This window comes from Methylobacterium sp. P5_C11 (assembly GCF_054049775.1).
Map to the genome: position 1 here is coordinate 1 of NZ_JBFULS010000029.1, position 55764 is coordinate 55764.

General features: G+C 71.0%; 52 protein-coding genes and 2 pseudogenes (1 of these 54 only partly in view). 31 read left to right on the forward strand and 23 right to left on the reverse strand.

Features of this window, described 5'->3' with window-relative positions; translation table 11 throughout:
* Positions 1-1806, reverse strand: a pseudogene (locus ACXJKQ_RS16145) (hypothetical protein); the annotation flags it as partial.
* A gap of 1002 nt (positions 1807-2808) precedes the next feature.
* On the opposite strand from ACXJKQ_RS16145, the gene ACXJKQ_RS16150 reads away from it, so the two are divergent.
* Positions 2809-2952, forward strand: coding sequence for a hypothetical protein (locus ACXJKQ_RS16150; protein ID WP_457106748.1), 144 nt, complete (start codon positions 2809-2811; stop codon positions 2950-2952).
* 34 nt (positions 2953-2986) lie between these two features.
* Here ACXJKQ_RS16150 and ACXJKQ_RS16155 read toward each other — a convergent pair whose 3' ends face one another.
* From ACXJKQ_RS16155 to ACXJKQ_RS16180, 6 genes are all read right to left on the reverse strand, one after another.
* Positions 2987-4984: a HAMP domain-containing methyl-accepting chemotaxis protein gene (locus ACXJKQ_RS16155; protein WP_457106749.1), complete on the reverse strand. Its 1998-nt coding sequence runs from the start codon at positions 4982-4984 to the stop codon at positions 2987-2989.
* 216 nt (positions 4985-5200) lie between these two features.
* A complete protein-coding gene (locus tag ACXJKQ_RS16160; protein WP_457106750.1) occupies positions 5201-8446 on the reverse strand; it encodes an efflux RND transporter permease subunit in 3246 nt (1081 codons plus the stop codon).
* 10 nt (positions 8447-8456) lie between these two features.
* Positions 8457-9764 (reverse strand): efflux RND transporter periplasmic adaptor subunit, encoded by a 1308-nt coding sequence (locus tag ACXJKQ_RS16165; protein WP_457106751.1) that lies wholly within the window; start codon positions 9762-9764, stop codon positions 8457-8459.
* A 134-nt stretch (positions 9765-9898) separates the two neighbouring features.
* Entirely contained in the window at positions 9899-10270 is a 372-nt protein-coding gene (locus ACXJKQ_RS16170; protein WP_457106752.1) for a hypothetical protein, read from the reverse strand.
* Positions 10271-10327: 57 nt separating this feature from the next.
* Entirely contained in the window at positions 10328-11407 is a 1080-nt protein-coding gene (locus tag ACXJKQ_RS16175; protein WP_457106753.1) for an AraC-like ligand-binding domain-containing protein, read from the reverse strand.
* A gap of 250 nt (positions 11408-11657) precedes the next feature.
* On the reverse strand, positions 11658-11837 hold the full coding sequence (locus tag ACXJKQ_RS16180) for a hypothetical protein (protein ID WP_457106754.1): 180 nt from the start codon (positions 11835-11837) through the stop codon (positions 11658-11660).
* A gap of 384 nt (positions 11838-12221) precedes the next feature.
* Here ACXJKQ_RS16180 and ACXJKQ_RS16185 point away from each other — a divergent pair, with 384 nt between their 5' ends.
* From ACXJKQ_RS16185 to ACXJKQ_RS16200, 4 genes are all read left to right on the forward strand, one after another.
* The gene (locus tag ACXJKQ_RS16185; RefSeq protein WP_457106755.1) at positions 12222-12398 is read left to right on the forward strand and encodes a hypothetical protein; all 177 of its coding nucleotides are present in this window, start codon (positions 12222-12224) and stop codon (positions 12396-12398) included.
* Positions 12399-12434: 36 nt separating this feature from the next.
* Entirely contained in the window at positions 12435-12677 is a 243-nt protein-coding gene (locus ACXJKQ_RS16190; RefSeq protein ID WP_457106756.1) for a hypothetical protein, read from the forward strand.
* A 149-nt stretch (positions 12678-12826) separates the two neighbouring features.
* Positions 12827-13192: an energy transducer TonB gene (locus tag ACXJKQ_RS16195; RefSeq protein ID WP_457106757.1), complete on the forward strand. Its 366-nt coding sequence runs from the start codon at positions 12827-12829 to the stop codon at positions 13190-13192.
* Positions 13193-13583: 391 nt separating this feature from the next.
* Positions 13584-13841 (forward strand): hypothetical protein, encoded by a 258-nt coding sequence (locus tag ACXJKQ_RS16200; RefSeq protein WP_457106758.1) that lies wholly within the window; start codon positions 13584-13586, stop codon positions 13839-13841.
* Positions 13842-13861: 20 nt separating this feature from the next.
* Here the strand turns inward: ACXJKQ_RS16200 and ACXJKQ_RS16205 are convergent, their stop codons facing one another.
* Positions 13862-14041, reverse strand: a complete 180-nt coding sequence (locus ACXJKQ_RS16205; protein WP_457106759.1) for a hypothetical protein — start codon at positions 14039-14041, stop codon at positions 13862-13864.
* Between the two features lie 107 nt (positions 14042-14148).
* Positions 14149-14631 carry a DUF2721 domain-containing protein gene (locus ACXJKQ_RS16210; RefSeq protein ID WP_457106760.1) on the reverse strand — a complete coding sequence of 161 codons (483 nt, stop codon included), beginning with the start codon at positions 14629-14631 and terminating at the stop codon, positions 14149-14151.
* A gap of 987 nt (positions 14632-15618) precedes the next feature.
* Here ACXJKQ_RS16210 and ACXJKQ_RS16215 point away from each other — a divergent pair.
* Positions 15619-16449 (forward strand): outer membrane protein, encoded by an 831-nt coding sequence (locus tag ACXJKQ_RS16215; RefSeq protein WP_457106761.1) that lies wholly within the window; start codon positions 15619-15621, stop codon positions 16447-16449.
* A 205-nt stretch (positions 16450-16654) separates the two neighbouring features.
* Here ACXJKQ_RS16215 and ACXJKQ_RS16220 read toward each other — a convergent pair.
* Positions 16655-17188: pseudogene (locus ACXJKQ_RS16220) on the reverse strand (hypothetical protein).
* A 236-nt stretch (positions 17189-17424) separates the two neighbouring features.
* On the opposite strand from ACXJKQ_RS16220, the gene ACXJKQ_RS16225 reads away from it, so the two are divergent.
* The gene (locus tag ACXJKQ_RS16225; RefSeq protein WP_457106762.1) at positions 17425-17694 is read left to right on the forward strand and encodes a GCG_CRPN prefix-to-repeats domain-containing protein; all 270 of its coding nucleotides are present in this window, start codon (positions 17425-17427) and stop codon (positions 17692-17694) included.
* Between the two features lie 165 nt (positions 17695-17859).
* Positions 17860-18087 (forward strand): DUF1127 domain-containing protein, encoded by a 228-nt coding sequence (locus ACXJKQ_RS16230; protein ID WP_457106763.1) that lies wholly within the window; start codon positions 17860-17862, stop codon positions 18085-18087.
* A gap of 25 nt (positions 18088-18112) precedes the next feature.
* Here ACXJKQ_RS16230 and ACXJKQ_RS16235 read toward each other — a convergent pair whose 3' ends face one another.
* A complete protein-coding gene (locus ACXJKQ_RS16235) occupies positions 18113-19132 on the reverse strand; it encodes a zinc-dependent alcohol dehydrogenase family protein (protein ID WP_457106764.1) in 1020 nt (339 codons plus the stop codon).
* Between the two features lie 188 nt (positions 19133-19320).
* On the opposite strand from ACXJKQ_RS16235, the gene serA reads away from it, so the two are divergent.
* Positions 19321-20544, forward strand: coding sequence for a phosphoglycerate dehydrogenase (gene serA / locus ACXJKQ_RS16240; protein WP_457106765.1), 1224 nt, complete (start codon positions 19321-19323; stop codon positions 20542-20544).
* A 232-nt stretch (positions 20545-20776) separates the two neighbouring features.
* On the opposite strand, the gene ACXJKQ_RS16245 is transcribed toward serA, so the two are convergent.
* From ACXJKQ_RS16245 to ACXJKQ_RS16260, 4 genes are all read right to left on the reverse strand, one after another.
* Positions 20777-22786 (reverse strand): family 2A encapsulin nanocompartment cargo protein cysteine desulfurase, encoded by a 2010-nt coding sequence (locus ACXJKQ_RS16245; RefSeq protein WP_457106766.1) that lies wholly within the window; start codon positions 22784-22786, stop codon positions 20777-20779.
* Entirely contained in the window at positions 22773-24176 is a 1404-nt protein-coding gene (locus ACXJKQ_RS16250; protein WP_457106767.1) for a family 2B encapsulin nanocompartment shell protein, read from the reverse strand. The genes ACXJKQ_RS16245 and ACXJKQ_RS16250 overlap by 14 nt, the downstream gene beginning before the upstream one ends.
* Positions 24177-24607: 431 nt before the next feature.
* On the reverse strand, positions 24608-25480 hold the full coding sequence (gene cysE / locus ACXJKQ_RS16255) for a serine O-acetyltransferase (RefSeq protein ID WP_457106768.1): 873 nt from the start codon (positions 25478-25480) through the stop codon (positions 24608-24610).
* 13 nt (positions 25481-25493) lie between these two features.
* A complete protein-coding gene (locus ACXJKQ_RS16260) occupies positions 25494-25700 on the reverse strand; it encodes a hypothetical protein (protein WP_457106769.1) in 207 nt (68 codons plus the stop codon).
* A gap of 505 nt (positions 25701-26205) precedes the next feature.
* Here ACXJKQ_RS16260 and ACXJKQ_RS16265 point away from each other — a divergent pair.
* The 4 genes from ACXJKQ_RS16265 to ACXJKQ_RS16280 all read left to right on the forward strand — a co-directional run bounded on the left by ACXJKQ_RS16265 (position 26206) and on the right by ACXJKQ_RS16280 (position 29066).
* Complete coding sequence (locus tag ACXJKQ_RS16265; protein ID WP_457106770.1) at positions 26206-26484, forward strand: hypothetical protein; 279 nt, start codon at positions 26206-26208, stop codon at positions 26482-26484.
* Between the two features lie 55 nt (positions 26485-26539).
* A complete protein-coding gene (locus tag ACXJKQ_RS16270) occupies positions 26540-27757 on the forward strand; it encodes a hypothetical protein (RefSeq protein WP_457106771.1) in 1218 nt (405 codons plus the stop codon).
* Between the two features lie 100 nt (positions 27758-27857).
* Entirely contained in the window at positions 27858-28079 is a 222-nt protein-coding gene (locus ACXJKQ_RS16275) for a hypothetical protein (RefSeq protein WP_457106772.1), read from the forward strand.
* 246 nt (positions 28080-28325) lie between these two features.
* The gene (locus ACXJKQ_RS16280; protein WP_457106773.1) at positions 28326-29066 is read left to right on the forward strand and encodes a Crp/Fnr family transcriptional regulator; all 741 of its coding nucleotides are present in this window, start codon (positions 28326-28328) and stop codon (positions 29064-29066) included.
* Positions 29067-29688: 622 nt separating this feature from the next.
* On the opposite strand, the gene ACXJKQ_RS16285 is transcribed toward ACXJKQ_RS16280, so the two are convergent.
* Together ACXJKQ_RS16285 and ACXJKQ_RS16290 are read right to left on the reverse strand one after the other, a co-directional pair.
* Positions 29689-30468: a Crp/Fnr family transcriptional regulator gene (locus ACXJKQ_RS16285; protein ID WP_457106774.1), complete on the reverse strand. Its 780-nt coding sequence runs from the start codon at positions 30466-30468 to the stop codon at positions 29689-29691.
* 363 nt (positions 30469-30831) lie between these two features.
* The gene (locus tag ACXJKQ_RS16290; RefSeq protein ID WP_457106775.1) at positions 30832-31050 is read right to left on the reverse strand and encodes a DUF6894 family protein; all 219 of its coding nucleotides are present in this window, start codon (positions 31048-31050) and stop codon (positions 30832-30834) included.
* Positions 31051-31375: 325 nt separating this feature from the next.
* Between ACXJKQ_RS16290 and urtA the strand changes: the two genes are divergently transcribed.
* From urtA to ACXJKQ_RS16340, 10 genes are all read left to right on the forward strand, one after another.
* Positions 31376-32671, forward strand: coding sequence for an urea ABC transporter substrate-binding protein (urtA, locus tag ACXJKQ_RS16295; RefSeq protein ID WP_457106776.1), 1296 nt, complete (start codon positions 31376-31378; stop codon positions 32669-32671).
* Positions 32672-32954: 283 nt separating this feature from the next.
* Positions 32955-34529, forward strand: a complete 1575-nt coding sequence (urtB, locus tag ACXJKQ_RS16300) for an urea ABC transporter permease subunit UrtB (RefSeq protein ID WP_457106777.1) — start codon at positions 32955-32957, stop codon at positions 34527-34529.
* 271 nt (positions 34530-34800) lie between these two features.
* On the forward strand, positions 34801-35955 hold the full coding sequence (urtC, locus tag ACXJKQ_RS16305) for an urea ABC transporter permease subunit UrtC (RefSeq protein ID WP_457106778.1): 1155 nt from the start codon (positions 34801-34803) through the stop codon (positions 35953-35955).
* A complete protein-coding gene (urtD, locus tag ACXJKQ_RS16310; RefSeq protein WP_457106779.1) occupies positions 35952-36752 on the forward strand; it encodes an urea ABC transporter ATP-binding protein UrtD in 801 nt (266 codons plus the stop codon). Before urtC ends, urtD begins: the two co-directional genes overlap by 4 nt.
* Positions 36753-36771: 19 nt before the next feature.
* Positions 36772-37467 carry an urea ABC transporter ATP-binding subunit UrtE gene (gene urtE / locus ACXJKQ_RS16315; RefSeq protein ID WP_457106799.1) on the forward strand — a complete coding sequence of 232 codons (696 nt, stop codon included), beginning with the start codon at positions 36772-36774 and terminating at the stop codon, positions 37465-37467.
* Between the two features lie 301 nt (positions 37468-37768).
* Positions 37769-37972, forward strand: coding sequence for a hypothetical protein (locus ACXJKQ_RS16320; RefSeq protein WP_457106780.1), 204 nt, complete (start codon positions 37769-37771; stop codon positions 37970-37972).
* 462 nt (positions 37973-38434) lie between these two features.
* Positions 38435-38764 (forward strand): hypothetical protein, encoded by a 330-nt coding sequence (locus ACXJKQ_RS16325; RefSeq protein ID WP_457106781.1) that lies wholly within the window; start codon positions 38435-38437, stop codon positions 38762-38764.
* Positions 38765-38788: 24 nt separating this feature from the next.
* Entirely contained in the window at positions 38789-39613 is an 825-nt protein-coding gene (locus tag ACXJKQ_RS16330; protein WP_457106782.1) for a DUF4344 domain-containing metallopeptidase, read from the forward strand.
* A 290-nt stretch (positions 39614-39903) separates the two neighbouring features.
* The gene (locus tag ACXJKQ_RS16335; protein ID WP_457106783.1) at positions 39904-41124 is read left to right on the forward strand and encodes an AraC family transcriptional regulator ligand-binding domain-containing protein; all 1221 of its coding nucleotides are present in this window, start codon (positions 39904-39906) and stop codon (positions 41122-41124) included.
* A 70-nt stretch (positions 41125-41194) separates the two neighbouring features.
* Positions 41195-41554 (forward strand): GCG_CRPN prefix-to-repeats domain-containing protein, encoded by a 360-nt coding sequence (locus ACXJKQ_RS16340; protein ID WP_457106784.1) that lies wholly within the window; start codon positions 41195-41197, stop codon positions 41552-41554.
* 94 nt (positions 41555-41648) lie between these two features.
* Here ACXJKQ_RS16340 and ACXJKQ_RS16345 read toward each other — a convergent pair whose 3' ends face one another.
* Together ACXJKQ_RS16345 and ACXJKQ_RS16350 are read right to left on the reverse strand one after the other, a co-directional pair.
* Positions 41649-42074 carry a hypothetical protein gene (locus ACXJKQ_RS16345; protein ID WP_457106785.1) on the reverse strand — a complete coding sequence of 142 codons (426 nt, stop codon included), beginning with the start codon at positions 42072-42074 and terminating at the stop codon, positions 41649-41651.
* A gap of 108 nt (positions 42075-42182) precedes the next feature.
* Positions 42183-42596, reverse strand: a complete 414-nt coding sequence (locus ACXJKQ_RS16350; RefSeq protein ID WP_457106786.1) for a hypothetical protein — start codon at positions 42594-42596, stop codon at positions 42183-42185.
* Between the two features lie 572 nt (positions 42597-43168).
* Between ACXJKQ_RS16350 and ACXJKQ_RS16355 the strand changes: the two genes are divergently transcribed.
* Both ACXJKQ_RS16355 and ACXJKQ_RS16360 read left to right on the forward strand, forming a co-directional pair.
* Positions 43169-43672 (forward strand): DUF892 family protein, encoded by a 504-nt coding sequence (locus tag ACXJKQ_RS16355; RefSeq protein ID WP_457106787.1) that lies wholly within the window; start codon positions 43169-43171, stop codon positions 43670-43672.
* Positions 43673-43857: 185 nt separating this feature from the next.
* Positions 43858-44472: a hypothetical protein gene (locus tag ACXJKQ_RS16360; RefSeq protein ID WP_457106788.1), complete on the forward strand. Its 615-nt coding sequence runs from the start codon at positions 43858-43860 to the stop codon at positions 44470-44472.
* Between the two features lie 98 nt (positions 44473-44570).
* On the opposite strand, the gene ACXJKQ_RS16365 is transcribed toward ACXJKQ_RS16360, so the two are convergent.
* Complete coding sequence (locus tag ACXJKQ_RS16365) at positions 44571-45878, reverse strand: TAXI family TRAP transporter solute-binding subunit (RefSeq protein WP_457106789.1); 1308 nt, start codon at positions 45876-45878, stop codon at positions 44571-44573.
* 179 nt (positions 45879-46057) lie between these two features.
* Positions 46058-46351: a hypothetical protein gene (locus tag ACXJKQ_RS16370; protein ID WP_457106790.1), complete on the reverse strand. Its 294-nt coding sequence runs from the start codon at positions 46349-46351 to the stop codon at positions 46058-46060.
* A 273-nt stretch (positions 46352-46624) separates the two neighbouring features.
* Here ACXJKQ_RS16370 and ACXJKQ_RS16375 point away from each other — a divergent pair, with 273 nt between their 5' ends.
* Positions 46625-46834: a hypothetical protein gene (locus ACXJKQ_RS16375; RefSeq protein WP_457106802.1), complete on the forward strand. Its 210-nt coding sequence runs from the start codon at positions 46625-46627 to the stop codon at positions 46832-46834.
* 1000 nt (positions 46835-47834) lie between these two features.
* Here ACXJKQ_RS16375 and ACXJKQ_RS16380 read toward each other — a convergent pair.
* The gene (locus tag ACXJKQ_RS16380) at positions 47835-49505 is read right to left on the reverse strand and encodes a SulP family inorganic anion transporter (protein ID WP_457106791.1); all 1671 of its coding nucleotides are present in this window, start codon (positions 49503-49505) and stop codon (positions 47835-47837) included.
* 158 nt (positions 49506-49663) lie between these two features.
* Positions 49664-50080 carry a potassium channel family protein gene (locus tag ACXJKQ_RS16385; protein ID WP_457106792.1) on the reverse strand — a complete coding sequence of 139 codons (417 nt, stop codon included), beginning with the start codon at positions 50078-50080 and terminating at the stop codon, positions 49664-49666.
* Positions 50081-50543: 463 nt separating this feature from the next.
* Between ACXJKQ_RS16385 and ACXJKQ_RS16390 the strand changes: the two genes are divergently transcribed.
* The 5 genes in view from ACXJKQ_RS16390 to fabI are tightly spaced (at most 27 nt apart) and all read left to right on the forward strand, a layout consistent with a single transcriptional unit that may run on beyond the window.
* Positions 50544-51524: a phosphate acetyltransferase gene (locus ACXJKQ_RS16390; RefSeq protein ID WP_457106800.1), complete on the forward strand. Its 981-nt coding sequence runs from the start codon at positions 50544-50546 to the stop codon at positions 51522-51524.
* 3 nt (positions 51525-51527) lie between these two features.
* Positions 51528-52745: an acetate/propionate family kinase gene (locus tag ACXJKQ_RS16395; RefSeq protein ID WP_457106793.1), complete on the forward strand. Its 1218-nt coding sequence runs from the start codon at positions 51528-51530 to the stop codon at positions 52743-52745.
* Positions 52746-52761: 16 nt separating this feature from the next.
* Positions 52762-53265, forward strand: a complete 504-nt coding sequence (locus ACXJKQ_RS16400) for a hypothetical protein (RefSeq protein ID WP_457106794.1) — start codon at positions 52762-52764, stop codon at positions 53263-53265.
* Positions 53266-53292: 27 nt separating this feature from the next.
* Positions 53293-55650: a DUF3141 domain-containing protein gene (locus ACXJKQ_RS16405; RefSeq protein WP_457106795.1), complete on the forward strand. Its 2358-nt coding sequence runs from the start codon at positions 53293-53295 to the stop codon at positions 55648-55650.
* Positions 55647-55764, forward strand: partial view of an enoyl-ACP reductase FabI gene (gene fabI, locus ACXJKQ_RS16410; protein WP_457106796.1) — the 5' portion only. 665 nt of this gene lie beyond the right edge of the window; the window shows 118 of its 783 coding nt (coding positions 1-118); the start codon lies at positions 55647-55649; its stop codon lies off the right edge, out of view. The genes ACXJKQ_RS16405 and fabI overlap by 4 nt, the downstream gene beginning before the upstream one ends.

Genomic DNA, 55764 nt, shown 5'->3' on the forward strand with positions numbered 1-55764 from the left:
CAGCCACGCCACCAGCCGCGCGACCAGGGGCGCCGCGAGCCCGGGGGGCAGCGCCCGGGCGAGGCCGGGGAGGGCCGCCTGCACGTCCGGCTCCGGACTCGTGAGCAGCGCGGCGGCGAGGTCGGGGTCGGACCAGGCGACCGGCGCCCCGGCCTCGAGGCGCCGCAGGGCCAGCGCCCGCGCCTCCGGCAGGGCCGCGGCCAGCAGCGCCGCCACCAGGCCCGCGAGGTCGGCGGGGTCGGCGATCCCGGCGGCGAGGCGCGCCTGGGCGGTCTGGAAGGCGAAGGTCCGCACGGCGTCGTGCGCCGCCGCCAGGAGGCGCCCGATCGCGGCGGCGTCCAGGGCCGCGCAGGCCCGCGGATCCGCGCGCAGCACCCGCAGGCCCAGCCGCGCCACCGGCTCGACCCTCCCCTCCGCGGCGAGGCGGAGCGCCAGGTCCGGGCGGGCGCTCCAGAGGTCGGGGAAGGCCTCGTCGCGCCGGTCGGGACCGATGGCGCCGGTCTCCAGGAAAGTCAGCGAGCCCGTCCGCGGCCGGGCCTCCGGGGCGTGGCGGTACAGGAGCTGGCTCGCCGTCCAGTTGCGGCCGAGCGGTCCCCGTGCCCGCGCCTGCCGGCCCCAGGTCCCGTCCGGCTTCCGCCCCCAGGCGGTCCAGCGGGTCGGGGGATCGAGATCCTCCGGCCCGAGGGCCAGCAGGAAGCCCGCCGCCAGCGCGGCGAAGGCCGGATCCCCGACGGCGCCGCGCTTGCGCAGGGCGCGCCAGATCCGCCGCTTCATGTAGGCGCGGGTGGCCGTGGACAGGCCGACTCGCGCCTCCGGGCCGTGGCGCGCCGCGTCCACCGCGACGTAGCGCCGGAGGTCGGGGACGTAGGCGTGGCTCCGGCCGGCCCGGTACATCGCCTGCGCGGTCTCGAAGCGCTGGGCGGCGGCGCCGAACAGGGCGGCATCGTCGGCCATCTCGGCGTGCTTGAACAGGCGCCGCAGGCCGATCAGGTAGGGCGGCCGCACCGGCAGACGGGGGAGGGCGGCGCAGAGCGTCGCGTGCAGGCCGGGCGAGGCCTGCGCGAGCCGGCCGAGCGCCACCAGGGCAGGGCCGACCCGGCCCGGATCGTGCCGGGCGAGGCCGTCCAGCGCCCCGCACAGCCCGTCGACGTCGCCGGCCTCGGCCGGCCGGGCGACCATGCCGGGCAGGTCCGGCTCGGCCTCCGGCGGGCTGTAGGCCCCGGTCAGCGGGGCGGCCAGGGCGAAGCGGGCGAGGTCGCGGACCACGCTGCCCGATGCGTCGGCGGCGATCGCCGCCAGGACAGGACCGGCCTCCGCGCCCGCCGCCCGGGCGAGCACCCAGACCAGGGCATAGCTCGCCCGCGCGGGACCGAGAGCCCGCGCCAGGGCGATCAGGTCCGGGGTGGCCGCGGCCAGCCGCAGCTCGCCGATGCGCCAGAGCAGGCGGTCGCGGTCGCGCTCGGGCCAGTTCTGGTGCAGGCAGGCGGAGAGCCGCGCCCGCAGCACCGCCGCGCGTCCGTCGGCCGTCGCCTCGGCGGCGGCCGGCTCCGGGCCGTCGACCCGCCAGTAGCCGCCGTTGATCTTCGACACGACCACGCTGTCGAACACCCGGGCGGCCGCCTCGGCGGTCACGGGCTGGGGCGTCTTGGCGCCCTCGCGCAGGGTCGCGCCGCGCCGGCCGTAGCGCGTGTTCACGAAGTAGCGCTCGGGCGTCCCGAGGGCCTCGTTCTCGATCAGATCGACGTCGTAGACCTTGTCGGAGGTGGCGTCCCGCAGGTGAAGGCGCGCGGAGCGGACGACCCTCATGCCACCCCGTCGGCCTGCGGGCCGCGCACCGTCGGACCGGCCTGCGCGGCCGGGACGGGTCGGACCGGGCAAGCCGGGGGGGCGGGTTGGGGTACGCCTGTGCGGCGATCGACGGATCCGCGCATCCGGGCTCCTCGCGAAACGACCGGGACGGGACGGCCCGCGAATCGCGGCGCCCGATGCCGGGGCAGCCTGCCCCAGGGCGCCGGACAGGGCAACCGCTTCACGGCAGCCGGGATCCGATCGCAGGGCGGCGCCAGAGAGGCCAGCCCCGGGGAAGGGAGCGCCATCGCGGCCGCCGAGCCGGCTCCGTCCGTGTCACCTGCGGCCAGCGGAGCATGCCCTCGCTCGCGCGTCGCCCTCAGCGTCACCAAGAATCGGCGGCCCGGCGCAATCGTCGGACCCGGCCGCGCAGCGGCGAACAGTCCAGATCAGGTGGATCGCCCGGGATATCCTACATCGAGACCAAGCACAGCATCAGGATCGCCATCTCGAAGACGATCCATCCACCGAAAACGATGATTAGCTCCCAGTCCCGTCTCTCGTTGTTCTTCGTCGAAGCGTACATGCTCGACCTCCCCGCGGAGCCCGACGGTCCGCAAGCGACTTCACTCGGCAGAATGGAATGCAACGCTGATCAATATTCAACCAGAACCGGCGACGGATTGCAATTCCTCACATCGCCGTAGGAGCACGGATAAATCAATACATCGCCGGGGTGATCGCGCGATCGCGCCATCTTCAAGATGGGAATATCGCATCGCAGCAAGTCTTGTCGGACGGCTCCACCCGCCGGCCCCGATCGGGCTCCATCCGTCCGCGTCGTCCCCGGAATGCCCGGCGCGGCGTGCTCCGTGCCGGCTCGCCGTGGGGTCGAACGGGGCTCGGGGGAGCGGTGCAGGGACCGGGGCGGCACGCCGCTCGGGCGCACCCGTCATCCCGCCGTCATCGGGCTGGCCTAGGGCCACCCCTCCCAACCCTGCGACCGGTTGCGTTCACCCGATGGACTGGCTTGACCTGCCCGACGACCTCTACCCCTCGGCGGATTCCGACGCGAGCCGGATGCGGCTGTACATCGCCGCCGGACTGATCGCGATCGGCGCCGTCGGCCTGCTCGGCGGGATGCTGCACATCCTGCCGGCCTGACGGGCCGCGGGATCGTCGCCGACGGCACCCGCCGTCAGGCGACCTGGATGTCGTGCAGGAAGCCGTCCACCTCCCGCTTCACGTTCAGCGACTGGGTCGCCAGGGCAGCCGCCGCGTTCAGCACCTGCGCGGCGGCCGTGCCGGTCTCGCCCGAGGCGGCCAGCACCCACGCCACGTTGGTCGACACCTCCTGCGTGCCCCGCGCCGCCTCGCCGGCATTGCGCGAGATCTCACCCGTGGCCGCCGTCTGCTCGACCACCGTCGCGGCGATCGCGCCGCTGATCTCGTTGATGCCCACGATCGTGCGCGCGATCTGCTGCGTCGCCTCCGCGGCCTGGCCCGTGGCCGCCTGGATCGCGGCGATCTGGCCGCCGATCTCGTCGGTCGCCCGGGCGGTCTGGCTCGCGAGTTCCTTCACCTCGATCGCCACCACGGCGAAGCCCCGGCCCGCCTCCCCGGCGCGGGCCGCCTCGATCGTGGCGTTGAGGGCCAGGAGATTGGTCTGCGCGGCGATCCCCGAGATCGTCGTCACCGCCGCCCCGATCTGATCGGCGGCGGCCCGTAGGCTGGCCATGACGGCATTGGTCGCCTCGGCCTCACGAGCTGCGTGACCGGAGATCTCGGTGGAGCGGACCACTTGCCGTTCGATCTCCTTCAGCGACGCGACCATCTCCTCGGCGGCGGCCGCCACCGTCTGGACATTGGCCGAGGTCTGCTCGGCGGCCGAACTGGAGGCGGCGGCCTGCCCGTTGGTCTTGTCGGCCACATCGGTCATGGCGCGGGCCGTGGCATCGAGTTCGGTGGCCGCCGCGGTGACAACCTCCAGGGACTGGCCGATGCTCCTCTGGAAGGCCTGAACGAGTTGGTCGACCCGGTCGGCTCTGCGCTGGCGGGCCTCCTGCTCGGCGGCCTGGGCCGCCTCCAGCTCGGTGCGGGCGAGGGCGTTCTGACGGAAGACCTCCACCGCCTTGGCCATGGCGCCGATCTCGTCCGCGGCCGCCTGCGCGGGCACGACGACGGCGGTGTCGCCCGCGGCCAGGCACCGCATCACCTCGGTCATGCGGGCGATCGGTCCGATGATGCTGCGGGCGATCGGGAAGGCCAGCCCCCCGCCCAGCACCAGCGCCAGCGCCAGGAGGACGATCTGAACGGTGCGGGCGCTCGCCACGGCGGCCTCCATGGCCCGGGCATTGTCCTGGACCGCGCGGTTGATCAGGTCGCGCGCGGCGTCGCTGCGCCCATCGATCGCGGTCGCATGGCGCTTGATGCCGGTCTCGAACGCCGTCTTCAGACCGTCCAGGGCATTCACGGTCCCCCGGAAGTCATTGCCATAGGCGACCAGACTCTCCGTGACGGCACGGGCCCGGGAGGCGAACGTGGCGCTGCCATCGGCATCCGCGAAAGCCTTCAGGGCGGCTTCGGCCCTCTCCACGTTCTTGGCGAAGGTGGCCGGCCCGTCCGGGTCGAACGTCGCCAGGAACCGCCAGTTGGCGACGCGGACCAGCAATACGGCGCTCTCGACGGTCTGCGCACGGCCGAGCATCGCCTCGTTGGCGCGGGCGCGCACCTCGGCCACCAGGGTGTTGGTTGCGCCGGTGAGGGCGTCTCCCCCGGTGAACAGGCGCTCCCGGGCTCGGGTGAGGGTGGCGCCCGCCGCTTTGAGGCGGTCCAGTTCCGGTTTCAAGGCCTGCGCCGCGTCGCGGATCTCGGCGTACAGCGTGCGGCGCGACTCCGCGGATGCCAATCCGATCAGCGTCTCACCCGTCTCCTCGATTCTGCGGCGCGTCTCCTCAAGGGCGGCGATCCGCTCGGGCGTCGGAGCGAGGCGGTACTGCTCGGCTTGTCCGGCGAGGCGCGGGGCGAGGCTGTTCGCCGTGAAGATCGTCCGCGCGATCAGCTCCAGGCGGCCGCGCTGCGCGTATTGCTCATTGATGATTTTTTGCTGGTAGAGCGAGTACCCGCCAATACAGCCAGAAATCAGAACAAGAAGACCAAACCCCGCGTAGAGTCGCAATCGAATACCTACGCCCATGACCTCACATTCCAATGCCTGCAAATCATTCGATATCGGATATCGTTTCAATCCGAAGAAATGCATGCGATGTCAAGCTTGCGGTCACCTCTTCGGTAGAAAAATGATTCAAATATATTTGCTATATTTAGACCGATCTTGCATTCGACCGGGTCCGGCTCATCCTTGATGCAGGAATTCGATCCGTATCCGCCGTCGATCGATACTTGATGTGAATCAGCACCGCGGCGCCTCCCGGTGCGCCCCGGATCCGGCCCGGGTCGGGGAACCGGAGCCGCCGGCCCGCCCGAACCGCGCGTAGAGCGCCGGCAGCACCACCAGGGTCAGCAGGGTCGCGCTGATCAGGCCGCCGATCACCACGGTGGCCAGCGGCCGCTGCACCTCCGCGCCCGTGCCGGTGGCGAGCGCCATCGGCACGAAGCCCAGGGACGCGACCAGAGCGGTCATCGCCACGGGCCGCAGCCGGGTGAGGGCGCCCGCGCGGATCGCCGCCCGCAGCGGCTGGCCCTCGGCGACGAGCTGCTTGATGAAGGTCAGCATCACGAGGCCGTTCAGGACCGCCACCCCCGAGAGGGCGATGAACCCGACCGCCGCCGGCACCGACAGCGGCATCTCCCGCAGCCACAGGGCGGCGATGCCGCCGGTGAGCGCCAGCGGCACGGCGGAAAACACCAGGAGCGCGTCCCGCGCGCCGCCCAGCGCCGAGGTCAGCAGCAGGAAGATCAGGAAGAAGCAGACCGGCACCACCACGGCGAGGCGCGCCTGAGCCGAGGCGAGGTTCTCGAACTGCCCGCCCCAGGTCAGGAAGGAGCCGGCCGGCAGCGTCACCTGCGCGGCGACCTTGGCCTGCGCCTCCGCCACCAGAGAGCCGATGTCGCGCCCGCGGACATTGGCGGTGACCACCACCCGCCGCCGGCCGTTCTCGCGGCTGATCTGGTTCGGCCCCTCGCTGACCGAGAACTGCGCCACCTGCCGCAGGAGCACGGAGGCGGCCCGGCCGTTCGCCCCCAGGGGGAGCGGGACGGGCAGGTTCTCCAGGGCCTCCCGGTCCTCGCGGACCTGATCGGTCAGGCGCACGACGATCGGCACGCGCCGGTCGCCCTCGAACACGGTCCCGGCGTCCCGGCCGCCCATGGCGGCGCCGATCACGTCCTGGATCGCCCCGGTGCTGAGGCCGAGCCTCGCCGCCTCGGTCCGGTCGATCTTGATTTCGAAGACCGGCAGGCCGGCGATCTGCTCGACCTTCACGTCGTCGGCGCCCTCGATGCCCCGCAGGATCGCGGCGATCCTGTTGGCGGTCTCCAGCATCGGCTCGAAGGCGTCGCCGAACACCTTGACGGCGAGGTCGCCCCGGGTCCCTGCGAGCAGCTCGTTGAAGCGCAGCTGGATCGGCTGGGAGAACTCGTAGACGTTGCCGGCGAGCTCGCTCAAGGACGCCTCGATCCGCTCCTGCAGCGCGGCCTTCGACAGGCCCGGGTCGGGCCAGTCCGCCTGCGGCTTGAGCATCACGAACGTGTCGGAGGAGTTCGGCGGCATCGGGTCGGTGGCGACCTCGGCGGTGCCGGTCTTCGAGAACACGTAGGCGACCTGCGGGAACTCGGCGATCGCCCGCTCCACCTTGAGCTGCATCGCCTGCGACTGCGTCAGGGAGGTGGACGGGATCCGGGTGGCGTTCAGGGCGATGCTCTTCTCGTCGAGCTGCGGGATGAACTCGGTCCCGAGCCGGGCGGCGAGCAGGCCGGCCCCCGCGACGAGGAGGAGCGCCGCCCCGACGAACGGGGTGGGCGCCCGGATCGCCGCGGCGAGGACCGGCCGGTAGAGCGCCTTCAGGCCGCGCATCAGCGGGTTGTCGGCCTCGGTGACGCGGCCGGTGAGGGCGATGGCGATCAGGGCCGGGACGAAGGTCAGCGACAGCACGAAGGCCGCGGCGAGAGCCAGGATGACGGTCAGCGCCATCGGCTGGAACATCTTGCCCTCGACTCCCGTGAAGGTCAGGAGCGGCACGTAGACCAGGATGATGATCGTCTGCCCGTAGAGGGACGGCTTGATCATCTCCTCGGCCGAGGCCCGCACCGTCTCCAGGCGCTCCTCCAGGTCGAGGGCGCGCCCGAGGGCGTGCTGGCGCTCGGCGAGGTGGCGGAGCGCGTTCTCGGTGATGATCACCGCCCCGTCGACGATGAGCCCGAAATCGAGCGCCCCGAGGCTCATGAGGTTGGCCGAGATCCTGCCCTCGACCATCCCGGTCACGGTCATCAGCATGGCGATCGGGATGACCAGCGCGGCGATGAGGGCCGCCCGGATGTTGCCGAGCAGCAGGACCAGGACGACGATCACGAGGGCCGCGCCCTCGGCGAGGTTCCTGGCCACCGTCCGGATCGTGGCGTCGACCAGCTGCGTCCGGTCGAGGACCGTCTGGACCACGATGCCGGGGGGCAGGGCGCGCCGGATCTGGTCCAGGCGCGCGCCGACGGCCGTCGCCACCGTGCGGCTGTTCTCGCCGATCCGCATCAGGGCGGTGCCGATGACGGTCTCCCGCCCGTCCTCGCTGGCCGAGCCGGTGCGCAGGTCGCGCCCGATCCGCACCGCCGCGACGTCGCGGATCCGCACCGGCACGCCGCCGCGGCTGGCCACCACCACGTCGGCGATCGCCTCGGGGCTCTCGAGGCGGCCGGCCGCGCGCACCACGTAGCTCTCGCCGTTATCCTCCAAGTAGCGGGCGCCCTGGTTGGCGTTGTTGGCCTGGAGCGCCCGGGCGACGTCCGCGAAGGACAGGTCGAGGGCGGTGAGCTTCGTCGGGTCGGGCTGGACGTGGTACTGCTTCTCGAAGCCGCCGATCCCGTCGACGCCGGCGACGCCGGGAACGGACTTGATCTGCGGCCGGATGATCCAGTCCTGGACCGTGCGCAGGTAGGCGACCTGCTCCAGCTCCGATCCGAGGGTCTGGCCCTCCGGGGTGCGGTAGCTGCCGTCCGGCTGCCAGCCCGGCTGTCCCGCCGGCACGACCGTGCGCTCCGCCGGCGGCGCGTACCGGACCGACCACATGGTGATCTCGCCGAGGCCCGTGGAGATCGGACCCATCCGCGGCTCGACCCCGGAGGGCAGGTCCTCCCGCGCCTGGGCGAGGCGCTCGGCGACCTGCTGGCGGGCGAAGTAGATGTCGAGGGTCTCGGCGAAGACCGCGGTGACCTGCGAGAAGCCGTTGCGCGACAGCGAGCGGGTGTACTCGAGGCCCTTGATGCCGGCGAGGGCCGTCTCCACCGGGTAGGTGACCTGGCGCTCGACGTCGGCCGGCGACAGGGACGGCGCCAAGGTGTTGATCTGCACTTGGTTGTTGGTGATGTCGGGCACCGCGTCGATGGGGAGCCGCGTGAGCGCGGCGGCGCCGAAGCCCGACGCCAGCAGCACGAGGAGCAGCACCAGCCAGCGCTGGCGGACCGAGACGGCGAGGATGCGGCTGATCATGGCGCGATCCTCAGTGGTCGTGGTCGGCGTCGGCCTTGCCGAGCTCGGCCTTCAGCAGGAAGGTGTTGCCGACCGCGATCTCGGCGCCGGCCTCGAGCCCGGCGGTGACCTCGTGGGATTCGTCGTCGGACCGGCCGAGGGTGACCGGCCGCGTCTCGAACCCGTCCGGATTGCGCACGAAGACGACGCTCCGGCCCTCGATCGTCTGGACGGCCGCCTTGGGGATCCGGACCGGGACCACGTCCTGCGCGATCTCGACTTCGGCGGTGACGAAGGTGCCGGGCCGCCACGCGAGGTCGGGGTTCGGCAGGGCGACGATCACCCGGGCCGAGCGCGTGTCGGCGTTGAGGAAGGGGCTCACGAAGATCACCCGCCCCTCCGCGCGGTTCTCGGCATCGCCCGACCGGGCGGGCGTGACCGTCACGCGGGCGCCCTCCCGCACCTGGGCGAGGTCGAGGGTCGGCACCGACAGCTCGATCCAGACCGTCGAGAGGTCCGCCACCGTGTAGAGGTCCGCCGGATCGCCCTCCTTGCCGACCGCCGTGCCGACATCGACCTTGCGCTCGACGATCCGGCCGGCGAGGGGCGTGCGCAGGGGGTAGCGGCGCAGGGTCGACTGGTTGGGGGTCGCCTCGTCGCGCTTCTGGGCGGCGGCCACCTCGGCGGCGTCGAGACCGAGCGCCGAGAGCTTCTGGCGGGCGAGGTCGACACGGAGCCGGTTTTCCAGGTAGGCGGCGCGCGCGGTCTCGAAGGCGGCCTCCGAGGCGCTGCGCGAGGCGAGCAGCTTCTGCTGGCGCTCGAAGTTGATCGTCTGCAGCTCGGCCTGGACCTGGGCGGTGAGGTACTCGCTCTTGGCGTCGGCGACCTCGCGGCTGTCGAGGATGGCGACGACTTCGTCCTTCTGCACGGTGTCGCCCAGGCGCTTGCGCATCTCCGCCACGGTCCCGACCACCCGGGCCGGGACGCGGGCGATCCGGTCGGTGTCGGGGGTGATGGTGCCGGGCACGAGGAGGTGGCGCGCCAGCGTGCCGCCTGCGACGCGCCGGGTGGTGATGTCCTGGCCCGTCACTCGGTCGGGCCGCATCCGGATCGTCGGCTCCGCGTGGGCCTCGCCGTCACCGGGGGCGTGTTCGCCGTGCGCGTGATCGTCCGACGCCGTAGGCCGGGTCCGAACCCGATCCCGGCCTTCCCCGGCCGCGGGAGGTCGGGTGAGGCCGACGCTGGCGAGGGTCTGCCGGAGGAGATCGGGCAGGGCGGGAACGGCGGCGCCGAGGGCGATGCCGGCGGCCAGAAGGGCCGCGGACAGGAGGATGCGCATGGGAAAGCTGCTCGGCCGGGACGGCGGGCGGCCGCGCGCGGCGGTCCCGGAGGGTCCCGTTCAGGTGTCGCGTGAGGGCGAACCCGGAGCCGGTCCGGCATCCGGGCGGGACGCCGCCCGCGGGCAGCGTCGGCTCACGCGCGGGGAGGCCGCGGCAGCCGGTCGGGACTGACGGAGGGGCGGCCCTGGGCGAGGGCGCCTGGCAGGGGCCGGCCCGGGACGGCCGGGGGCGCGACATCGGTCGCCTCCAGCCGGGCGGCCTGATGGCAGCCGCAATGGCGGTGCTCGCCGAGGCCGGGATCGGCATCCGTGGACGCAGCCGCCGCGTCGAGGACCGGTCCCTCGCTGCGGCTGTGATGCCCGCCCCCATGGAAGGCGAGGTCCGCCGCGAGGCCGACGCCGGGCGCGGCGACGGTCAGCGTTAGGACGAGCGCCAGCAGGGCCGCCACGAACGCCCGCCAGCCGCGCACCCCGGCCGGGCGCCTATGCCGAACCCCGAAGGTCATCGCGGCCCTTATGGGCCATCCGGGGCCGAGGGCACAAGCTCCGCAGGCCGAGCCCGCTCAGGCCGCCAGCTTCAGAACCCAGTCGTAGAAGTCCGCCCAGGTCTCGGTCCGCGCCGGCGGCACCGCCGCAGACCCGGCCTCGGCGGACCCGACCTCGGCAGACCCAACCTCGGCAGACTTGGCCGCCTCGGCCTGGGCGCGGACGTCCCGGGGGGCACAGCCGAACTCGGCGCGGAAGGCCTGGGTGAAATGCGCGGGACTTTCGAACCGCCAGCGATACGCCACGTCCGCGATGCGGGCGAAGCGCCCGTCCCCCGTGGCGAGGTCGCGGTAGGCGCGCGCGAGCCGGCGTTGGCGGATGTAGCCGGATACGCCGCCGAGGGGGACGAACAGCCGGTACAGGGCACTGCGCGAGACGCCGAAACGGCGCCCGATCGTCTCGGCACTCAGGTCCGAGGCGGACAGCTCGGCCTCGATGAACCGCCGGATGGCGAGGAGGAGGGGTGCCCGCTCGGGCAACTGGCCGCCGCGCTCCTCGTCCCGCGGCAGGCCCAGGGCCGCGGCGCCGAGCAGCGCCGCCGTGGCCTCGGCCGCCGCAGCGGCCTCCGGATCCGAGAACCCGGTCGCGTGCGCGCTGAGGGAGCGCAGATGGTCGCTGAGCATCCGGCCGAACGGGGTCGCCCCCCGGATCACCGCCCCGTGCAGCGCGTCGAGCGCGCTCTCCCGGCCGCCGAACAGCGGGCGCGGTAGTACCACCGTGACGGCCTCGTAATCCGTCGAGGCCGCGGAGAGCGGGCGCGAGAGGTCGAGGATGCAGATGTCGCCCGGCGCGCAGTCCTGCTCCCAACCGCCGATCGCGATCCTGGATTGCCCGGACACACGCATGTGGGCGACGATGTGGTCCACGCCCATCCGGGCCACCAGGGCGGGCTCGCGCACGAACCGGAGCCCCGAGGCGCGGGCTCTGCAGACGATCGCGGTACCGAGGTGCCGGACCCGGGACTGTCCGCGGAAGTCGGACAGATCCTCTTTGCGGATCGTGAAGTCCCAGAACGGCGCGACCGCATCCCGCCAGTCGTCGGCCTGACGCGGGCCCGGACTCTCACCCGTGAGCTGCAGGATCGGTTTCGGTTGCATCGCCCGTGAACAGTCTCGGGCCGCGCGCAGCGCCGGCCCTGCGCCAGTATGGCGATTCTAGCTGCTTAGAACAGAGGCACGCCGTTCCAATCAGCGGACTCTGGGGCTCACGGCGGACTCGCGCCTCGGATCGTCGCCCTGGGTCGGACGGAGTCCCCATACAGAAAGTCCCGCGGACCGAAGGGCCGCGGGACGGGAAGTAGCACGGTTGTGAGGATCCGGATCTGCGGCCGTTATGGTTAACCGTCGGTTACCGCCCGCTCGGCGCCGCACCGCTGCCGGTGGCGCCGTTGCCGGTGCTGCTGTCGCCGGCCGGGGCACCGGGCGACGAGGTGTTACCGTTGGGCGTGCTCTGCGCGGCGGCCAGCCCGGCGCTGCCGGCGACGAGGGCGAGGGCGAGCAGGGCGGATTGAACGGTTCGGCTGGTCATGGCTCTCCTGAATCCCGATCGGGTTCTCGATGTGCCGGCCCATACCGGCGTTCCTCTGAGAACCGTCGCGGCCCCGGCCTGTTCCCGGCCGGCCAATCCACCGCGGGCTTGGCCGGTCTACGGCAGGACTTAGCCGGCCGGCGGCGAGACTCGGCCGGCCGGCGGCGAGACTCGGCCGGCCGGCGGCAGGACTCGGCCGGCCGGCGGCAAGACTCGGCCGGCCGGCGGCAAGACTCGGCCGGCGGCGAGACTCGGCCGGCGGCGAGACTCGGCCGGCGGCGAGACTCGGCCGGCCGGCGTAAGGGAGGTGAGCCGGCTCCCGTTCTGCGGGGAACTCCCGGACGGCCCCTCAGCTTGTCCGGACATCGAGCCCGGGAGCGTGGCGTGAAGGTGTTCCGGATCACGCAGGTCGCGACGGGGACGATCCTCTGGATCGGTTCGGCGCGGGATTCCCACGCGGCCCTGGACGCGATGGCGCGCGCAGCCGGTTTCCGCGATCGGAGCCGGATCCCGCCCCACCTGCGGGCCGGCGGCCTCCACATCGAGGGCGTGGAGGCCTGAGTCCCGCCGCGCCCGCCGACGCCTCGGAGGAGGACCATGACCAAGCTGTTCATCGCGCAGGTGCGGGACGCCGCAGGCGAGCGTCCCCTCGTGACGGTTCGGGCCGAAGCCGAAGGCGAGGCGCGCCTGTTCCTGACGGCGGCCTATCCAGAGGCCGAGATCGCCCACGTCGCCGAACCCGGCGAGTGGACGAGCAGCGCCGATACCGGATCCCGGGCCGGCGACATCCGCGAGCATCCCGGCGTCACGTGGCAGCCTCCCTCGCGCCTTGGGGGTTGAGCCTTGGGGGCTGAGCCCCTTTCGCCCGGACCGGCCGCCGCGGTCCGGCACGCACCGGGTGGAACCGGGCGTTTGCCGACACGGGCGATTGCCGACAATTGGAGTGATGCCCTTCACGCGCCCTCAGGGCCGCGCACCGAGAGTGCGGCATGAGTTCCGGCGATCCGACACCCCGCCTGTTCGCGGCCGCAGCCTCCCTCACCGGCACCGGGATCCTGATGTGCCGGACCGAACCGTCCTGGGACGGGATCCTGATCGGCCTGCTCTGCCTCGGCCTCTGGGCGCTCGGCACCTTCGCGGCGCGGCCGATGCGCCCCACCGTGCCCGCTCCGCCCCGTCGTCGGCCGATCGTGCTGGAGGCGGTGGTGGTCGAGACACCCCGGTACCCGCTGGAATTGCTGCCCGCGCCCCGGCCGGCGGCCGGGAGAAGCGGCGGGGCACCCCCCTCCCGCCTGCCGGACGTGCCGACGCATCGGCAGCGCGTAATCGAGCGCTACACGCGCCAGCGCCGCTAGGGCATCGATCCGAACGCAACCGTCCGCGCTGTCTGGAGAAGTGAGGCCTCCACAAAGGCCTCGGGCTCAGGCGCAGGGACGACGTGGCCGCCTCTGAGCCCGAGGGCGCGACAGCTCCCGCACCGCCTGGCCCCTCCGCGCGGCCTGCCGCCGATCCGGGGCTCGGCGTGGCCGTCCCGGGCGCGGGCTCCGGCCGCCGCGATCGCCGACCCGCACCGAGACCGTCCGCGGACCCGATGAATCTGGTATGGAGCACGGTCGAAGCGTCGAACCGAGGAGGGGTGAATGGACCGCGGCATCCCCGCCATCCGGATCGGCACACAGCCAGCGCCCAGGGTTCCGCTCCGAGGCCCCGGCGCCGCGCCGAACCCCGACAGGCCGGGAGATCAGCATGGCCCCGCCTGAGACCCCGGTGTGCTACCGGCTGCAATGCATCGTCCACCGGGAAAGCGCCGGCGGCATCATCATCCACGACGAGACGCTTCCCGGCCTCACCGAGGCGGCGGCGGTCGCCGCCGCGAAGGCGCGATTCGCCCAGCTGCGCGCCAACCGGTCGGGCTCGGCGGCCCTGCGGGATCCGGCCGGCCGGGTCGTCTGGTCCGCGCGGCAGAACACACCGCCCCCCAGCGCGCCGGCCGATCCGCCTTAGAGCCCCCCGAACGGGAGCGGTCATGTAAGGTGCTGCGGCTCCAGATCGATCACCGGTCCGCCCACGTCGAAGAAGTCATCCTCGAACGGGAGCGCCGAATCCGGCTCGTCGGCGTCCCGCCGGCCGAGCGGCAGGAGCGCGGACAGGATTCCGAGGCAGAGCGCGCCGGCAACGCAGGCAACCAGGATCGCGATGCTCATGACGGGACCCTTGGGCGCGGCGTGCGGCGGCCGCATCAGGCACCGACAAGGTTAAGGCCCGGTTCCCGCCCACCGCACTCGGAATCGCCCCCGCCGGCGGCGTGCCCTCACCGCCGCGCGGGCTCCTTGTCCTGCTGCCGGTCGACCTCGTCGCGCAGGCCGTGGCCGGCCATGAGGATCTCGGCCATGAAGGCCCCGATGGCCGCCACGGTGCAGACCAGCGCCGCCCCGAAGCAGGCGAACAGGATCGAGGCGGTCGCCGCGTCGCGCAGTGCCCCGACGAACAGGGTCAGCACCGCCAGGCCGATCAGGCCGCCGCCCAGCGAGGCCAGGACCACGGCCACGTCCAGCACGAAAGAGCGGCGCCGCAGGAAGGTCAGGCGGCGGGCGAAGCGGGCCGCCTCGCCCGCCGTCCCCCTGGCGGACTCCGCCGTGAGGCTGTCGACCTTGTCGGAGATCCGGCCGAGGCGGGTGGAGAACACGTTCAGCAGCGTTGCCAGTGCCGAGAGCAGGAACGCCGGCGCGAGCGCCACCTGAATGATGTGCGCGATGCTGTCGGGCTCGGTCGAGCTGATGGAGAATCCGAACATCGGCACCTACGCCCGGGGCCCCGTCGCGTCCGGACGGCGGCCGACCCCGTCCCGGACGGAGGCGGGGGCGCGCGAAGGCCTCGAGCCCGGTCCGGTCAGCACGGGAGATCCCCGGCCCGCCGGTACGGGCGCGCCGCGGGGCGCGGGACCGCACGGTCGGGGGCGGACGCGTCGGCCCCGTGCGCCTGCGTCCCGGGGGCCGGCCTCTCCGGCAGGGCAACGGGGTCCATGTGCGTCTCCTGAAATCCCCACGATGACGTGGCCGGCACATAGGGCCGGAGGCGGGCCGGGACAGGCGCGGTCGCCATGCCGGCGCGGACGCAGGGCGGCATCTTCTCCACAGGCCTGAGGAATCAGGTCGCCCCGGCTCGCCCGCGACGGGGACGGAGACGGGTGCGAGATCTGCCCTTTCCCCGCGATCGATCCCGCCGCGAGACCACGGCAAGAGTCACGGTCGCGAGTTTAAGACGAGGATCGGATCGGACACTGGTCCGACCGTCCAGACCTGCCGCCGGCAGTCACCAGGTCTGGGCGGCGACTGCGGTCGCCCCGCGGACGACTGGTCCGCTGCCGTCCCGAAGCACCGGAAACCCTGCATGCGGCAGAAAACAGCCGAAGCGACCCACCCCCGGGGGGCGGCCGTAAATTAATGTTAACCGCTTTCAGGGCCGCCGGCGGGCTTGCGGGCCGGCCGCCGGTAGGATCTAGTGACAATCGAAGCTTCCTGGTTGGTCCTGGGAACGTTCACGAACGAACTGACGCCCCGTCCGCACTCGCGCGACGGGGCATTTTGTTTCCGGAAACACTCGGATAGAAATTTTCGTCTGCGCATCGACCGATCAATGCCGTGATGTGCTCCAACGCACCCGACCGTTCCGGCCCGAAAGCCCGATTCCGGGCTGTTGCAGCGCTGCACTATCGCGGGACCGCATCCTGCCGTTCTGTCCGCCTCGCATACATCCCGCACAACGGGAGACAGAGGACCAGATGATCAAGAAGCTTCTTCTCGCGAGCACCGCCACGGCCCTCCTCACCGGCGCCGCTTCGGCCGCCGACCTTCCGCGCCGGGCCGCTCCGCCGCCGGTGTTCACCCCGGTCCCGGTGTTCACCTGGACGGGCGCCTACTTCGGTATCAACGCCGGCTACGCCTTCGACGCCAGCAGCAACAACACCAACAGCTTCGCCGTGCCCGCCCCGTACGGCAACGGCACCACCGCGTTCTTCAACCAGCGCAACCAGGAAGGCTTCTCCGGCGGTGGCCAGATCGGCTACAACTGGCAGCTGACGCCCGGCTCCGGCGTCGTGTTCGGCATCGAGGCCGATGCCCAGTACCTCGACTTCGGCCGCAGCCGGAACAACGCCCTGCTCGTCGGGCCGCTCGCCCCCGGCTACTACGTCACCGACCCGCGCGGCCTCTCCAGCCTCGACTTCTTCGGCACCGTGCGCGGCCGCCTCGGCTACGCCTTCGACCGCGTGCTGTTCTACGGCACCGGCGGCTTCGCCTACGGCTCGGGCAGCGCCGACCGCTCGTTCGGCGGCTATGCCGGCAACGACAGCTTCCGCACCGGCTACGCCGTCGGCGGCGGCATCGAGTACGCCCTGCCCACCGAGTCGTTCCTGAACTTCTTCCGCTCCTCGGCGGTGACGCTCAAGGTCGAAGGCCTGTACGTCAACCTCGACCGCAACACCCGCAACCAGGGTGCGTTCGTCATCAACGCCGCCAACAACTTCCCGGTGGCGTACAACAACATCGGCCGCCGCTCCGACGAGTTCGCCGTCATCCGCGCCGGCCTGAACTACAAGTTCGGCTCGTACTAAGAACCCCGCGCGGTGGCGCCCCCCAGCACCGCGGGGGGCGCCGTCCCGGTAACCGGGACAGGGCGAGGTCCTCTGGACAGACCGCATCCCCTCTCGACCTTGAGCATCCCCAGCCCGATCAAACTGGCCGCTTGAGCCGAGGAGCGTCCCGGGAGTCTCTCCCGGGACGTCTTGCGTCATGGCCGACGCCGGCCCGCGTCACACCTCAGGCGTGGACGGCCTGCGCCAGCTGCGCCTTCGACATCCGCGACCGACCGGGCACGTTCTGCGCGCGGGCCTCGCGCATGAGGGCGGCCTTCGTCGTCCCGGTTTTGCCGCCCGATCTGCCCCTTGTCCGGCCGTCGCCGACGCGCGCCGCGGCGGCCTTCTCGGCGGCGGGCATCGGCTGCTTCGAGAACTGCTTGCCCTTGCGGGTATCGGCCCGCTTCTTGGCCGTGCTGGCGGCGTATTCCGCGTCGGTCAGAGTCTCACGGGCCTTCTTGGGCAGGTAGCGCTCGCCGGTCTTGCCGCTCGCCTGACCCGACTTCGTGCCCCAATCCTCGTCGGTCCATTACCGGAGATGGTTGTCGGGCGTCGTCTTGCCGGCGTAGCCGCCGCCTTCCTTCTTGTACGCGGCGGTCGCCATCTGCGCCTTGCGCGCCGACCACTGGCCCGGCTTGCCGCCCGCGTCGGAATTCGTGACCCGGGTCTTGACCTTGTCCCACAGCGCGGGGTCGGTCTTCTTGGCGGTTCCGGCCATCGTCGCGCCTCACGAAAACGATCTGGCGGACAACACGAGCCCTGCCGCTCCGTTCCTGCGGCGCGTTTCCCTCCGCGCGCCGCAACGGCGACCGCCTCGGCGCCCCGCGGGGAAGCCGGATTGTTTGTTTCTGGACCATAATGGCTGAGGTCAGCCCGCATTCAGGCCCGATGACCATTCTTCCCCCGGTCGCGCCCCCGGGCTGCCCGGCGCGCGACCGAACAGAAGGTCTGAAGATGATGCACGTGAAGATGTACGCGGCCGCCGCGGCCGTCGTCGGCGGCCTCGGCTTGGCCTCCGCCAGCGCGGCGCCCCTGGCGCCCGCCGGAGCCGACACGATCACTGGCCCCTCGGCAGTCAGCACCGTCGCCTTCGGCTGCGGTCCCGGATGGGCGCCCGGCCCGTACGGACGCTGCCGGCCGATCTACCGCCGTCCGCGCTTCTACGGCCCGCGCTGCTTCTTCCGCCCGACCCCCTTCGGTCCGCGGCGGGTCTGCCGCTACTGACGCGTCGGGCCGGCGCCGATCCCGGCGCCGGCCCGTCCGCGCGAGCCAGGACCGATCCCCGGACGACCGATCGTCCGAACAGAGGATGCGGGCACGGGACGAGACAGCGACGTTGAGCCGGTCGTGGAGCAACCACGGCGTCTTCGGCACGACGGAGGTTGAACCGTGATCCTCGCGTTCCTGAAATCCATCCGGAAGAGCCGCGTCGCGGCGCGGAATTTTCGTCTCCTGTCCGCCCTCGACGAGGAGATGCTGAGCGATATCGGGCTCGACCGGCGCACGCTCCGCGCCTTCTGCGAGAATGGCTGCGCGCACCGGCCGGGGCCGCCGCATGAGGCGGAGGCCTACGGGAGGGCCGGGATGCCCGGCGCCCTCCGGATCGCCTTCCGTTGAGCCGCCCCGAGCCCGGCCTGACCGATCAGAGCTCGATGCAGATCTTGCCGAAGTGGCGGTTGCTCTCCTGGTGGCGGAACGCCGCGACGAGGTCGTCGAGGGGGTAGCGGCTGTCGACCACCGGCCGCAGCCCGCAGGCCTCGATCCCGCGGATCATCTCGATCTGGTGGCGCCGGCTGCCGACTAGGACGCCCTGCAGGCGGATCTGGCGCAGCAGCGCCGGCACCAGCGGCAGCTCGCCTGCCAGCCCCGACAGGATGCCGATCACCGAGATGTGGCCGGCGACGCGCACGGCCGCCATGGACTGCGCCAGCGTCGCCGGCCCGCCGACGTCGAGGACGTGATCGACGCCGCGCCCGTCCGTCAGGCGCCGGGCGGTCTCGCCCCAGGCCGGATCGGCGCGGTAGTTGATCAGGTGATCGGCGCCCAGCCCGCGCAGGCGCTCCAGCTTGGCGTCGCTGGAGGAGGTTGCGATCACCATGGCGCCCGCTGCCTTGGCGAATTGCAGGCCGAACAGTGACACGCCGCCCGTGCCCTGCACCAGCACGACGTCGCCGCTCTTCAGGCCGGCATCGGCGTGCAGCGCCCGCCACGCGGTGAGCGCTGCGGTGGTGAGCGTCGCCGCCTCGGCGTGGTCCCAGCCCTTCGGGGCGCGGGTGAAGGCGGTGGCCGGCGCGGTGACCCGCCCGCGCGCATAGCCGTCGACGCCGTCGCCCGGCACGGTGGCGAAACCCTCGACCAGGGGCGTCCCCTCGGTCCAGGTCGGGAAGAACGTGCTGACCACCCGGTCGCCCACGGCGAACTCCGCCGCGCCGGATCCCACGGCCTCGACCTCGCCGGCACCGTCGGACAACGGGACGCGCGGCTCGCTCGGCCCCCAGAGGCCGCTGACAACGGCGTAGTCGTGATAGTTGAGGGAACTCGCCCGCAGGCGGACCGTGATCTCGCCGGGGCTAGGCTCCGGCACCGGCCGCTCGCCGAAGCCGACCTTGTCGAAACCGCCCCCCGGCTGGACGATCACGGCCCGGGCTGTCAATCCGCTCATGGCGCACCTGTCTGTCCGCGGTCATGGCCGCAGGGGCGGGAAACTGGCAGCCCGCGCGGCCGCCGTCGAGGGGTGGGCCGGTGCGCGCCGGCCCGCACAGGCGCACGACCTTGCCGCCGTCCCGCCCCGGCGGCAGGCTGAGGAATCGCAGGCTCGTTCCGAGCAGGACGTTCCGAGGAGGAGAGACCGTGTCGCCCGAGCGCATCGTTTTGGCTGAAAGCATCGCGCCGACAGCATCGAAGGTCTTCGCCCAAGCCGGACTGCGCGACATCCGGCCCGTTCCGCGTGCCATCGAAGCCGACGATGCGCACGACCTCGCCGGCGCCACCGTCCTGGGCATCCGCTCCCGTACGCAGGTCACCGCCGCGCTTCTCGACGCCCTGCCGGACCTGACCGCCATCGGCTGCTTCAGCGTCGGGACCAATCAGGTCGACCTCGAGACGGCGCGCACCCGGGGCCTGCCCGTCTTCAACGCGCCGTTCTCGAACACGCGCAGCGTCGCCGAACTCACGATCGGCGAGATCGTCATGCTGCTCCGGCGCATCGTGCCGCGCTCGGTCTCGGCGCATGCCGGCGGATGGGACAAGTCGGCCTCCGGCGCCTTCGAGGTGCGCGGCAAGACGCTGGGTATCGTCGGCTACGGGAATATCGGCGCGCAGCTCTCGAACCTCGCGGAGGCGATGGGCATGCGCGTGATCTTCTACGATCTCACCGACAAGCTGCGCCACGGCAACACCGAGCCGGCGGAGAGCTTCGAGGTGCTGCTCGCCGTCAGCGACGTGGTCAGCCTGCACGTCCCCGAGACGCCCCTGACACACGCGCTCATGGGTGCGGAGCGGATCCGCGCGATGAAGCCCGGCGCCTACCTGATCAACAACAGCCGCGGCACGGTAGTGGATCTGGACGCCTTGGCGGCGGCCCTGCGCGACGGGCATCTCGCCGGGGCGGCGATCGACGTCTTTCCCGTGGAACCGACGTCCAACGCGGAGCGCTTCGTGTCCCCCCTGCAGGGCCTGCCGAACGTCATCCTCACCCCCCATATCGGCGGCTCGACCGAGGAGGCGCAGGATCGCATCGGCGCGGAGGTGGCCCGCAAGCTGGTCGACTACATCCAGACCGGCTCGACGCTCGGCGCGGTGAACTTCCCGCAGGTGCAGCTGCCGCCGCGCCTGTCCGGCGCGCGCTTCCTCCATGTCCACCGGAACGTGCCCGGCGTGCTCGGCCAGATCAACGCGATCTTCTCGAGCCGGTCGCTCAACATCGACGCGCAGTACCTCCAGACGGACGGCGAGTTCGGCTACGTCGTGGTGGACGCGTCGGTGCCGTCGGGCGAGGCGGAGGGGGTGCTCCGCGCGCTGCGGGCCATCGACGGCACGGTGCGGACGCGCCACCTCCGGCCGGCAGCGGGGTGAGGGTCCCGCCGACCGCTGGCCGGTCGCAGTGCGCCGCTCACGCCCCCCGCAGCGGCTACGATGGTCACACGTCCCGGTTGGCCGCCGACACTGGCGGCGGGACGCACCTTGCCCCCTCTCCCGTGCGGGAGAGGGACCGTGCGCCCAACCTGCGGCCGTTCCGCCGAGCCTGTCGTGTGAACTGGGTTGCCCGGACGAGGGGCGAGCCGCGGATCCGGCCGCCCCCCGCAGCTCAAGGCCGCGGCAGGGTGTGCAGCGCCTTGAGGAAGACGTCGACCTCCGCGCGGGTGTTGTAGAAGGCCAGCGAGGCCCGCACCGACTGGTCGATCCCGAACCGGCGCAGGGCCGGCAGGGCGCAGTGATGGCCGGAACGCACCGCGATGCCGTGCGCATCGAGGTGGCGGGCCACCGCCGCGTTCTCCTGCCCGGCGATCACGAAGGACATCACGCTCGCCTTCTCCCGGGCCGTGCCGATCAGGCGCAGGCCCTTCACGTCGGCGAGACCGGCCTGCGCGTAGTCCAGGAGGTCGTGCTCGTAGGCGGCGATCGCCGGCAGGCCGAGGCCCGCGAGGTAGTCGAGCGCCGCACCGAGGCCGACCGCCCCGGCGATGTCGGGCGTGCCCGCCTCGAACTTTTCCGGCGCGCCCTTGTAGACCGTCCGCGCGAAGGTGACGTCCTCGATCATGTGGCCACCGCCCTGCCAGGGGGGCATCGCAGCCAGCAGGTGCGACTTGCCGTAGAGCGCGCCGATGCCCGTCGGCCCGAACACCTTGTGCCCGGAGAAGACCAGGAAGTCCGCGTCGAGGGCCTGCACGTCGAGCGGCATGTGCGGCGCGGATTGCGCCGCGTCGACCAGCACCGGCACCCCGTAGGCGTGGGCAAGCTGGATGATCTCCCGCACCGGGTTCACGGTGCCCAGCGCGTTGGCCACCTGCGTCACCGAGACGATCTTGGTGCGGCCCGACAGCAGCGCCGCGTACTGCTCGAAGATGATCTCGCCGCGGTCGTCGACCGGGATCACCCGGAGCGTCGCCCCCGCCTGCTGCGCCAGCATCTGCCAGGGCACGATGTTGGCGTGGTGCTCGAGGGTCGAGACGATGATCTCGTCGCCCGGGCCGATCTGCGCCCGGCCGTAGGACTGGGCGACGAGGTTGATCGCCTCCGTGGTCCCGCGCAGGAAGACGATGTCGTCCTTCGACGGGGCGTTGAGGAAGCGGCGCACCGCCTCGCGGCCGCCCTCGAACAGGTCGGTCGAGCGCGCCGCCAGGGTGTGGGCGGCCCGGTGAATGTTCGAGTTGTGCCGGGCGTAGAACTCCGCGGTCGCGTCGATCACCCCTTGCGGCTTGTGGGTGGTGGCGGCGTTGTCGAGCCAGACCAGCGGGTGGCCGTTGACGCTCTGGTGCAGGGCCGGGAAGTCCCGGCGGACGTGCTCCACGTCGAAGGGGGCCGCCACCGGGCTCGATCCCTGTGCGGCCAGGCGCGGCGCCGGACCCGTATGGCGCGCCGGCTCCACCCGGGGGCTCGCCGGCGCCCGGCGGGCCGGACCGGGGCCGAGGTTCAGGAAGTAGTAGTCGGAGGCCGGCGCCTCAGGTGCCCGGGAGAGCGTCCCGGTGCGCGCGAAGCGCTCCTGCGCCGCGTCGATTCCATCCCTCGACGGGTCACCCGGCACGCGCTGCGGGGCGCGCGCATGCGCGAAGGCGTTGGCGCGGGGGTGGTCGGCGGCGATCTGCCGGTGCGGCTCCGGACCGCCGGGAAGGGCGGCCGCCAGCGCCGGGGCGCCGGCGAAGGAGAAGTCCGGCAGGGCGGGGCGCGGGCTCGCCGGGCGGACCGGCGGGATCGCCGCCCCATCGGCGAAGGCCGGGCTCGCGGGTACGCGGTTCGGCGCGGTCGGGCCGGAGAGTCCCGGCAGGCCGACCGGGGGCGCTCCGAACGAGCGCGCCGCCAGCGCCGAGGCGTCGGGCTGCAGGCCGGCGGGCTGGCCGCTGGTCGGCGCCGAGGGGATGCCCGCCGGGACGCTGGGCAACGGGGCGCCGCCCGGACCCCGGGGCAGGCCCTCGAGGGCCTGCGGGACCTGGGGGCCTGCGGGGATGGCCGGGGCGAAAGGCTGGCTCGCGGCCTGCCCCTGGCCGTAGATCTCCCGGGCAAGGCGCCCGACGAGATCCGCGTGCGCCACATCGCCGTGAACCAAGTCGCCCGGGCTCGCCCCGGGCAGCCCGAGGGCGGGTGCCTCAGGCGTAGTCATGGTAGTTGCCCAGCAGCACGTTATCGAGGCGGGCGATCGCGTCCTCGACCAGCACGGCGGCCGAGAAGTAGCGGGTCACGAGGTGCGAGGCGATCGAGTGGTCGTTGGTGCTCATGTACCGCACCGACAGGCCGGGCTCGATCTCGCCGGTCACGCCGGACTTCTGCAGGCCGACCACGCCCTGCTCGCCCTCGCCGACCCGCAGCAGCAGGATCGAGGTGGTCTCTGCGCCGGTCACCGGGTCGATGTCGATCGGCAGCTTGTCGCTCGGCACCAGCGGCACGCCGCGCCACGTGATGAACGGCGCGCCGAACAGGTGGACGACGACCGGCGGCACGCCGCGCCGGGTCGCCTCCCGGCCGAAGGCCGCGATGGCGCGGGGATGGGCCACGAAGAAGGCCGGCTTCTTCCAGACCAGGGTCAGCAGCTCGTCGAGGTCGTCCGGGGTGGGCGGGCCGCCGCGGGTGGGGATGCGCTGGCGCGGGCCGACCTCGTGGAGCAGGCCGAACTGCGAATTGTTCAGCAACTCCCACTCCTCTCGCTCCTTCACGGCATCGACCGTGAGGCGGATCTGCTCGCGGAGCTGGTCGATCTCGTTGGAGTAGAGGTCGGTCACCCGGGTGTGGGTGTTGAGGATCGTCTGAATGGTCGAGAGGTGGTACTCGCGCGGATCGACCTCGTAATCCACGAAGGTCGTCGGCAGGCGCGGCTCGCCGGTATGGACCGCCAGCAGCTCGATGCCCTGCTCGCCGTACGAGTTGGTGTGGCCCTTGAGGCGGTCGCGCTCCTCGCGATGCTGGACGATCTTGGCGCGGATCTCCTCGCTCTCCACCGCGGCGGCGTCGAGGGTCAGGAGGGTCACCGCCGACAGGGCCTTCACGGCCGGGGCGGGGGCGCTCCCGCCGGCGAGACCGGCATCGCCGAAATAGTCGCCCTTCGTGGCCAGGCCCTGGCGCAGGCGGCCCTTGTAGGGACCCGACAGGGTCAGCTCGACGGTGCCGTCGGCCACCACCGTGAGGCTGCGGCCCGCGGAGCCCTCCTCGTGGATCACCGCGCCGGCCTTGTGCCGGCTCTCGGTGAACTTGGCCGCCAGCGCCGCGAGTTCGGCATCGCCGAGCCGGCTGAACAGCGGCACGGCGCGGAGGGAGGCGGGACGGATCACCCGGCCCTCGCCGTCCCCCTTGTCCTCGGCGGCGAGGTCGATCCGGCCGGGGCGTGCCAGCACGACGGCGCGGCGGTTGACCCGGTAGACCCCGCCCGCCACGTCGACGAAGGGCAGGAGCCGGAGCAGCCAGCGCGGCGTGTTGGCCGCGTTCTGGACCGAGGTGACGGTCGCCGTCGCAAGATTGCGTGCCGCCTTGGCGCTCACGCTCAGACCCGGTCCGCTCATCGTTCGTCCTCACTCCATCCAAGGTTGCAGGCGCGCCGCACCGATCCGCGCGGCGACGGTTCGCCCCGCCGCGCGCGGGACAAACGCAGGGTGGTCCGATCAAGACTTGACGACGACCACGGCCCGATATGCCGCGCCGATCCCAAGTCAAATTCTGTATTGTCTCGCGATCAGACGGAGATCGCACACAGGTCATCCGGACGGATCACATCCGCGCTCCGTCAGAGACTGGATAAAGTCTGATTCGGCCAAGGGTCAACGAAACAATCTACCCATTTCCGGCTCATTCTTGGAAACGAGTCCCGTGGCATGCACAACGCATGGGACATCGTCATTACCAGACCGGCAGATCAGAGAATTTTATTTTCCGCGATCGGCGGAAGCGGCGGCGTCCGGGCGACTTTGTTGCCAGGAATAATTTTCCGCGCGGCTCAGATCCCATCCCCGTAGCCGAAGGACTGGTCCATGCTGAGCGCCGGTTCCTCGTCCACGGGCAGGCGCGAGACGACCCGGGCGGGCACGCCCGCCACGGTGGTGTGCGGCGGCACGTCCTGCAGCACCACCGCGGCGGCCGCGACCTTGGCGCCGGCGCCGACCCGGATGTTGCCCAGAACCTTGGCACCGACGCTGAGCAGCACCCCGCGCTCAATCTTGGGATGCCGGTCGCCGCTCTCCTTACCGTTGCCGCCGAGCGTCACCGACTGGAGGATCGAGACGTCGTCGGCGATCACCGCGGTCTCGCCGATCACCACGCCGGTGGCGTGGTCGATGAACACCCCGGAGCCGATCCGGGCCGCCGGATGGATGTCGCAGCCGAACACCTCGGAGATCCGGCTCTGGACGTGCAGCGCCAGGGTCGCGCGGCCCTGGTGCCAGAGCCAGTGGCCGACCCGGTAGGCTTCGAGGGCCGCCAGCCCCTTGTAGAACAGGAAGGGGTCGAGGTAGCGGCGGCAGGTCGGGTCGCGCTCGCGGATGGCCACGAGGTCGCGCACCGCATGGACGCCGGCCTGCGGGTCCGCCTCGAAGGCCGAGAGGCACAGGTCCCGCATCGACAGCCGGGCGAGGTCTCCGTCCCCGAGCCGGTGGGCGAGGCGGTAGGCGAAGGCCTGCGCGAGGGAGCGCTGATCGAGGATCGTCGCCTGGATGATGCCCGCGTAGAGCGGCTCCTCGATCAGGGCCGCCGCCGCCTCGGCGCGCAGGGCCGCCCAGACCTCGGCCTCCGCCGTGCCGCGGCTCGTGATGCGCAGGGGCGGCTGGACCACGGCCATCGTGGCATCCGCGGCGGGGACGGCAGAGTGATGCATCGGTCGCCGCCGATCACGCGGCGGGGCGGAACAGGTCGGGCAGGTAGCGCTCCAGGGTGTCGTGCCCCTGGAACTTCACGTCGACGGTGGCCGGCGCATCGCCCGCGCGATGGATGCCCACCACCCGCCCACGGGCATGCCGCCAGATCCCCAGGATCTCGGCGAGGTCGAGCCGCGCGAACACGACCTCGTCACCCTGCATCATCGTCGCTGAGGCCATGGTGTCGGTCCCCCTTCGATCGGCCGGTCGCGGCGGCCCGATCCGGAGCCGGCGCCGCTGGCGAGAAATCTTTTCCGGATGCCCCGGCCCGGCGGAGAAGGTTTCGACCGCGCCCGGTCGAAAGCGGAGCATCATTTTCGCTAAGTATTTGTTACAAAACGATATTTACGCATCGTTCCGCGTTTGGCAAGCCCTGCACCCGGTCGACGGGCGCGCGGCCAGACGCGGCCGCGACGCCGAATCCTTCCCCCGGAGCCGTGCTTCTGCTCCGGGACGCGCAGTCGGCGAACGACCTGCGCTGCAAGTCCTCGTCAATTTGGCAGCACATTCTCAGGCTCGGCCCCTAGATTGAAGGGGTCGACGCGCAGTCGATGCAGGGCCGGATGGAGATTTGCCGTGACCGCCGACACCCGATTGACCGCCCGGATGACTGCGCCGTGTCTGCCGTGTTGCCGCATCCGACAGAAGGAGAGCGTACGACATCAGACACGAAAGGCGACGACCGATGCTGACCTATGACACGACCCCGAACACCCGTCCTGACCTGAGTACCGAGCCGGCCCTGGCCCTCGGCCGGACCCTGTCCGGGAGCGTCCGCTCCCATCCCACGCACGAACGCGCCGCCCTCGCGAGCGCCCTCGACGACGGCCTGATGCCCGACGAGGTGGCCCGAATCCTCGGCGGCCGGCGGGTGACCGAGGCCTTCCCGATCCGATGGGGCGAGAGCCCTGAGGCCTACGCGTCGCGGACCGTGTCCGAGATGTTCGTCGCCTACCTCCAGTAGGCGCGCCGCGGCCGGCCGCGCCGCCCTCTCCGATCATCGACGACGGAAACCTGCCATGCCGATCTTTCCCCGCGGGTGGAGGCGCCGGACGGGGACGGCTGCCTGCGCCCTCGCCCTGGCGCTCGGGGCCGCCGGCCCGTCCGCCGCCGCACGGCTGCCGAAGGGCCATGGCCGGATCCCGGCGGCGGACGGCCCGGACGTCCCGGCCCGGCTCACGGTCGGGCCTGGCGGCGGGGACCTGCGCCTCGCGGGGGACCTCACCGAGGGCGTGGCCGCGCGGGTCGCCGACCTCCTCGCCGCGCATCCGCAGATCACGCGCATCCACCTCACCAGCGACGGCGGGCTGGTGGAGGAGGGCGCGGCGATCGGGGCGCTCGTGGTGGCGCGGGGACTGGCCACCTACGTCCCCGATGCCTGCGCGTCGGCCTGCACGCTGATCTTCGTCCACGGCCGGACGCGCTATCTCGCGACCGGCGGCCGGCTCGGCTTCCACGCCCCCTACGAGATCGGCGCCCACGGCCGGATGCGCCCGGTTGATTCCGCGCCGGAGCGGGCGGCCTACCGGGCCGCGGGCCTTCCGGCGGCCTTCGTGGCGCAGGCTCTGGCGGTGCCTCCGGCCGGGATCTGGATCCCGGATGCGCGGGATCTGCGCGCGGCCGGCATCGTCACCGAGACCGTCGGTCCGGACCGTTTCCCGGATTCCACCCTGGACGCGGACCCGAGCGAGGCCGGAGCCCGCGCCGTGCTCCTGCGGACCCTGCCGATCCTGCGGCAGGCCGAGGCGGCGGCGCTCGATCCCATCGTCCGGTGGTACCGGGACGGCTACGCCTCCGGCCGGCCGGAGGCGGAGACCGCCGCGGGCCTGAGGCGGATGGCCGACACCTACCTGCGGCGGCGCTTCCGGGCCGCCGACGATGCGAGCGTCCAAGCCCTGGGGCGCATGATGCTGACGATGCTGCACGATGCCGGCGGGCGGGACGCGACCGCCTGCGGCATCCTCGCGGCCGGGGACCTCGTGGCGCTGGATGCGCGGCTGCGGGCCGAACGGCCCGCGTCGCACGGACTCGCACCGCTCCTCGCCGGGGCGCAAGCGGGGCAGCGGGACGGGGCGGACGCCCCCGCCTCGGCCGCCGCCCGGTCGACGGATTGCGCCGCCCGGATCGCCGGCGCCCGGCAGGCCCTCGATCTGCCGCTCCCGGCCTCGGCCGCGGCGCTGCGGACATTGTTTCTCGCGGAACCGCAGCAGATCCTTGCGAACGGGTCACGGCCTTAGCACCCCATCCCCCCCCTCGACACGCCGTGCCGGCTCCTATCTGGGGCTCATGCGGCAGCGGCCCGGCAGGATGCCGGCCGGGCAGGGCAGGGGTCGACGGATGCCGAATTATCGCCTGCGTGGAGCGGTTCGGGGTGAGGACGGCGAGATCGGCGCGCCCCGCGTCGACGAGGTACTCACGGCCACCGATGCGAAGGAGGCGGTGCGCCTCGCCAACAGCCGCTCCCTCTCGATCGAGGACGAGGCGGTGAACGCCCTGTGGCTGGTCGACGGGAACGGCGTCCTGCTCTGGTCCCTGCGCCGGGCCGACCGGGACGCCTGACGCCGGCCGCGACGTCCGTCGGTCAGGCCGGCGCGGGCGCACGGCACCGCGGAGATCCGGAGGCCCAGACGCCGCCCCGGGGCCGCAGGGATGAGGGCGCCCCCAGACCGCGCCGGCCTGGCGGGATCCCTGCGCTCGGATCAGGGCCGGGCGAAGCCTTGCGCCCGAAGAAACTAATCCATATAAGTATTCATGATGTGCGATGAAATGTAGGCTGACCTTCCACGCCGTCGTGGAGAAGCTGCCATGCCAAACCCGCTCGCGCACAAGCTAAATTGCTACGTCCGGCTGACGGAAGACGACCGGATATGCTTGGCGCACGGCATCGGCCTGGGCCGCATGGTCGCCGCGCGCACCGACATCATTCACGAAGGCGACGATCCGCGCGCCGTGAACGTGATCCTCGACGGCTGGGCCTGCCGCTACCGGCAGTTCGCCAACGGGCGCCGCCAGATCGTCTCGCTCCTGCTGCCGGGCGACCCGTGCGATCCGCACGTCTTTCTCCTCGACGAGATGGATCATGCGATCGGTGCGATCACGCCGGTCCTCCTCGGCCTGATCTCCGGCGCCGCGATGCAGGGCCTGGTCGCCGGCAACCGGCGGCTCGACCTGGCCTTCCATCGCGAGTCCCTGGCCACCGCGGCGATCCAGCGCGAATGGACGGTCAGCCTCGGCAGCCGCACCGGGATCGAGCGCCTCGCCCACCTATTCTGTGAGGTGCACGCACGGCTGGCGGCGATCGGGCTCACGGACGCCAACACCTGTGCGATGCCGCTGACGCAGAACGATCTCGGCGACGCGATGGGGCAGACCAGCGTACACATCAATCGGACCCTCCAGGAGCTCCGCGGCATGGGGCTGATCACGCTGCGCAGCCGGCGCCTGACGATCCACGATCCGGCGGCGCTCGCCCGACTCGCGCATTTCGACGCCGCCTACCTGCACCTGACGGCGGAGACCGGCCGCGCCGTCGCGCGGATTGCCTGACCATCCCCCTCGGCCCCCGCCCATTGCACCCCACCCTTCGGGCGATAGAGCCTGGGCGAACGACAGCCGGAGTGGCCCGGCGCGGCGGCGTGCAGCGATCCGGCGGAACGCCTCGCAGCCCTGGAAACCGACGATGCCGCCGGCTCCACGCGCCGGGCCTGCCCGAGACAGCCTGCGCCACGGGACGCGCGACACGAGGGCGGCCTGCCCCCCGATCACGGACGAGCCGTCAGGTCCATCGCGCGCGGACGCACGGGCGAGGCGCGACGGTCCGCGGGTGCGTCTCCGGCCCAGGGGCATCCCGGTCCCGGCACCAGGGCCGTTCCCGATCAAGTCGCAACGGTCTGGAACACGGGCGTCGCCGGTCGAGACAGCCGGCACATGCCCCCTCTCCCATGCGGGAGAGGGGCCCCGCGCCTCGTTCGGCGGGCTCGGCGATCGACCCCGTCCCGACCCGATCGGGAACGGCTCTGGCCTTGCCCGTGCTAGCCTTGCCGGTCCTGGCCAGCAACGTGGCGGAGCACGGGACCCTGGCGATTCCGCAGGGCCCGATCCCCACCAGGCGACGGGTGGCGGCGGGCCTGGAGGCCGAGCCCGGGGACGGCAGCCCGGGCGGGCGGGCTTACGATCCCGACGCCCCGCGCACCTGCCCGGTCATCTGGGGGAGGGCGCCGAGCGTCTCCATGGCCGGGTTAGGGCCGGGCAGAAGCAGGTAGTCGGGCGTAAACCCGGAAAAGTCCTGCAGGCGCCCGAGATTCGGCACGCGCACGCTCTTGCGCGCGCTCTCGATCAGCCCGGCCCTGCGCAGATCCGAGAGGACCCGCGACAGGTGGACGTTCGAGAGGCCCGCCGTGTCGGCGAGGTCCGACTGCGCCAGCGGGAGGCGGTAGCCGGGCTCCATGCCGAGGCCGACGGCGTTCAGGCGGGCGAGGAGCTCGCAGATGATGTGGGCGACCTGCTTGTCGGCGGACCGGCGGCCGACCCCGACCAGCCACTCCTGGAGGACCGCCTCGTCGACCAGGACAGACCACCACAGGGCGCGGTAGATGTTGGGTCGGACGGCGGCGAGTTCCTTGATCGTCCGGTAGGGTATGGAGGCGACGGAGCAGGGCGTCAGCGTCGCCACGGAGTGGATCGCCCGGTCGAGCAGGGAGGCGTGCAGGTCGCAGCCGTCGCCCGGAACGAGATAGGCCAGGATCGAGCGCCCCCCGTCGGGCAGGAGCTTGTAGCGGCAGGCGAATCCGTCGAGGATCACGTAGGCGGCCTCAGGCCGCTCGCCCTCTGAGACCAGGTCGCGACCCGCCTCGACCCGGACTACATCTCGGGTCGCAGCGTCCAGCGCGGCCGCATCGGCATCGTCCAAGTATGCGCGCAGCGCCAGCTTGCGAAGGAAGGGGTTCAACGGATCTCCCGGACGTATCGCCCCGGATGCGGAGCCGCGTCAGCGTAAACGCGCATCAGCGTATCTTTACTCCCCGAGGTCACCAAATCACCGCACGGCCACGCATTCCGTCGGGCCGGCCCGCGAAAACATGCGCCGCCGGCGCGCGTCAACGCCCGAATGAGGGGTTCGGCGGAACCGGGCAACCGCTACGATCCCCTGAATCCAAAGCGCGAACGGCCGCAAACGGTGATGAGCGACGCGAAGGAGGCGATGCCCGTGCCTGCAGCCGCAATCCAGGCTCCTCGGGATACCCCCGACACGGCTCCTCTCCGTGCGCATATCAGGCGGATGCTCCGCAGGATCGCCCGCGCGGCCGGCGCGTCAGGCGAGTTGAAGCGTGCGCAGGACGGTGCCGCTCCCGTCATGGATCTCCATGCGCCAGCCTGACGCGGCGTCCGGCAGTTCGCCGCTGCGCCGGAACTCGGCGATCAGCGTCAGCGCCTCGGCCTGCGCGTGGGCGATCGATTCCGCCACGACCCCGGTCTCGTCCTCGATCGTCTCGTCGTCGCTGCTCAGGCGGAAATAGTAGCGCTCTGCCATGCAACACCCTGCCGCTCGGGGACCTTCCCCGCGGAGGGACGCCGCCCGTCCGGGCGGCGGCGCCCTCTCACCCCGCCGCTCCCGCCGCGGGCTGACGTAAGTGGCACCGAACCGGGCACGATCAACGTGGTGGCGCATTTCCGGCCCGGATGCCGTCCGGTTGGCCGCTCCGCCGCGGGAGACTGCCGGCATGGCGGGCGAAACGCCGCCCTTCTGTGCGCTGGCCCGATCACGGAATAGCCGCCCGGCCGTGCCTGCCTAAATAATTGGCACATGTCTTGCAACGCCCCGGTCCGTCTCGAGGGAGACGACGCAGGGGATCGCCATGAAGGCATTTGGAACTTGGGCCTCGGCCGCCGCGCTGGCCGCGGGACTCGCGATGAGCGCCGCGGGGGCGGGCGCCGCCCGGGCGCAGGAGACCATCAAGGTCGGCATCCTGCACTCGCTGTCGGGCACGATGGCGATCTCGGAGACCACCCTCAAGGACGCGATGCTGATGCTGATCGCCGAGCAGAACGCCAAGGGTGGCGTCCTCGGCAAGAAGCTGGAGCCGGTGGTGGTCGACCCGGCCTCGAACTGGCCGCTCTTCGCCGAGAAGGCCCGGGAACTCATCAGCAAGGACAAGGTTGCGGCCGTATTCGGCTGCTGGACCAGCGTGTCGCGCAAGTCGGTGCTGCCGGTGTTCAAGGAACTCGACAACATCCTGTTCTACCCCGTCCAGTACGAGGGCGAGGAGAGCGAGCGCAACGTGTTCTACACCGGCGCCGCCCCGAACCAGCAGGCGATCCCGGCGGTGGACTACCTGATGTCCGAGGATGGCGGCGGCGCCAAGCGCTGGGTCCTGGAGGGTACCGACTACGTCTATCCGCGCACCACCAACAAGATCCTCGAAGCCTACCTGAAGGCGAAGGGCGTCAAGGACGAGGATATTTTGATCAACTACACGCCGTTCGGCTTCTCGGACTGGCAGACCGAGGTGTCGAAGATCAAGGCGTTCGGCTCGGCCGGGAAGAAGACCGCCGTGGTCTCGACCATCAACGGCGACGCCAACGTGCCGTTCTACAAGGAACTCGGCAACCAGGGCATCAAGGCCACCGACATCCCGGTGGTCGCCTTCTCGGTGGGCGAGGAGGAACTCGCCGGCATCGACGCCAAGCCGCTGGTCGGTCACCTCGCCGCCTGGAACTACTTCGAGTCGATCAAGACACCGGAGAACGAAGCGTTCATCAAGAAGTGGCAGGCGTTCAAGAAGAACCCCAAGGCCGTGACCAACGACCCGATGGAAGCCCACTATATCGGCTTCAACATGTGGGTGAAGGCGGTGGAGAAGGCCGGCACCACCGCCCCCGACAAGGTGATCGACGCCCTGCCGGGTATCGAGCAGAAGAACCTCACCGGCGGCACCGCCACGATGCTGCCGAATCACCACATCACCAAGCCGGTCTTCATCGGCGAGATCGAGGCGAACGGCCAGTTCGACGTGGTGTGGAAGACCGAGGGACTGATCCCCGGCGAGGCGTGGTCGAAGCAGCTCGAGGGTTCGAAGGACCTCGAGGCCGACTGGGTCAAGCTCAAGTGCGGCAACTACAACACCAAGACCAAGACCTGCGGCGGCGCCTGAGTGCTGATCGCGCCGCAGCAATGCGTTGCCGGACCTACAGTCCGGTTCGGCAACGCCGAATCGAGGTTGGGCGCAGGTCCCCTCTCCCGTGCGGGAGAGGGACAGGGTGAGGGACCAAGTCCTTCCGGATAGGGCGCATCCCTCACCTCAACCCTCTCCCGCACGGGAGAGGGGGACCGCCGCGCCTCGGGAACCAATCCATGCAGACCACGGCCGGACGTCACGGGTCCCAGGTGCGTCTACGTCGCCGCCGTCCCGCTTCCCAGGCCCACCGAAAGTCTCGATGCTCCGTCTCCTCACCCTCCTCCTCCTGCTGCTGGCAGCCCCCGCGCAGGCCCAGGCGCCCGATCCCTATGGCCAGCTCGCCGGCGACGGCTATGCCGAGATCGAGGCCGGCGTCTCCGGCCTTGCGGCGAGCGGCGACCCGCGCGCCGACGCGATCCTCGCGGCCCTGTCGGACGGCCGGCTGCTCGTGCGCCCCGGCGACAAGGCCCTGCTCATCCGGCAGGGCGGCACGGTGGTCGACGCCCGGACCGGCGCCCCGGCCGCCGACAGCCCCGACCTCAAGGCCGTACGCGCCAACAACCGGGTCCGCCGGGCGATCGAGGCTGCCCGCGGTCAGCTCGACCTCGCGAGCCCCGATCCGGCCAGGCGCCGCGCCGCCGCCGACGCGGTGTTCAAGGCCCGGGACGCAGCGGCGCTGCCGGCCCTCGACGCGGCGCTGGCCCGCGAGCCCAATCCGGGCGTCCGCCAGGCCCTGACAGAGGCCCGGGCCGCCGTGCTGCTCGCCAGGCCCGGCACCGCGGAACCCGACCGCCTCGCCGCGATCCCCGCCATCCAGGCCCGGGGCGACGGCGACGCCATGGGTCTCCTGCGCGGTCTTGCGGCGGATCCGAGCGAAGCGGTGCGCGCCGCCTCCGCCCGCGGCATCGCGGCGATCGAGACGCGTCTCGCGATCCTCGGGGGGCTCCAGAACGTCTGGTACGGGATCTCCCTGGGCTCGGTCCTGCTGCTCGCCGCCATCGGGCTGGCCATCACCTTCGGGGTGATGGGCGTGATCAACATGGCCCACGGCGAGATGGTGATGCTCGGCGCCTACACGACCTACGGCGTGCAGGAGCTGATCCGCACCAAGGCGCCGGCCCTGTTCGGCTGGTCGCTCGCCATCAGCATCCCCTGCGCCTTCCTGGTGGCCGGGCTGATGGGCGTGCTGATCGAGCGCTTCATCATCCGCTTCCTGTACGGGCGCCCCCTGGAGACGCTGCTCGCGACCTTCGGGGTCAGCCTCGCCCTGCAGCAGGGGGTGCGCTCGCTCTTCGGCCCGACCAACCGCGAGGTCGGCGCGCCCGCATTCATGAGCGGCGCCGTCGATTTCTACGGCCTGTCGATCACCTGGGGCCGGCTGTGGATCATCGTCTTCGCGATGGCCGTGTTCCTCGGGCTGCTCTTCGTCCTTCGGAGGACGTCCTTCGGCCTGAAGACCCGGGCGGTCACCCAGAACCGGCGCATGGCCGCCGCCATGGGCATCCGCACCCCCTACGTCGACGCGCTGACCTTCGGGCTGGGCTCCGGCATCGCCGGCATCGCCGGGGTGGCGCTGTCGCAGATCGACAACGTCTCGCCGAATCTCGGCCAGGGCTACATCATCGACTCGTTCCTGGTGGTGGTGTTCGGCGGCGTCGGCAACCTCTGGGGGACGCTGGTGGCTGCGCTGACGCTGGGCGTCGTGAACAAGCTCGCCGAGCCGTATATCGGCGCGGTGCTGGCCAAGATCGGCCTCCTGATCTTCATCATCCTGTTCATCCAGAAGCGCCCGCGCGGCCTGTTCGCGCTCAAGGGCCGGGCGGTGGAATCGTGAGGGAGCCGACGCGTTTCCGCCGCCTGACAGGGCGCCGGGATCCCCGGACCGGGTCGAACGACCCGGCTTCAGGACCGGGCGCGGGTCCCCTCTCCCGGAGGGAAAGGGACAGGGTGAGGAGTGTGACCTTTTCGAACGAGGCTCAGGCTGAATGCGCCGCAAAGGCGCGCGCGATTCCGAACCGTCTCGTCCCTCACCCCAACCCTCTCCCGCACGGGAGAGGGGGCCTGCCGCGCCTGGTCATCGACGCTGCGCTCTCGGGAATCCCGGCATGACGCCCCGCACCCCCCTCATCGACCTGAAGGGCCGGATCTTCCTCGCCGTCCTGGCGGCGTTCTGCCTCGTCGTGCCGGCGCTGAACCTCGCCGTGCCGGAGGGGTCGGCGCTGCACCTGCCCACCTACCTCGTCGCGCTCTTCGGAAAATACCTCGCCTACGCGCTGCTCGCGGTCAGCCTCGACCTGGTCTGGGGCTATTGCGGCATCCTCTCCCTCGGCCACGGGGCGTTCTTCGCCCTGGGCGGCTACGCGATGGGCCTGTACCTGATGCGCCAGATCGGCGCCCGGGGCGTCTACGGGAACCCGGTCCTGCCCGACTTCATGGTGTTCCTGAACTACAAGGCCCTACCCTGGTACTGGCTGGGCTTCGATCACTTCGCCTTCGCAGGCCTGATGGTGCTGCTCGTGCCGGGGCTGCTCGCCTTCGTGTTCGGCTGGCTCGCCTTCCGGTCCCGGGTCACGGGCGTCTACCTGTCGATCATCACCCAGGCGCTGACCTACGCGCTGATGCTCGCCTTCTTCCGCAACGACATGGGTCTCGGCGGCAACAACGGCCTGACCGATTTCAAGGACCTCCTCGGCTTCCCGGTTCAGGGACAGGGCTTCCGTGTCTGCCTCTTCGTGGCGACGGGCGTGGCGCTGGCCCTGGGCTACCTCGTCGCCCGGGTCATGACGGTCTCGGCCTACGGCAAGATCCTGATCGCCGTGCGCGACGCCGAGAGCCGCACCCGCTTCCTCGGCTACCGCCCGGAGCACTTCAAGACGCTCGCCTTCACGGTCTCGGCCATGATGGCCGGCGTCGCCGGCGCCCTCTACGTGCCGCAGGTCGGCATCATCAACCCGGGGGAGTTCGCCCCCACCAACTCCATCGAGACGGTGATCTGGGTGGCGGTGGGCGGCCGCGGCACCCTGGTCGGCGCGGCCCTCGGGGCGGTGCTGGTCAACTACGCCAAGACCGTGCTCACCGGCGTGATGCCCGATGCGTGGCTGTTCGCGCTGGGCGGCCTGTTCGTGGTCGTGACGCTGTTCCTGCCGCGGGGCCTCGTCGGCACCGCCATCGAGCGCTTCGGCTCCCGGCGCGCCGCCGCCACGCTGCCGCCGGAGCCGGCCATCCCCCCGAAGCTCGCGGAAGAAGGGCAGGGCGCGTGAGCACCGACGACCTCCTCGAACGCCCGGACGCCCGCGGCCCCGCCAACCGGAAGCGCGAGACGGACGCGCTCCTCTACGTCGACGACCTGCGGGTGACCTTCGACGGCTACAAGGCCCTGCGCGGCCTGTCACTGACCCTCGCCCGGGGGGAGCTGCGGGCGATCATCGGCCCGAACGGCGCCGGCAAGACCACCATGATGGACTGCATCACCGGCAAGACCCGGCCGGACAGCGGCATCGCCCTGTTCGACGGCACCCACGACCTCCTGACGCGCGACGAGCCGGCGATCGCCGACCTCGGCATCGGCCGGAAGTTCCAGAAGCCCACCGTGTTCGAGAGCCACACGGTGGCCGACAACATCCTGCTGGCTCTCAAAGGCCCGCGCGCCGCCTTCGCGTCCCTGTTCGGCTGGCGCAACCGGGTGGAGCGCGAGCGGATCGACGCCCTGCTCGAGACCGTCGGCCTGCTGGCCCATCGCGGGCGCCCGGCCGCCGACCTCAGCCACGGCCAGAAGCAATGGCTGGAGATCGGCATGCTCCTCGCCCAGGATCCGAAGCTCCTGCTGGTCGACGAGCCGGTGGCCGGCATGACCGACGCCGAGACCGCCGAGACCACGCGCCTCCTCCGGCGGATCGCCGGCGAGCACGCCGTCCTCGTGGTGGAGCACGACATGCACTTCGTCCGGGATCTCGGCTGCCGCGTGACCTGCCTGCACGAGGGTGCGGTCCTGGCCGAGGGCTCGATCGACGCGGTCTCGGCCGACCCGCGGGTGGTCGAAGTATATCTCGGACGATGAGGGATCTGGGGCGATGACCATGCTGAGCGTCGAGGGCATCGACCTGTATTACGGCGCCGCGCAGGCGCTCCGCGGCGTCTCCCTGACGGCCGAGGCCGGGCAGGTCACCACCGTGCTGGGCCGCAACGGCGTCGGCAAGACCTCGCTGATGCGGGCGATTGTCGGCCAGCAGCCGGTGCGCTCCGGCGCGATCCGGCTCGACGGCCGCCCGATCCAGGGGCTCGCCCCTTACGACCGGGCGCGCGCCGGGATCGCCTTCGTGCCCCAGGGCCGGGAGATCTTCCCGCTGCTGACCGTGAGGGAGAACCTGGAGACCGGCTTCGCACCCCTCAAGCGCCGCGACCGCCACGTATCCGGGGAGATCTACGACCTGTTCCCGGTGCTCAAGGACATGCTGCACCGGCGCGGCGGCGATCTCTCCGGGGGGCAGCAGCAGCAGCTCGCCATCGCCCGGGCTCTCGTGACCCGGCCGAAGCTCCTGGTGCTCGACGAGCCCACCGAGGGCATCCAGCCCTCGATCATCAAGGATATCGGCCGGGCGATCACCTACTTGCGCGGCAAGGGCGAGATGGCGATCGTGCTGGTCGAGCAGTACTTCGCGTGGGCGCGCGACCTCTGCGATTCCTACGCGGTGATGGAACGCGGGCAGGTGGTGCTGGCCGGGCCTCGGTCCGGGATGGTCGAGGCCGAGGTGCTCCAGCGGATGTCGGTGTAGGGACCGCCGGCCGGCGCGCCCGCGGCCTCAGCCTGCACCGGACGAACCTCGGAAGGGCGCTCGCGAAGCAGATCAGCGAGGGGGATATTCAGCAATCGGCGGGCAGACGGACCGAACATCGACCACCGAAACTGTGCATCCTGCTCCGATCGGCCAAGGTTAAACCACAATTCGGGTTTGCCATGGGGCTTCATCACGGGGGCGCCCATGACGATCCTAGATCCGATCACCGGCGAGCTGGTCACCATCGCCGTACCGAGGCCCCGTCCGCAGGCCGGCCCTCGCTGAGGGGGTTCGGTCCATGACGGGCGCGAACGAGCGAAGGACCGGGCGCCGTGGCGGGCGAGCCCGGATCCGGACGGCGACGCCGGTCGTGCTGCTGGCCGGTGTCGGGGGAGCGACCGGCGCGCTGACGGCCGCCGACCTGATCGCCCAGGCCCGCGCGGCCCGTCGGGAGGCCGACGGACGCGACGGCGTCCCGGCGGGCCGCGCGGAGCAGGGCTGACGGACCATCGGCGGGCGCGGGCCTTCCGGAGCCTCTCCGCAACCTGCGATCGGATCCCGCACGGTGGTCCGGTTTCGAAGCAGATGCACCGTCGGCGGCGTTTCACCGCCTCGCCGGCATCCACGCCCGCCCGTACGGTCGGAAGTCCCGCGCGGCGCGCGTGGACGGCCGGTGAGGGCTTAGGCCACCGACAGGCGCCGCATGAGCCCGCGCGCTGTGCCGGTTCATGTCCGGGCCTCACGAACGCCCCGCGCGCAGCCGGAGAAAAGGGCAGAGGCTACCGCGTACCCGCCGGCCGGCGTCGCATCCGATCAAGCAGAGCCGCCCCCGGCATATCTATCCTTCGGAAGACTTCGCGGACCCGCTCTCCGCGACGGTCTCGGGTCGGAGGCTTCGATGATGATCGGATCTCAACAAACACCGCGACGAACTGCGAGGGCGGTCTGCGTCGTGATCGCGACGATGGCTTGCACATCGGTCCAGGCGCAACCCCTCGTCCTGCAGGTGAGTCCGCGCGGTCCGACGATCGGGGAGATCGAGTTCGCGGGCGAGCCGGTCACCGTCGCGGCCCTCTTCGAGATGGGACCGCGCTACACCGCGGAGAACGGATTCGGTCGCCGGGTCGGTATCGGCAGCTCCGTTCCGCCCTGGATCGAAATGGGATCCTTCCGCAACCAGTCGATCCCGGGCCTGAATCCGTCGGGCTACTACGGCTACTTCATCTCGCCGGACGACAAGGCGGTGGTCGTCGATCTCGATTCGCGCCGGATCGTGCGCGTCCTGACTCACTGAGGCCAAAGGTCCGGAAGACGCGGGATGCGGTGCGCCGTCGGCCTTGCGGTCAGCTTGGCGCTCGTCATCAGCGCCGTCCCGGCCCAGGCGGCCCGAACCCGGGGCGCGGCGATCCGGATCGCCTATCAGCGCCCCGTGCACGCGGAGATGCGCACGGTCTACCGCGACCTCAAGGCACGCCGCGTGTTAGAAGGTCTTCAGGCGATCATCGGGGGCGTTCGCCTCCCGCGTTCACTCACGCTAACGCTGTCGGTCTGCGGCGAATCCAATGCGTGGTACGCACCCCGGGGTCGAACCATCACGGTCTGCTACGAGTACGTCCAGGACGTGCGCGACCGTGCATCCAGGATCGTACCCGAAACCGGATTGTCGCAGCGCGACGCGATCTTCGGTCCCGTAGCCCAGGTCTTTCTCCACGAACTCGGGCATGCCCTGTTCGATGTCCTCGACGTGCCGGTGCTCGGCCGGGAGGAGGACGCGGCCGACCAATTCGCCGCCCTCGTCCTGCTCGAATTGCCCCCCGCCCAGGCCCGGCACGCGATCGACGGCACAGCCCGTCTCCTGCGCAGTCAAGCCGCCGAGGAGGCGCCCGACGAAGCAGCGCTCTCCGATGACCACGGCCTCACCGCGCAGCGCCTCTACAACCTGCTCTGCCTCGCCTACGGTGCCGACCGTAGGACCTTCGGCTACCTCGTCGAAGGCGGCGCGCTGCCAAAGGCGCGGGCCGCGCAGTGCGGGACCGAGTACGACCTCGCGGCCTATGCCCTGCGAAAGCTCTTACGGCACCATCTGCGCGACGGCCGGATGGCCCGCGCGCGCATCCGGCGCGCCTTCCGATGGATGTTCTGACGCGGTGCGCGGATCGGTCACCGACGTCTCCCCGGGTCGCCACGATCGGGGCTCGGGCGACCGGCTGCGACAGGGAGCCCCGGAGACGCGCGCACTGATCTCAACAGCTTTCCGTTGACCGACTGGACTTTCGTGCCGATCCAGCCCGCGATGGCGCTGTCGAATATTTTATTACAAGTCGACTTGAAACCTCAATTCTACACATCAAAGCGAGAATTGATCCAGCGCAATGTCGTCCCCCGAGCAACACCGTGAAATCATCCGGCTTTAGGGAAAGCGGGATTTCCTCAATGGCCTATCGCCTTGCTGTTGCGCTCGAAGAGCCGAGAGAGTTCCTCGATTCCTGCCGGCCGCGGAATGTGGTCCCGCCCTCCTCGGCTGTGCGCGTCCCTGGCGGTGTCGCGCGCGCAACCTGTGCCGTTCTCGCGGAACTCGGCGCAGATCCCGTCCCCCTTCTGCGCGAGGCAGGGTATGATCCCGGGGGGACGAGGGACGATGGCGGCTCGATCCCGAATGCCACGCTCGGTCGGTTGCTTCAGCTGGGTGCGAGCCGAACGCGGTGTGGCCATCTCGGCCTGCTCGTGGGACAGCGCATCGACCTCTCCGAACTCGGGCCGACCAACATCCTGATCCGCAACGCGGACACGGTCGGCGCTGCCCTGCACGTGCTCGAGACCCAGCGCTGGGCCTGGACATGCGGCTCAGCGGTGAGGCTCTGCGTCGAGGCCGACTTGGCGCTGCTTCATTATTTTCCCTACGCGGCCGGCGCGACGGCCGTGGGTCTTCAATCGGAGGGTGCTCTCGCCACAGTCGTCAATATCCTGCGCACGCTGTGCGGTGCTCACTGGTCGCCGTCGGAACTCCTGCTGCCCCGGGCGCCGCCGGACCATACCGATCCCTATTGGCACTTCTTCCGCGCGCCCGTCCGATTCGACCAGGAATGGGCAACCCTCGCCTTCCCGTCACGACTTCTGGAACAACCGATCGCGGGTGCGGATCGGGCGGCCGACAGGATGGCGGAACGCGGCGTCCGAAAGGTCGGGCCGGCAGCTCCGCTGCAGATGTCGGATCAACTGCGGTGGCTTCTGCGCGCGGAGTTCATCCAGAATCCGCGGTCCGGCAAAGCCGTCGCGCGCCATCTGGCCGTACATCGGCGCACCCTCAGCCGCCGCCTCAAGGCCGAGAACACGAGCTTCCGGTCGGTTGCCGCGCAGATCCGCCTCGAGACGGCGCAACAGCTCCTGACCGATACCAACATGACGCTGGGGCAGATCTCGGCCTGCCTGGGCTTCTCCGAAGCGGCCGCCTTCACGCACGCGTTCCGACGCTGGTCCGGCATGACGCCCAGCATCTGGAGACACGCGAGCCGAGCTCCGGAACCGGCAGCGGATCCGAGGCCGCCCCTGTTCGCCCCCATACGTGAACACGACGGCAGGAACAGACTTCCTGAACGAGCCCGGAATGCAGTCCAGCAGAAGATGAACCACAGTCGTTCCGCAGCTATACAGTGAGATACGGAGTTTTATATCCGATCGAAATTTGTCGCATCGTCATCACAAGTGTGGAATTAAGGAAATCCTGATGAAACTCGCTCGGACGATCGCGTTCACAACCCTCGCGCTGGCTGCCTTCCTGGGCCTGAATGCGCCCGGGTCGGGCGGCCTCGGCATAACGGCTGCTCACGCCGCCGGCGGGTGTGGACCCGGATTTCATCGCGGCCCCTATGGGGGCTGCCGGCCGAACGCCTACGGCGCACCGGGCGCTTACGGGTACCGGGGTGGCGGGGTGTACGGATACCGCGGCGGCGCCCGTTACGGATACCGGGGCGGGGCCGTCTATCGGGGTGGGCGCGTGTATCGGGGTGGCCGGGCCTATGGCGGCAGAGCCGTCTACGGACGCCACGTCGGCGGGTACCGTGGCGGTGGCTTTCGCCGCCGCTGAGCGTGCCGGCGCTTCGCCGCTCCGGGCTGACCCCCACGCGCCGCACCCGGTCGCCTTAAGACCGGGTGCGGCTTCGCGTCCATGAGGGCCTGCATCAATAGGCGCGGTAGACCGGCCGATAGGTCGAGGTCGGGGAAGCGCCGTAGGGTGCGGAGACCGGGACCCTGACTGAAGCCGAAGCATTCGGGTCGAACGGCAGAAGGGCGGCCCCGGCGGACATGAAGCCCGCCAGCGCGCGGATATCGTCCGGCTGCCGCGGATCGCGCGCGATGCGGTCCGTCATCCACTGAAGCTGCAGATTGCAGGTCCGTGAAGGCAGCCCACCCAAGGGGGTGCAGGCGTCGTGGCGGGCGCAGGCGGCATCGAGCGCGTCGATGGGCGGCAACGGGGCATTGTTGCCCAGGCCGCAGTAGTTGCCGTGAAACAGCGCTGCGGGCTGCTCCAGGCCGGACGGTTGTGCCAGCGCGGGGGCGCTCAGGCAGGTTGCAAGCAGGAGGGGAGTGACGATTCGGGAAGTCATGGCGTTGGACCGAACCCATTCTGAGGCCAGTCTGCCGGAACGGGCCGCGAGCTCTGGCCGGATGATCGGGGGGCCGGGGCCTCGTGCCTCGGCCCTGTCGCACGGGCATCAGTACGGACGGCAGACGCCCGCATAGGCATCGTAGTAGGCGTAGGGTCCGCAGCGGCCGTAGGTGGCGCCGTAGCCGGCAACGGCCGCGGCTCCGACGGCAGCCGCGCCCAGGCCGTAGCCGTACGGCCGGACACCGTATCGGTAGCGGCCATATCCATACCCGTAGCGGCCGACCGCGCCGTAGCGACCGACTGCGCCGTAGCGGCCGACCGCGCCGTAGCGGCCGCGATAACCGCCCGCCACCGGCCCGCGATAGCCGCGGACACCACCGACCCGCCCACCCCGGAAGCCGCCGGCGTGGAAGCCGCCGCCTCGGAAGCCTCCCCCGCCGTGGAAGCCGCGCGCTTCGGCCACCAAGCCGCTCATGATCAGGGCGGCACAGGCCACCGACGCAATCCGTAAGGTTTTCATGGGATGGCCTCCGCTCTGGAGAACGATCTGCCGAGGGGAGCGGGATCGAGACGTGAAGCCTTCTGCCCCTCGTATACGTACCGATCACACCGTAACGCCGAGCTGCTGACGCCGCTTGATCCGAGGGGACGGGCACCCTTTGACCGGGCGCGGCGGACCCGGTGCGCCCGCGACCGCAGGTCGTCCGTGATGAGCCTCCGCACCCGAAACGGAATCCGCTGTTTCCCTCCGCACGCAGCCCGCCCCGACAGGGTCTGCCGCTTGGCCGCATCGGGTTCCGGGATGCCCGGGCTCGACCGTTCGGGGCGCGGCCGCTGTCTCGACCGATCAAGCATGGGATGGCCGCGGACGCATAATGCGTCGTTCGCTTCGATGCGGTGAGGCGGGCGTAGCCTGCCGGCCCTGCATGGCCCGGTCAGAGCAGGATCGATCGCGGTTTCAGGGCGGTCGGCGCCTTCCGCGCATCCCGGCGACCGGCAGAACGCTGCCTCCGGTCAGGCCAAGGGCGTGCGAAGCGATCCCGGCATTCGAAGGATGCCGCGATTAAAACCATGCAGCATCGGGAGATGGCCATGACGATCAAGACGACGAAGGAACTTTTCGTGCGCATGCTGAGTGATGCGCGCCATCACGCGGAACGCGCGACGAAGATTTACGAGGAGCTGGGCAAGGTCGCCCAGGATCCGGCCATTCAAGAGGCGCTCCAGTCGCGCGCCTTCATCCAGGACAAGACGATCAAGTCGCTCGACCGCTGCTTTCAGCTGATCGGCGAGAAACCGATCACCGCGAACGGCCGGCTCCAGGAAGTCTTCCTCGAAGATTTCCGGCGCGAGCTGGCGGAGATTCAGGCCCCGGCCGCCAAGGCCCTGTTCATCCTGATCAAGACGAATCACCTGATGCATCTTCGCATGGCCGAATACGTCGCCCTCGTCGCCATGGCCGATGTGAGCGGCCACTTCGGGGTGGGCGTCCTGCTGGAGAGCTGCTTGGCGGACAAGATGGCGTTCACCGAGCGGACCCGGCGCCTGATCCGTCGGACGATCGAGAGCAAGCACGCCGTCAGGCTGGCGGCCTGAGCGCAGCCTGACAGGCCCCGTGTCGGGCGACCGATCCGGGGTCCCGGCGCCGCTGCGGTTTCGGCACGCCGGCGGCTCCGCTCGACGCGAGGATCTGCCCCAGGGCGCCCCGCGTCGGCGCGATCGGCGCCGCAGCGCGCGGGCGGGGCGGATCGTGAGTGGGCGGGTGCCGCGAAGGAGGATCCATGCCCCCTGTTTCTTCTCAAGAGGCCGCGTCCGTCGCCCCCGGTCCCCGGGATCCGTCGCGGACCGACGGGGGGACGCCGTCCCGATCCCTGCGGCGGCGGGCCGCCGCCGAGGCGAAGCGCTACCTCGCCTTCGCGACCTACCTCCTCGTCGTCTTCGGCACCCTGATCCTCTTCAGCATCAACATCTACGCACAGATCGATCAGGACAGCCCGCACTACCCGAGCTACCATTTCTACGCGCTCGGATTGATCAACGCCCTGGTCCTGGCCAAATTCATGCTGATCGCCGAGGCGACGAAGCTCGGATCGCGCGCCATCGGCCGGCGCATCACGCGAAGGCCCCTCGTTTACGCGATCCTGTACCGCTCTCTCCTGTTCACGGCCGTGCTTGTGGCGGCCCACGGTCTGGAGGACGTCCTGGTCGGGGTTTGGCACGGGCAGGGGCCGGGCATGGTTCTGTCGGACTTGGCCGGGGGCCTGCGGGGCGTGCTCACCTTTGCCTGGGTGATGTTCGTGGCGCTGATCCCGTACTTTGCTTACCGAGAGATCGGTCGCGTACTGGGCGCCGGCCGCCTGCGCAGCCTGCTCCTCCGCGCGCCGGAGGCGAGGTAGACCCACGCACACGAGCCGGGGGCGCCCCCGATAAGGCGGCAGGCGCCGTGCATCCCGCCCTGGCAGAGTCGTGCTGGCGAAGTCGTGCTGGCCCGCCGTCACCGCGCGGCCAAGCGCGCGGGTACGGATGGGGCCACCGTCTCCGGTCCGAGGCTCGCCCGACGCCGGTCGAGGGCGTGGCGGGTATGCGCGAGAGCCGTCGAGAAGGCCGACAGGCAATCGGCGCTCACGGCCTCGGGCGCGCAGCCCAGCATCGCCGAGACGAGGGTTCGGAATTCGCGCTCCAGGGCGGCGAGCCCGGCTTGATCGGCGGTGGCCGCCGCATCGGCGATCTCGACCAGGCGTCGGATCGGGCGCCACTCCGCCTCCGTTCGCCGCCGCGTCCACCGTGCAGACGCGGCGGCGAGGAACGATCCGGTGAGGCTGAGGACGAGACCGCCGAGATAGAAATACTGCTGGGCCTGGTCGAAGAAGCTCTGGTCGCCGTTGCTGAGATAGGCGGCGACGCCCGGATGGACGGGCAGGATCGGACTCTTGTCGTCCGGATCGGGCGCCTCGATCTGCGTGGCGAGGGGCGTCACCGCCGCGAGCTTGGCCTTGGTTGTCAGGATCGACCGGGCGATCGCGGCCGCCACGACGTTGGGCATCAACTCCGACGCGGCGAACCGATAGGTGACCGCCAACGTCGTGACGGACTCGTTCGGCGTGGCGGGGCGCGCCCGGAACGCCCCCACGGGCACATCGATCGATTCGAAGCCCGGGAAGCGCTTGCCGATCGCCTCCGCCTCATCGAGCCCGAGAATGCCCGGGGTTCCCTTTGTGGCGCGCGCGACGGCGGCGACCACGTCGACGACCTCGCCGGGCGCCATGGGACCGACCGCCAGGATGGCCGCCAGCTTCTTCTGCCGCATGGACTGGGCCAACGCGTCCACCGGAAGAAACGTCCTGCCGACTTCCTTTGCGGGGAGGTCGAAATAGTTCAGCACCGCGTCGAGGACGCGCGCGTTGATGTCCTGCAGCGGTCCGGCCACGAGGCCGACGGTCTTGCCTGCCAAGCTGGCGACCGACGTCACGGGGCTGTGCGGTGGCAGGACGAAGGCGACGACGTCCCTGCGCAGGATCACGATGGTCTGCGCATTGGCGGGCGCCCCCGCGTCGCTGCGCACGATGGCGAGATCGGTCCGACGCTCCTCCAACGCCTTGGCGCTCCCCGCGAGGCTGTCGACCCGCACGAGGTCGAGATTGACGCGGGGATGCTGGACCTTGGAGACCGATGCGAAGGCCGTGATGAACCGCTCGGCCGTGCTGCCGGGGGGGCCGAGCGTGATGCGCAGGTTGGCGTGCGGCGACCAGATGTGGGCAAGACCGAAGCCGCCGGCGGCGACGAGCAGGATGGCAACGGCCACGAGGGCATGGTTCCACCGCCTGGGTGGCCTGCCGCGGCGTGCCGAGGGTCCTTGTCGTGGCCGATCGGGATCGACGGCGACGGGCCTGGAATCCTGCATCGTGACCTCACGGGGACGTCGGACCGGCCACGCGTCCGGCGGGCGCGGCTCCGGCCCGAGCGCGCGCCGTGCGGACCTGTTCAGCAGTCGTCGCAGGTCCCTCCGCGCTCCGGGAGCCTGCGATCGATGCGGCGGTCGCGTCGGTCCCGGTGTCGCCCCTGCGCCCCCGGTTCGGAGCCGGGCCGCGTCTCGCTCACATCGAGCGGCGGCGTGGTGATCGCCTCCCGCTCGAGGCGGTTGAGCTGCGCGTCCGTGGGGATGGTCACGGTACCCTGCGCGAGGCGGAGGGGCGCTTCCCCGCGAGTGGATACGCCCGCGATCCCGGATGGAAGCGCGAGTATCAGGACGGCGGCGCAGGCGCGTGAGATCGTCATGACGGCTTCCTCGGCAGCCTCTGGACGGGCGGAACCGCGCGATCCTAGCCCGTATCGGCGGAGGCTCCTTGACCGAACCGGACAGGGACCGCACCGACTGCGCCTCTCGCACCCTGTCCGGCGGCCTCCTGTCCCGGCGGCTGCCATGTCCGGCGATCTTTCGTGGCAGGGTGTCTCACGCGATCAAGCATGCGCGCCGCGTTGCCGAATGATGCGGAGGCACATCTGAAGGCCGGGCGACACGACCTTGGCCGGAGCGAGGAGCGCGCCAAGATGAGGAAGAGTTGGGGGCTTGTGCGGAGCGGCCTGATCGCCGCCGCTGCGTTCGGGGCAGGCCTGATGATCGATGCACCGCCCTCCGGGTGGCTCAGCAGCGCCCCACCGGTATCCCAGGCCGAGGCACGGATCGGACGTCCGGCAACCGCGACGAGCGTCGCCGGCGTCGCCCGGCGCACGACCCGGCGGGTCGGGCGCTACTATTAGTGGCCTGCCTTCGCCGAACCGGCCCCCGATCGGAGCGGACTCCGGTCGGGGTGGAGAGGACAGGTGCGGGGACGGGGACCTGACCGGCCGGATTCGGACCGGGCTGCTTGAGAGGATCAGCCTGGATCAGCGGAGCCGAGGATGAGGCGAGGTCGGACGGACCGGCCCCGGCGTGCGAGGAGGCGAAGACCTCCGACCGGGGCGACGACCGCGGGCGGCCTCGGGATCGATCCGGCCGAGACGATCAGGGATCGTGAGCGCGAGACCGCTCGAAGGCAATGCGGGCCGTGATCGGGGCGCGCCACACGTGGTTGCTGACGAGCTTGATCGGGCTAATGATCACCCCGCCAGCAACCACGGCTGAGGGTCGACCCCAGGCAGGCGATCCTGCAGCGGTCTGGCGCTCTGTTCATTGATCTGAAACAAGACCTGCTCGTGCAGGGCCTGGACCCGGTCGCCGGGCCGGTGAAGCCCAGGGCGCGGTCATCTGGCAGCGTGTCGCGAGGGTCATTGCAGGTCTCGGGTGCCGGGTGCGGCATGGAATCCGAGGGGGTGATCGACGGGGCGGCGACAGCACGCCTCCCGCCGCCCCGCATCCTGACTTGCCCGGCCGAAGCGCCTTGTGGAGCGGGTGAACGCAGATCTCCGGTCGTGTGGCCTCAATCAGGACAGTCTCGAGTCGGGCTTTGAGCCGACCGGTGCCGGCCTCACGTGGTCCGGAGATGCCGGACCGATCCCTGCGCCGCGTGCAAGGACCCGGCGGATCCGGATCCCTGACTTCGTGGCGGCCTCGCGGCTCGTCGAGGCGCGCAGGATGCGGCGGTCTGCGCTGCTCGCGATCGGGATTTCGAATCGCAACCCACATGTCTCACGCCGTCATGGCTGTCAGTGGCCACCGCAGAAGCATGAGCAGGCGCCGGGGGAGACCGCGATGGCACCGGCGGGAAGGATCTCGTCCCTGCGCGATCGTCTACGCATGGCCCAATTACTGATGGCCCAACTACGGATCGCCCAAGCGCCCATGAAGCTCTCGGTATCGCGCGATGGCTGCCCGTGCGTTGAACAGCAGGCGCTCCGGACCGAGTTCCTGATCCAGGCCGGCGCGCCGCACCATGTCGAGCACCCCCGGATTGAGGTCCACGAGCCAGACGGTCACGTCCGTCCGCCGTGCGCCCTCCTGCAGCATCTGCAGCGCCGAATACTCGATGTCGGGCACGCGGCTGAGATCGAGGGCGACGACGCGCGGCCGACGCGCGGCGATCAGCGCGCGGATCGTGTCGGCCACGTTCTGCGCGTTGGCGAAATACAGGCGGCCTTCGGGACGTAGGACGAGAAGGCCCTCGACCGTCTCGTCGTCGGGGTGTTCCGGGGACAGGGGACGCAGAACATCGGCCCCGCGCTTGCGGCCAATGATCGAGACCCGCGGATGCGCGGTCTGGAGGGCGAGACCGAGGAGCGAGAGCACGATCGCCACGACGATGCCCTGGAGTGTTCCGAAGATCAGGACGCCGAGCGCCGCCACGACCGCCCAGCGGAACTCCATGTGCCGGACCCGATAGATGGCCCGGAACTCCGCAGCCTGGATGAGGCTGGCGGAATAGACGATGACGATCGCCGCGAGGGTCGCCTGCGGCAGGAGGCCGAGGATCGGCGCCAGGAACAGCATCGTGGCGAGCGCGCCGATGGCTGTCACCAGCGAGGCCAGCTGCGTCCTGCCGCCCGCGGCTCGGACGACCCCGGTCTGCGAGGTGCCGCCACCGGCCGGCATGCCCCCGAGCAGGGCTCCCCCGAGGTTGGCCAATCCCGTGGCGACGAGTTCGCGATTGGGGTTGAGAGGTGGATCGGTCGGGCTCACGAAGGCCCGCCCTGCGGCGATGCTCTCCGTGAAGCTCATCAGGGCGATACCCAGTGCGCCGGGCAGGAGCGCTTGGGCGAGCGCGGGATCGGGCAGGGTCAGGGCGGGGAGGCCCTGCGGGATCGCCCCGACGGTCGCCACGCCCGCGGCGCCGAGGCTCAGCAGCCACGAGCCCGCGATGGCGGCCGCCACTGTGAACAGGGGGGCCGGCGAGTGCGGCTTGAGCCTTTCCATGACGACGAGTGCGGCCAGCGTGGCGCCCGCGACGGTCAGCGTCGGCAGCGAAGTCCCGGGCAGGTTCTGGACCAAGCTCCCCAAGTCGGCGAAGAAAGACTGCTTCGCGAGGTGCAGCCCGAGGAGTTTGGGAGCTTGATCCAGCAGGATCACGGCCCCGATCCCGGCCTTGAAGCCCGTCAACACCGGCACGGAGATGAAGCTGGCGACGAAGCCGAGCTTCACGAGCCTGGCCGCGAGCAGCAGCACGCCCACGAGGGCCGTCAAGGTCGCCGTCGCGGCGGCGAGCCTCGCCGGATCGCCGTCGGGCACCACGCTGCCGAGTTCGGCCCCCGTCAGGATGGCCAGCGTCGTGGTCGAGCTGACGCTGAGGACGCGGGACGAGCCCAGAAGACCGTAGATCACCGCGGGAACGAAGGCCGTGTAGAGGCCGACCGCCACGGGCAGTCCGGCCACGGTGGCGAAGGCCATCGCCTTGGGCAGGATGACGGCTGCGGCCGTGAGCCCTGCCACGACGTCGGGACCTATCGCCGCCGGCGCGAGGCTCCCGGAGGCTCCCGACGCAGAACCGAAGCCCTTCATGGGCGATTCTCCGTATTCGTCGCGGTCACGAGGGCGGATTCTACCAGTCTTTCGATATTCACGCGGAAATCACGGGGCGGCTTCAGCCGATCCTCAGTCTTGGGCGGCTGCCCGTCAGGATGGATCGCGTTCGGGCCGGTTCGCTGCCGACGGAGACCTCAACGTCCGATTTCGTCCATGCGGATCAAGGTCCGCCGGAGGATCTCGAAAATGACGGCCGTCGACCAGCCGAACAGCAGGATGCCGTTCATCGCGGCGAACGGGCCGACGAGACGCCAGCGCTCGGCCGGAAGGATGTCGCCGTAGCCGAGGGTCGTGTAATTCACGAAGGCAAAATAGAGGTTCTCGGATCCGGCGGGGGCGACGCCGAGGCTCTTGTATAGGCCTGCCCAGACCAGGACCTCCAGAAGATGCGCCGCCATCAGGACGCAGACCGTCGACGACATGATCCGCGCGAGTGAAACGCTGCTATAGCCACGAATATCGGTGTGCGAACGGGACACCTTCAGGACCACGGCCATCATGAAGGAATGGATCGTGATGCTGCAGATGCTCGCACCCGCGCCGACGATCACTTGAGCCAGCATCTCCGGTCTCCGTCAGATCAACCTCGTCGGCGCGGCCCGCGACCGGTGAGGCCGGGCACCCGCGGACCTGTGCGGTGGTGGTCCGATCCGACCTGAGTCTCCCCGTGATCCGCATGGGTCCGGATCGGAGCCTCTGTGCCGCCTCGTCGCCGTCAGCGTGCGCGCCGCCGATCTTCCGGCACGTCGGATCCCGGCGACGACGGTCGCGGCCAAGATGATCCTCGGTATCCTTGCACAAGACTCGACCCCGAGCCCGGGACGCCCCCCCGGGACGAGCGTCGCGAGGCGAGCGGGAGACAGGCTGTCTCGCCCGATCAAGCGGGCGACAGACGAGGCCATACACTGCGGAGCGCTTTAGGCAGCGATGACGCCGGGTCCCTTGATCTCGCTCAAGCGGCCCATCGTCGGAGCCCTGTATCGTCCCCGTCTGCCTGGAGGAACGACCGTGCCGATGCTGGCTCCCGAGCGGCCATCGACTGAGACGCGCCACCACGAGAAGTACGACCGGCTGATCGCGGCCGCGCAGGCCCTTCCGAAGCTGAAGGTGGCCGTCGTCCATCCCTGCGACGAGGCCTCCCTCGGCGCAGCCCACGAAGCCGCATCCCTGGGGCTCATCGAGCCCATCCTGGTGGGGCCGCCGGGCAAGATCGATGCGACCGCGGCCGCCCTCGGGGCCGACATCAAGGCGTATCGCCGCGTGGAGGCCGCGCACAGCCACGACGCCGCCGCCAAGGCCGTCGCCCTGGTAGGCGCCGGCCAGGCCGAGGCGCTGATGAAGGGCAGCCTCCACACCGACGAACTCATGGCCGCGGTGGTCCGCCAGGACGGCGGCCTGCGGACCGCCCGGCGCATCAGCCACTGCTTCGTCATGGATGTGCCGGAGCATGCCACGCCCCTCATCGTGACCGACGCCGCGATCAACATCGCGCCGACGCTCGCGGAGAAACGCGACATCACGCAGAATGCGATCGATCTCGCCCATGCCCTCGGCGTCGAGACGGTGCGGGTTGCCATCGTCTCGGCCGTGGAGACCGTCAATCCGAAGATGCCCTCGACGCTCGATGCCGCCGCCCTCTGCAAGATGGCGGATCGGGACCAGATCACCGGCGCCCTGCTGGACGGGCCCCTCGCCCTCGACAACGCCATCGACCTCGGTGCGGCCCGGATCAAGAAGATCCGCTCCCCCGTGGCCGGCCGGGCCAACGTTCTCGTGGTTCCCGATCTCGAGGCCGGCAACATGCTGGCCAAGAGCCTCACCTTCCTGGCCGGCGCCGATGCCGCGGGCATCGTGCTCGGGGCGCGGGTCCCGATCATCCTGACGAGCCGGGCCGACTCGCGTCTGACGCGGCTCGCCTCCTGCGCCGTCGCCTCCCTGTTCGCCGCTGCGCAGCGGCGAACAGGGAGGCGAGAGCGCCCGCTGCCCGAGGTCTGACCGATGACCCCGGTCCTGCTCGTCCTGAATGCGGGCTCCTCGAGCCTCAAGTTCCAGGTCTTCGCGTTCGGTGACGACGGCGATCCGCATCGCGTCTTCCGCGGCCTGTTCGAGGGCCTGGGCGGCTCACCCCGTCTGCGGATCCGCGACCGGGCCGGCAGGATGGTGGCCGAAGAGGAATTCGGCGCCGGCGAGGCCTTCGGTCACGAGGCGGCGCTTCTCCACGTGACCGCCTGGCTCCGCGCCCACGGCAACGGCCTTCGGCTGACCGCCGTCGGGCACCGGGTGGTCCACGGCGGACTGCACCATTCCGAACCCGTGCGCGTGGATGCGGATGTTCTGGAGGCCCTGGAACGCCTCGTGCCACTGGCGCCCCTGCACCAGCCGCACAACCTCGAGCCGATCCGCATCCTCCGTCGCCGTCTCCCAGACCTGCCCCAGGTCGCCTGCTTCGACACGGCCTTCCATGCCGGCCAGCCGGAGATCGCCCGGCTCTTCGCTCTGCCGCAGGCGATGAGTGCGCGCGGCGTACGGCGCTACGGCTTCCACGGCCTGTCCTACGCTTACATCGCCTCGGTGTTGGAGGCGTACGACCCCGCCCTCGCCGCGGGACGCGTGATCGTGGCCCATCTCGGCAACGGCGCCAGCCTGTGTGCCCTGAATCACGGCGCGAGCGTCGCCACCACGATGGGCTTCTCCGCCCTCGACGGGCTGCCCATGGGCACGCGCTGCGGCAGCCTCGACGCCGGCATCGTGTTCTACATGCTGCGCGAGATGAAGCTCAGCCCCGACGCGGCCGAGCGCATGCTCTACACCCAGTCGGGGCTCCTCGGCGTTTCGGGGATCTCGAACGACATGCGCACGCTGCGCAGCGTCGCGGCGACCGACCCTGATGCCCGCCGGGCCATCGACCTGTTCGTCTACCGGATCGGTCGGGAACTCGGCTCGCTCGTGGCGGCGCTGGGCGGCCTCGACGCCCTGATCTTCACGGCCGGCATCGGCGAGAACGACGCGGCCACCCGCGCCGAGGTCCTGCGCGGTGCCGCCTGGGCCGGGTTCGCCGTCGACGAGGCGGCCAACGCATCCGGCGGCCCGCGCGTGACGCGGGGTTCCGGGCCGTCCGCCTGGGTCATTCCCACGGACGAGGAACTGATGATCGCGCGCGGCACGCGTGCGGTCCTGTCTCAGCACGCGGACAGCCGGCCACAACCGGTCCTATGAGCCACGGGAGCTTGCCATGGATGCCGTCAAGACGAAGCCGCCGGTCGACCTCGAACTCGCCGACGAGACCTTCATGTCCGCCGCCGAACTCGGCGCCTACACGGCCAAGCTGAAGGCCGCCAAGGCCATGAAGGACCTGAAGGCGGAGGACCAGGCGGGCAAGGCGCGGGCCGAGCTGATCAAGACCCTGTCCAAGCCCCTCGAACTCACGCCCGAGACGATCCAGGAGATCACGCGGCCGCTGTTGCACAAGCTCCGGGTCGCGGCCGAGCAGGGCAAGAACGAGCTGCTGGTGATGCGCTTCCCGAACGCGATGTGCAGCGACGGCGGACGGGCCATCAACAATACGGAGGCGGGCTGGTCCGAAACCCTGACCGGGCGGCCCCGTCAGGCCTACGAGTTCTGGCGCGATCGCCTGCAGCCCCTCGGTTACGGCTTGGCGGCCATGATCGTCGACTGGCCGGACGGCATGCCGGGCGATGTCGGCTTCTTCCTCAACTGGGAGAAGCGCCATGCGTGATGCCCGGGACGATGCGGGACGGCGATCATGAGCGACGGGCCGACACCGGGCCGCCGCTCCGCGGGCGAGCCCCCTGCGCTGTCCGATCTCGTCGCGCTGCAGGCGCGCGTCGCCGACGTGTACCGGGACCGCTGCGCCGCCGCCGCGCAGACGTGGCTCGATACGCTGGGTCGGGCCGCGCAGACGTGGCTCGATGCGGCTCGGCCGCTCACGCCGCTCCAGGCCTGGAACGACGCCGCGCGCTACTGGACCGACTTCCCGCAACGGTCGCTGCTCTTCTGGGACACCCTCCGGCAGCGCGGCAACACCTGGCTGGACCACGAGGCCGCCGGCAAGCCGCCCCTCCTGGCCTTCGCGTGGGAGATCGTGGCCGACGGCCGGACGTTTGCGCGGCCGGTCAACTATGCGCTCGTGCGCATCAAGCCGCCGCCGGGCACGCGCCTCGATGCCGACAAGCGGCCCTTCGTGATCATCGATCCCCGGGCCGGCCACGGGCCCGGCATCGGGGGCTTCAAGGCCGAATCCGAAGTGGGGGTGGCGCTCGACGCGGGGCATCCCGTCTACATGGTCATCTTCTTCCCCGACCCCGTGGACGGGCAGACCCTCGCGGATGTCGCCCAGGCGGAAGCCGAATTCCTGCGCCTCGTGCGATCGCGGCATGCCACTCGCGGCAAGCCGGTCATCGTCGGCAATTGCCAGGGCGGCTGGGCCGCCATGCTGGTCGGTGCGCTCGATCCGGATTGCTCCGGTCCCATCGTGGTGAACGGCGCCCCGATGTCCTACTGGGCCGGCAACGACGCCGAGAATCCGATGCGCTACGCCGGCGGCATGCTCGGCGGAAGCTGGACGGCGCTGCTCGCGAGCGATCTCGGCGGCGGCAAATTCGACGGAGCCCATCTCGTCGAAAACTTCGAATCCCTGAATCCGGGGAATACGTTTTTCGGCAAGAACTATAACCTCTTCACCAGGATCGACACCGAACCGGAACGCTACCTGGAGTTCGAGCGCTGGTGGGGCGGCTACTTCCTCATGAACCGGGAGGAGATCCGCTGGATCGTCGACAACCTGTTCGTCGGCAACCGGCTTGCCTCCGGGCGCGCCGAATGGGCCGAGGGCAAGGCGTTCGACCTGCGCGCGATCCGTTCGCCGATCATCCTGTTCGCGTCGCTCGGCGACAACATCACGCCGCCGCAGCAGGCCTTCAACTGGATCGCCGACCTCTATCCGACGACGCGAGACCTCAAGGCGAGCGGTCAGGTGATCGTGGGGCTCATGCATGAGAGCGTCGGGCATCTCGGCATCTTCGTCTCGGCGGCCGTCGCGCGGCGTGAGCATGCCCAGATCGTCGACCTGCTCGACTATATCGAGCACCTGCCGCCCGGCCTCTACGGGATGCGGATCGAGGAGGAGCGCTCGAACGGTGCGGCCCAGTACGACGTCGTGCTGACCGAGCGTCGGGTCGAAGACCTGCAGACGCTGCAGAAATACGCCCGCAAGGACGAGATCCCGTTCGGCGCCGTGGTGCAGATCTCGCGGGCGAATGCCGCGCTCTACGAGACGTTCGCGCATCCGGTGCTCTCAGCCCTCGTGCCGCCGGAAGCGGCGCGGCTCGCGAGGGCCTTTCATCCGCTTCGGGCGCGACGCTGGGCGATCTCGGACCTGAATCCGTGGCTGGCCCCCATGAAAGGATGGACGGAGTTCGCGCGGGCTCACCGGACCCCGCGCGACGAGGCCGGTCCGAGCGTCGCGACCGAGCGGCTGATGGCGGCGAGCGTGTCGGCCTGGTGGGACCTGTACCAGCACTTGCGGGACGCGGCGGTCGAGAACACGTTCTACACCGTCTACGGCCCGGTCAGCCTCGCCGCCGCCGCCGGGCCGGCGGCGCGTCCTGCAGCGGAGGCGGCTGGCGAGACACCGGCCCACGACGAGGCGCTCGCCCGGATCGGGGAGGGCGGTCTCGTCGAAGCGGCGGTGCGGGCAGGCCTGCTCATGGCCCGCCGCGGACCCCGCGAGAAGCGGCTCTCGACCGCCAAACGCATCCGCGAACTCGTCGGCCAGGAGATCGGCCTTCTCGGCCAGCCGGCCGACGCGGCGCGCCAGATCGTTCGGCGGCAATCCGAGATCGTCAAGCGTGCGCCTGAACGCGCGCTCGCCACGCTGCCGGCCCTGGTGCGCACGGCGGAGGAACGCCGACGGCTCCTGGAAATTCTGGAGCGGCTCACGGAGCAGGTCGACTTTGCGGGCACGCAGAAGGCGCTGATGCCCGAGTTCCGACGCCTGCTGGCGCCGGAGCCGGTTCCCACGCCGGTCGCCGCGGCCGGCGCCGCACCGAAGGTGCCCCGGCGCCGCAGCCGCCCGGGCCGGTCGCAGAGGGCTCACCGATGACACGGATCCCGGACGGCACGGCGCTGGCCGGCAAGCGCGCCCTGGTGATCGGGGTCGCGAACGAGCACTCCATCGCGTATGGCTGTGCCAGGGTCTTCCGCCAGCTCGGGGCGG

Bases quoted from the DNA above. Each gene is read 5' to 3' on its own strand.
- ACXJKQ_RS16150 (WP_457106748.1), top strand. From the start codon at position 2,809: ATGGACTGGCTTGACCTGCCCGACGACCTCTACCCCTCGGCGGATTCC.
- ACXJKQ_RS16155 (WP_457106749.1), bottom strand. From the start codon at position 4,984: ATGGGCGTAGGTATTCGATTGCGACTCTACGCGGGGTTTGGTCTTCTT.
- ACXJKQ_RS16160 (WP_457106750.1), bottom strand. From the start codon at position 8,446: ATGATCAGCCGCATCCTCGCCGTCTCGGTCCGCCAGCGCTGGCTGGTG.
- ACXJKQ_RS16165 (WP_457106751.1), bottom strand. From the start codon at position 9,764: ATGCGCATCCTCCTGTCCGCGGCCCTTCTGGCCGCCGGCATCGCCCTC.
- ACXJKQ_RS16170 (WP_457106752.1), bottom strand. From the start codon at position 10,270: ATGACCTTCGGGGTTCGGCATAGGCGCCCGGCCGGGGTGCGCGGCTGG.
- ACXJKQ_RS16175 (WP_457106753.1), bottom strand. From the start codon at position 11,407: ATGCAACCGAAACCGATCCTGCAGCTCACGGGTGAGAGTCCGGGCCCG.
- ACXJKQ_RS16180 (WP_457106754.1), bottom strand. From the start codon at position 11,837: ATGACCAGCCGAACCGTTCAATCCGCCCTGCTCGCCCTCGCCCTCGTC.
- ACXJKQ_RS16190 (WP_457106756.1), top strand. From the start codon at position 12,435: ATGACCAAGCTGTTCATCGCGCAGGTGCGGGACGCCGCAGGCGAGCGT.
- ACXJKQ_RS16195 (WP_457106757.1), top strand. From the start codon at position 12,827: ATGAGTTCCGGCGATCCGACACCCCGCCTGTTCGCGGCCGCAGCCTCC.
- ACXJKQ_RS16200 (WP_457106758.1), top strand. From the start codon at position 13,584: ATGGCCCCGCCTGAGACCCCGGTGTGCTACCGGCTGCAATGCATCGTC.
- ACXJKQ_RS16205 (WP_457106759.1), bottom strand. From the start codon at position 14,041: ATGAGCATCGCGATCCTGGTTGCCTGCGTTGCCGGCGCGCTCTGCCTC.
- ACXJKQ_RS16210 (WP_457106760.1), bottom strand. From the start codon at position 14,631: ATGTTCGGATTCTCCATCAGCTCGACCGAGCCCGACAGCATCGCGCAC.
- ACXJKQ_RS16215 (WP_457106761.1), top strand. From the start codon at position 15,619: ATGATCAAGAAGCTTCTTCTCGCGAGCACCGCCACGGCCCTCCTCACC.
- ACXJKQ_RS16225 (WP_457106762.1), top strand. From the start codon at position 17,425: ATGATGCACGTGAAGATGTACGCGGCCGCCGCGGCCGTCGTCGGCGGC.
- ACXJKQ_RS16235 (WP_457106764.1), bottom strand. From the start codon at position 19,132: ATGAGCGGATTGACAGCCCGGGCCGTGATCGTCCAGCCGGGGGGCGGT.
- ACXJKQ_RS16245 (WP_457106766.1), bottom strand. From the start codon at position 22,786: ATGACTACGCCTGAGGCACCCGCCCTCGGGCTGCCCGGGGCGAGCCCG.
- ACXJKQ_RS16250 (WP_457106767.1), bottom strand. From the start codon at position 24,176: ATGAGCGGACCGGGTCTGAGCGTGAGCGCCAAGGCGGCACGCAATCTT.
- cysE (WP_457106768.1), bottom strand. From the start codon at position 25,480: ATGCATCACTCTGCCGTCCCCGCCGCGGATGCCACGATGGCCGTGGTC.
- ACXJKQ_RS16260 (WP_457106769.1), bottom strand. From the start codon at position 25,700: ATGGCCTCAGCGACGATGATGCAGGGTGACGAGGTCGTGTTCGCGCGG.
- ACXJKQ_RS16265 (WP_457106770.1), top strand. From the start codon at position 26,206: ATGCTGACCTATGACACGACCCCGAACACCCGTCCTGACCTGAGTACC.
- ACXJKQ_RS16270 (WP_457106771.1), top strand. From the start codon at position 26,540: ATGCCGATCTTTCCCCGCGGGTGGAGGCGCCGGACGGGGACGGCTGCC.
- ACXJKQ_RS16275 (WP_457106772.1), top strand. From the start codon at position 27,858: ATGCCGAATTATCGCCTGCGTGGAGCGGTTCGGGGTGAGGACGGCGAG.
- ACXJKQ_RS16280 (WP_457106773.1), top strand. From the start codon at position 28,326: ATGCCAAACCCGCTCGCGCACAAGCTAAATTGCTACGTCCGGCTGACG.
- ACXJKQ_RS16290 (WP_457106775.1), bottom strand. From the start codon at position 31,050: ATGGCAGAGCGCTACTATTTCCGCCTGAGCAGCGACGACGAGACGATC.
- urtA (WP_457106776.1), top strand. From the start codon at position 31,376: ATGAAGGCATTTGGAACTTGGGCCTCGGCCGCCGCGCTGGCCGCGGGA.
- urtB (WP_457106777.1), top strand. From the start codon at position 32,955: ATGCTCCGTCTCCTCACCCTCCTCCTCCTGCTGCTGGCAGCCCCCGCG.
- urtC (WP_457106778.1), top strand. From the start codon at position 34,801: ATGACGCCCCGCACCCCCCTCATCGACCTGAAGGGCCGGATCTTCCTC.
- urtE (WP_457106799.1), top strand. From the start codon at position 36,772: ATGCTGAGCGTCGAGGGCATCGACCTGTATTACGGCGCCGCGCAGGCG.
- ACXJKQ_RS16320 (WP_457106780.1), top strand. From the start codon at position 37,769: ATGACGGGCGCGAACGAGCGAAGGACCGGGCGCCGTGGCGGGCGAGCC.
- ACXJKQ_RS16325 (WP_457106781.1), top strand. From the start codon at position 38,435: ATGGCTTGCACATCGGTCCAGGCGCAACCCCTCGTCCTGCAGGTGAGT.
- ACXJKQ_RS16330 (WP_457106782.1), top strand. From the start codon at position 38,789: ATGCGGTGCGCCGTCGGCCTTGCGGTCAGCTTGGCGCTCGTCATCAGC.
- ACXJKQ_RS16335 (WP_457106783.1), top strand. From the start codon at position 39,904: ATGGCCTATCGCCTTGCTGTTGCGCTCGAAGAGCCGAGAGAGTTCCTC.
- ACXJKQ_RS16340 (WP_457106784.1), top strand. From the start codon at position 41,195: ATGAAACTCGCTCGGACGATCGCGTTCACAACCCTCGCGCTGGCTGCC.
- ACXJKQ_RS16345 (WP_457106785.1), bottom strand. From the start codon at position 42,074: ATGACTTCCCGAATCGTCACTCCCCTCCTGCTTGCAACCTGCCTGAGC.
- ACXJKQ_RS16350 (WP_457106786.1), bottom strand. From the start codon at position 42,596: ATGAAAACCTTACGGATTGCGTCGGTGGCCTGTGCCGCCCTGATCATG.
- ACXJKQ_RS16355 (WP_457106787.1), top strand. From the start codon at position 43,169: ATGACGATCAAGACGACGAAGGAACTTTTCGTGCGCATGCTGAGTGAT.
- ACXJKQ_RS16360 (WP_457106788.1), top strand. From the start codon at position 43,858: ATGCCCCCTGTTTCTTCTCAAGAGGCCGCGTCCGTCGCCCCCGGTCCC.
- ACXJKQ_RS16370 (WP_457106790.1), bottom strand. From the start codon at position 46,351: ATGACGATCTCACGCGCCTGCGCCGCCGTCCTGATACTCGCGCTTCCA.
- ACXJKQ_RS16375 (WP_457106802.1), top strand. From the start codon at position 46,625: ATGAGGAAGAGTTGGGGGCTTGTGCGGAGCGGCCTGATCGCCGCCGCT.
- ACXJKQ_RS16380 (WP_457106791.1), bottom strand. From the start codon at position 49,505: ATGAAGGGCTTCGGTTCTGCGTCGGGAGCCTCCGGGAGCCTCGCGCCG.
- ACXJKQ_RS16390 (WP_457106800.1), top strand. From the start codon at position 50,544: ATGCTGGCTCCCGAGCGGCCATCGACTGAGACGCGCCACCACGAGAAG.
- ACXJKQ_RS16395 (WP_457106793.1), top strand. From the start codon at position 51,528: ATGACCCCGGTCCTGCTCGTCCTGAATGCGGGCTCCTCGAGCCTCAAG.
- ACXJKQ_RS16400 (WP_457106794.1), top strand. From the start codon at position 52,762: ATGGATGCCGTCAAGACGAAGCCGCCGGTCGACCTCGAACTCGCCGAC.
- ACXJKQ_RS16405 (WP_457106795.1), top strand. From the start codon at position 53,293: ATGAGCGACGGGCCGACACCGGGCCGCCGCTCCGCGGGCGAGCCCCCT.